Consider the following 57,671-nt stretch of genomic DNA (forward strand, 5'->3'; position numbering starts at 1 on the left):
CATGCTTTACTCCAGAATGCTGAGTAAGGCGAGGATCTGTAGCCACGCCCCCTCTACCCGATTATCAGGATTAAGGTGCGTTGGTTGACGTTAAACGCTTACGCATTATCAGAACGATAACGTTGAGCCGGGAGTTTGCCCGTTCTCGCCAAGGGTTGTCAACGCATAAAAAAGGAGCCCTGAGGCTCCCTTTTCATCGTAACGCTGAAAATTACAGCTTACGCATCACCAGCGTGGCGTTGGTACCGCCAAAGCCGAAGCTGTTGGACATGACGGTAGTCAGCTCGCGCTCGGTAGGCTCAGTAACGATGTTCAGGCCAGCCGCTTTCTCATCCATCTCATCGATGTTGATGCTTGGTGCGATAAAGCTGTGTTCCAGCATCAGCAATGAGTAGATAGCTTCCTGTACGCCTGCGGCGCCCAGAGAGTGACCGGTCATCGCTTTGGTGGCAGAGATGGCTGGGCTGTTGTCGCCGAAGACTTCTTGGATTGCGCCCAGTTCTTTCACGTCGCCTACCGGGGTAGAAGTCCCGTGGGAGTTCAGGTAGTCAATTGGCGTATCAACGCCGTGCATTGCCATCTTCATGCAACGTACTGCGCCTTCACCGGATGGAGCAACCATGTCTGCGCCATCGGAAGTTGCGCCGTAACCGACGATTTCTGCATAGATATGCGCGCCGCGTGCCAGAGCGTGTTCCAGCTCTTCAACCACGACCATACCGCCGCCGCCTGCAATGATGAAACCATCGCGGTGCGCGTCATAGGTACGGGAGGCTTTCTCTGGGGTTTCGTTGTACTTGGTGGACAGTGCGCCCATTGCGTCGAATTCACAGGCCATTTCCCAGCCCAGCTCTTCGCCGCCGCCAGCAAATACGATGTCCTGTTTGCCCAGTTGGATTTGCTCTACCGCGTTACCAATGCAGTGGGCAGAAGTCGCACAAGCGGAGCTGATGGAGTAGTTCACACCGTGGATTTTGAACGGCGTCGCGAGGCAGGCGGAAACCGCTGAGCCCATCGCTTTGGTCACGACATAAGGACCCACCGCTTTCAGGCCGCGCGGGCTGCGCATTGCATCCGCACCAAATACCTGAGCTTTAGAAGAACCACCGGAACCCGCAATCAGGCCGACACGTGGGTTGTTCTGATAAACCTCTTCCTTCAAGCCAGCATCTTCAATCGCCTGCTGCATTGAAAGGTAAGCGTAGATAGAGGCATCGTTCATGAAACGGACCACTTTGCGGTCGATAAGACCGGTGGTGTCCAGTTTGACGTTACCCCATACGTGGCTACGCATACCAGAATCTTTGAATTCTTGAGAGAAAGTGATCCCCGAGCGTCCTTCACGCAGGGATGCCAGGACTTCCTGCTGGTTGCTACCGATGCTGGAAACGATACCCAGGCCAGTAATCACTGCACGTTTCATTCAATACCTCTGTAAGTCATCACTATTTTTAAGTTTCGAGTGGCAAGATAGCGTACACTTGTACGCCGAACAAGTCCGATCAGCAATTTTATGCATAAATTTGCGCCTGTGGGCACGCATCGTTAAGATCGTCTGACTCCTTGCCGCGCGAGTAACTTACGTGAAACAAAACGCCATACAATCAGCCAACCTCGAATTCAACAGTGAGGGTACACCTGTTTCCCGAGATTTCGACGACGTCTATTTCTCCAACGACAATGGGCTGGAAGAGACCCGCTACGTTTTTCTTGGCGGTAACCAGATAGAGGTACGCTTCCCCCAACATCCGCACCCCCTTTTCGTGGTAGCGGAAAGCGGCTTTGGGACCGGCCTCAACTTCCTGACTCTTTGGCAGGCTTTTGATGCATTTCGCCACCAGCATCCTGACGCTACGCTACAAAGATTACATTTCGTCAGTTTTGAAAAATTCCCACTGAAAGCAGACGATTTACGACTGGCACATCAGCACTGGCCGGAACTTAGCGAGTGGGCAGAGCAACTTCAGGCGCAGTGGCCGCTGCCGCTTGCCGGGTGCCATCGTTTGTTATTGGACGGCGGACGGGTGACGTTGGATTTGTGGTTTGGTGACATCAATGAATTGACCGACCGGCTCGACGACTCCTTTAATCAGCAGGTTGATGCCTGGTTCCTTGATGGTTTCGCTCCGGCAAAGAACCCGGATATGTGGACACCGACGCTGTTCGCCGCCATGGCACGCACGTCGCGCCCAGGTGGCACATTAGCAACCTTCACCTCTGCCGGCTTTGTCCGCCGTGGGCTGCAGGAAGCGGGCTTCACCATGCGCAAACACAAAGGCTTTGGCCGCAAACGTGAAATGCTAGTCGGGGAAATGATCCTACCCCAGCCTGATGCCAGTAAAACGCCGTGGTTTTCCCGTACCGGTAGCGAGGCGCGTGAGACGACCATCATCGGCGGCGGCATCGCCAGCGCCCTGCTCTCACTGGCTTTATTACGCCGAGGATGGTCGGTTACGCTTTACTGCGCAGACGACGCACCAGCCCTTGGCGCATCCGGCAATCGCCAAGGTGCGCTTTATCCATTGCTCACGGCGCATGATCCGGCGCTGGCACAGTTCTTCCCTGCTGCGTTTCTCTTTGCCCGCCGCCTGTATGACGCCTTGCCTATTGAATTTGACCATCAATGGTGTGGAGTAACTCAGTTAGGTTGGGATGAGAAGAGCGCGCAGAAAATCAGCCAAATGCTGTCGCTGGATCTGCCGGAGGAGATTGCTCGTGCGGTTTGTGCCGCAGAGGTCAATGAAACGATTGGCCTTGAAACCGGCTGTGGCGGCATTGAGTATCCGCTCGGCGGCTGGCTATGCCCGGCACAACTGACCGCTGGCGCCATAGCACTGGCCTGCCAGCAAGGATTACAGGTGCACTGGCAAAAAAGCCTGATAGCGCTTGAGCCTGCTGAAAGCGGCTGGAAACTACATTTCGATGATGGCAAAACGGCTACCGCGCCAACGGTAGTGCTCGCGAACGGGCACAATCTTAACCAATTTACGCAGACGGAACCGCTGCCGATATACGCCGTTGGCGGTCAGGTCAGCCATATTCCGACCACGGAAAATTTGGCAAAACTGCGCCAAGTGCTGTGTTACGACGGTTATCTGACGCCACAAAACCCGCACAACCAGCAGCACTGCATTGGCGCAAGCTACCATCGTGGTCAGCGCGAAATGGTCTTCAATGAAGACGATCAGCAGCACAACCGTCAGCGTTTAATCGACTGTTTCCCGAATGAAGCGTGGGCGCAGGAAGTAGATATTAGCGCCAATCAAGCCCGCTGCGGTGTCCGCTGCGCCACCCGCGACCATCTGCCGATGGTCGGCAATATTCCTGACTACGAAGCAACGCTCGCGCAATACGCGACCCTGCATGAAAACGCAGAGACTGCCGCACCTGCACCGATTTACCCTAGTCTGTTTATGCTGGGCGCACTCGGTTCGCGCGGACTGTGCTCTGCGCCGTTGGCGGCGGAAGTCTTGGCCGCACAGATGAGTCAGGAACCGCTGCCGCTGGATGCGGTGACGCTAGCGGGATTAAATCCGAATCGGCTTTGGGTAAGAAAACTGCTGAAGGGAAAAGCGGTGAAATAAGCCACGTCAATTGCCCGGCAGCGATTCCGGGCAATCGGCAAACTTAGTGGGAAGCCTGCTGATACAGGTTATCCCACATATCTTTAACCAGCGCCTGATCGCGCGGAGCGAGTTCACCCGCACTAATAGCCGTTTCCAGGCTATGCGTTACATTACGGTAAAGCGCTTCGGCATTATGTACTTCACTTTCGGTCAGAGAAGCGACCGCCAGCGTCAGGTGGCCGCGCAGATAGCCGCTAGCAAACAGCTCATCATCACTGCCGTGTTCCACCATATCGTCAATTAACGCCAGAATGCGCTGTTCAAACTCCGCGATCATCTTCTTTCCTCTTTCGGTAACACGGCCTTATAGATCTTCCGGCCATGGAAATTGTTCCGCCGTCAGTGCCGGCGTATGGTAATAATTCTGTAGCGCCTTGATGAACTTAGCCGGGCGCGGTGGAATACCTTCTGCAAGATAGGTCATCACCTGCGCGTGTACGCGTCGCTGGAACACGATACGGTCTGGCTCAAAATCACCTTCAAGGTTGTCGCAACTGACGTTAAACGGGAATCCCGCCGCCACGCAGAACAACCAATCAAAAGCCTGTGGTTTCACCTCAACGTCTTCAAACTGCCCCTGCGTGTTGGCGTCACGCCCGTCCGGGCAGTACCAGTAGCCAAAATCCACCTGCTCGCGACGGGCTTTCCCGGCAATACACCAATGGGAAATTTCATGCAGCCCGCTGGCATAAAAACCGTGGGCAAAGACGATGCGGTTGTAAGGCACGTCGGCATCAGCCGGAAGATAAACGGGTTCGTCGTCGCCTTTAATCAGACGAGTATTAAACTCTTCGGCAAAACAGCCGTCGAAAATCGCAATCAGCTGTTGGTAATCGTGCGTTGTGGTCATCAGTTCATCCCTAACCATTGAAGAATTTCCGCTCCGTGGCTGTCATACAATAGCTTGGCACTCATGACCGCCGATACCACCACAATCATTGGGCGGATAAGCGACTGCCCTTTGCTTAACACCAAGCGCGAACCCATGCGCGCGCCAAAAAACTGCCCTACCATCATTACAAAGCCGGTCGCCCAAATCACCTTGCCGCCAATGATAAACAGCAGTAATCCCCCAACGTTAGAGGTCGCATTCAGCACTTTGGCATGCGCGGTTGATTTGGCGAGGTTAAAACCCATCAAACTAACAAACGCCAGCGCATAAAATGACCCCGCACCGGGGCCAAAAAAGCCGTCGTAGAAACCGACACAGCCACCGGCAACCAATGCAAACGGCAGGCCGTAGAGACGCTGTTGGCGATCGGACTCGCCAAGCTTTGGCATCAGGAGAAAGTAGAGGCCAATGCCGATAACCAGAATCGGCAGGATTTGGCGCAGAATATCTGACTTCACGTACTGCACCAGCAGCGCACCGCTCATCGAACCGATAAAGGTCATCAGAATATTGAGCTTCTGATCGGCAAGGTTTACCACTTTGCGGCGAATAAAATAGAGCGAAGCGGAAAGCGAGCCACCGCAGGCCTGTAACTTATTCGTGGCCAACGCCTGCGCGGGCGGCATCCCCGCGGCTAACAGCGCCGGAACGGTGAGCAAGCCGCCGCCACCGGCCAGCGAGTCAATAAATCCGGCAAGGATAGCGATAAAGAAGAGCGCCACCAGCATCAGTGGCTCAACCATAAATAACGTGGAGAAACTGTCCATTAGAGTACGTGCTCATCCAGTAACGCCTGGCAGGAAGGCGGCAACGGTGGTGGCGTCTTCTTCACAGGTGTGGTGGTGCCAGGTTTTGGCGGTGCAAACCAGCTTTGCAGCTCCGCGCCACAGCCGTCTCCGGCTGGAGGAGCGGCCTGCTCTTCACATTCAAGGCTGTTCGCCGGGCACTTCAGCCGCACGTGCATATGCGCACGGTGCTGGAACCACGGACGAACTTTATGCAGCCAGTTGCGGTCATTGCCCGCATCAAGGCACAGCTGTTGTTTGATGGCCGGATTGACGAAAATGCGCGTCACTTCCGGATCTTCGGCTGCCAGTTTAATAAGCTGGCCAATTTCCGGTTTCCACAACGTCGGCACCACGCGTTTACCATCAGCGCTAACTAAATCCAACGCCTGGGGTTTGAGTAACTGCGCAGAACTCCAGCGTGCTTTGGGTAACTGCAAGAAAATATCGACATCCAGCCCGCTTTGGTGGCTGGCGTGTCCGCCGTTAAAGCGCCCACCGGCAGGCATCCCCATATCACCAATCAGCATGGTGCCCATACCGTGTTGCTGCACCTCATTGCCCAGACGCTGGATAAACTGCACCAGCTCCGGGTGCCCAAAGTAGCGGCGTTGGTCGGTACGCATAACCTGATAGGTATCGGCCTGAAGCGGCAGAGGCTGGGCGCCAACGATACAACCGTTAGCATAGGCGCCGATAGACTGCGCGCTGCCGCTAATCGGCTGGGTGATTTTTTGCCAAGGCGTTGCCGCCAGCGCCGAACTGCTGGCCAACAGCGCCAGCAGTGCAATAACGGTTTTTTTCATGATTACCAGCGTGGAATTGAGGTCGTCACATCGGCGTTTTGCGCGCGTTGACGCATAAAGTGATCCATCAGCACAATTGCCATCATTGCTTCGGCAATCGGCACCGCACGAATACCTACGCACGGATCGTGGCGACCTTTGGTTATCATCTCAACTTCAGCACCGCTGCGGTCGATAGTCCGCCCGGGGACGGTAATGCTGGAGGTTGGTTTGAGTGCCATATTTGCCACAATCTGCTGTCCGCTGCTGATGCCGCCAAGAATGCCGCCCGCGTGGTTACTCTGGAAACCGTCTTTCGTGATTTCATCACGGTTTTGGCTGCCGCGCAGTTTCACCACGTCAAAGCCATCGCCAATCTCAACGCCTTTGACGGCATTGATGCTCATAAGAGCATGGGCGATGTCAGCATCCAGACGGTCAAACACCGGCTCGCCTAGGCCTGCCGGTACGCCGTCCGCGACGACGGTCACCTTCGCCCCAATCGAGTCACCCTCTTTTTTCAGGCCGCGCATCAGCTCATCCAGCGCTTCGATTTTGTCCGGGTCCGGGCAGAAGAACGGGTTTTGTTCAACCTGATCCCAGTCTTTTATCGCCAGCGGAATGTCGCCCATCTGAGTCAAACAGCCACGAATCACGATGCCAAATTTGGCGGCGAGGAATTTTTTGGCGATGGCGCCTGCGGCTACGCGCATGGCGGTTTCACGTGCGGATGAACGACCACCACCGCGATAATCGCGCAGACCGTATTTCTGCTCGTAGGTGTAATCCGCGTGTCCTGGACGGAAAACATCTTTAATCGCTCCGTAGTCCTGCGAGCGCTGATCGGTGTTTTCAATCAGCAGGCCAATGCTGGTACCGGTCGTGACGCCATCAAAAACGCCGGAGAGAATTTTCACCTGATCCGGTTCGCGGCGCTGAGTGGTATAGCGCGAGGTGCCCGGGCGGCGTCTGTCGAGGTCGTGTTGCAGGTCGGCCTCGGTTAACGGGATGCCGGGCGGCACACCGTCAACGATGCAGCCCAGCGCCAGCCCATGCGACTCACCAAAGGTGGTTACGCGAAACAGTTGTCCAATAGTATTTCCTGCCATCACGACTCCGTTATCGTTGTTGTTTGTTGTGTGCTGGAATAATCAGTCTTTGTACTGGCCGAAGTGGTTTTGCGCCGCCACCAGCTGCGCTTTGGTCAGCATAAAGACGCCGTCACCGCCGTTATCAAACTCAAGCCAAGTGAACGGTACGTCCGGGTATTGATCCATCAGGTGTACCATGCTGTTCCCGACTTCACAAATCAGAATCCCGTCATCGCTCAGGTAATCAGGCGCACAGCCAAGGATGCGGCGCGTCAGGTGCAGACCATCGGAACCCGAAGCCAGGCCCAGTTCCGGCTCGTGACGATATTCAGACGGCAGGTCGTCCATGTCTTCTTCATCCACGTACGGTGGATTGGTGACGATCAAATCGTATTGCAGCTTAGGCGCATCACGGAACAGATCGGAGCGGATCGGCGTGACGTTATGGATCATGCCGTGCTCTTCGATGTTGTACTCGGTCACCGCCAGCGCATCAGGGGAAACATCAATAGCGTCGACTTCCGCTTCAGGGAAGGCGTATGCGCAGGCAATCGCGATACAACCGCTGCCGGTGCACATATCTAGAATATGTTCTGGATGATGATTAATCAGACCCGCAAAGCGGTTGTTGATAAGCTCCCCAATCGGCGAGCGAGGCACCAGTACGCGATCGTCTACGTAGAATTCGTGGCCGCAGAACCAGGCTTTGTTGGTCAGATAGGCGACCGGAATACGTTCATTGACGCGGCGAATAACGCGCTCTACGATCAGCTGCTTTTCGCTGGTTGTCAGGCGAGCAATACGCATATCTTCAGGGATATCCAACGGCAGATACAGCGTTGGCAGAACCAGCTGTACGGCTTCATCCCACGGGTTATCGGTGCCGTGACCGTACCAGATGTTGGCAGCGCTAAAGCGGCTTACCGCCCAGCGTAACATGTCCTGAATGGTATGCAGCTCATTGACTGCTTCTTCAACAAATATCTTATCCACGTTGTCCTCCAGGGCATGCGTCGGGGTAAATTCGGCGGCTAGTTTGCCATGAAGACGGCGATAAATCAGCATTCTTGCGCAGGCCACGGGGAAAAAAGCGTTTTCGCTGCAGCCAGCGGCGTGAGAAGGTAAACTAGTGGAAAAAAATGACTGAGAAGAATCAATGAAAAAGACACCCTCACTGAGCGAGGAGGATCAGGCGCTGTTTCAACAGTTGATGACCGGGACGCGTAAAATAAAGCAGGACACGATTGTCCATCGTCCGCCGCGTAAGAAACTCAGCGAAGTGCCGCCAAAACGGTTACTGCAGGAGCAGGCAGACAACAGCCACTTTTTTTCCGATGAATTTCAGCCGCTGTTGAATACCAACGGGCCGGTGAAATACGTACGTGAAGACGTTAGCCATTTCGAGCTTAAAAAACTGCGCCGTGGTGATTACTCCCCGGAACTGTTCCTCGACCTGCATGGCTTAACGCAAATGCAAGCCAAACAAGAGCTTGGCGCGCTTATCGCCGCCTGCCGTCGCGAACACGTTTTTTGCGCCTGTGTAATGCACGGACACGGCAAACATATCCTGAAACAACAAACGCCGCTGTGGTTGGCCCAGCATCCGCACGTTATGGCTTTTCATCAGGCGTCGAAGGAGTACGGCGGAGATGCCGCGCTGCTGGTGCTGATTGAAGTCGAAGAGTGGCTGCCGCCGGAGCTGCCTTGATGGCGAGGGATGAGTAGTTGCCTGATGGCGCTGCGCTTATCAGGCCTACAGGAAGATGTGCACCGTTTTTGTAGGCCGGATAAGGCATTTATGCCGCCATCCGGCGATCGGTATCTATCTGACGGAAGGCGGCCGAGATAAAAGCGCTTAGATCGCTTTCGCCATTTTCAGGTTGCAAGGGCTCATTTGCCAATTCAGCACACCCTGCCCGTTTACGTCCAAGGTGACGCTGGCAATCGCGGAGGTCGTGAACATTGGAGGGACTTCGCCCGGGCAAAGCTCGGCAACGAGGTAACCGACCAGCGGCAAGTGAGAAATCACCAACACCGATGACGTTCCTTCCGTCGCTAACGCTTGCAGGTAGGCGCTCACCAGGCCGATATCGCCGCACGGCGTTAACTCCTGCAAGACATCCACCTCTTTCGGCAGGTTCATACATTCACCTACCACTTCCAGCGTCTGTTCCGCACGCAGATATGGACTGACCAAAATACGATCGATATCCACTTTTTGGCCTTTCAGCCAGGTGGCCATCTGACGAGATTCATCACAACCACAACCGGTGAGAGGACGAACCGAATCACTCGCTGCATCGAGAGCAGCGTCGCCGTGACGCATAATAAACACTTGCATATTGCACCGCTTTTGTTAACCAGAAGCACCAGCGCCACCATAACGGTGACGCGGTAGCCGGGCATTGTGCCTGATCCATTCACTGAATGAAACGTTGCTTTTTACCTTACTGGCGTAAGTATAGTCAACATCTGTTTACAAAATAGCCATAAACCCTGTACTTAATTGGGGCTTTTCTGTTTTGACCTCAATTCAGTGGATCCGTTTCATAACCTGGCCAAAAGGTGAGTCCACGTTCTGCCCGCTGTATAAGAACCTCACAGGGGGCGAAACGCGAACCATACTGGGTAGCCAATCGTTGCAACCGGGCAACCACTTCACCCGCCCCCAGCGTATCCATATAACGGAGCGGGCCACCGAGGAACGGTGGAAAACCAATACCAAATACTGCGCCGATATCACCATCTCGTGCACTGCGCACGACGCCTTCATCCACGCACCGCGCCGCTTCATTAAGCATCAGCATCACGCAGCGCTCGGCGATTTGCTGTGCAGCACACTGGCTGCGCCGAGCCGACATTCCCGCCAGAGAGTAGACCGTCTTATCGACTTGTTTCTTGCTTTTACGCCCTTTCACACCATAAAGATAGAAACCACGCCCATTTTTTCTACCTTTGCGATCGTCATTCAAGATTGCCTGAATCAGCGTTGCAGGCGCGCTGAAACGCTCACCATACGCTGCTTCCAGAATGGGCAGAATTTTGGTGCCGGTATCGATTCCAACTTCATCCAACAGCTGAATAGGTCCAACCGGAAAACCAAATTTAACCAATGCGTTATCAATATCCTCGACGCTTTCGCCTTCCACCAACATGCGCATTGCTTCAGCAATGTACGGTGCAAGAATACGGTTCACGTAGAACCCCGCTTTGTCGGCAACAACAATTGGCGTTTTACCCTGCTTTTTCGCCAGTTTTACGGTCGTGGCGATGGTCTGCTCAGAGGTTCCCGCATGAGGGATAACTTCTACTAGCGGCATTTTTTCAACGGGACTGAAAAAGTGCAGGCCGATAACCTGCTCAGGCCGCTCAGCAAGGGCTGCAATATCGCCAATAGGTAAAGATGAGGTATTTGAGGCAAAAATAGTGTGAGTGGCACAATTTTGCTCCACTTCGTTCACCATCTTCTGTTTGAGCGACAGATCTTCAAAAACCGCTTCGATAACCACATCACGATGGGCAAAACCACGGTAATCCGTGCCGCCGGAAATCAGCGCCAGCTGAGCATCGCGCTCGGCCGCTTTCATGTGACGACGCCGTACTTTTTGTTCCAGCTGATCCCAACTGTACTTAAGAGCATGGTTAATGCCGTTGGCGTTGATATCTTTAATACGCACCGGCAGTTTGCCTTTCACCGCCGTCACGTAGGCAATTCCGCCGCCCATCAGGCCGCCGCCAAGAATACCAACCGATCGCAGCGGGCCGGCATCAACGCTAGCACCGGGATCTTTTTTCAAATCAGTGCTCGCAAAGAAAATATTGCGCAACGCCTGCGATTGTGGCGTCATCGCCAGTTCACCGAAGGCGCGTGCTTCCGCTTCGTAGCCGCTGCTGGTTCCGTGCGCCAGACCCGTTTCAATCACCTGCAAAATTTTATCAGTAGCCGGGTAGTTGCCTTGGGTCTTTTGCGCCGTTTTTTTACCGGCCATGCTAAACAGCAGGTTTCGCCCCAATGGACCGGCAAGAATACGTTCACGAATCGGCAAGTTACGCTGTTCATGACGCGGTTTGCGTGCATATTCTGCAGCAGCCTCCAGCAAGATGGAGTGCGGAACCACTTCATCCACCAGCCCGGCTTTTAGCGCCTGACGGGCGCGCAGTTGTTTGCCTGTGAGGATCATATCCAGCGCAGTACTAACACCAACCAGCCGCGGTAATCGCTGGGTGCCACCGGAACCCGGCAGCAGGCCAAGCTGAACTTCTGGTAGCCCCAGAACAGTACGGCCATCATCGGTACAGATACGAGCATCACAGGCCAATGCCAGTTCTAATCCACCACCAAGACAAGCGCCATGGATAGCTGCAACAACCGGAATCGCCAAGCTTGAGAGTTCAGCCATCACCTGCTGTCCCTGACGCGCCAGCGCTTCAGCTTCTTGAGCACTTTTGCAACGGCCAATCATGTTGATATCAGCCCCGGCAATGAAATTGTCTGGTTTGGCCGAGATTATCACCACGCCCAGCAAATTTTTATTTTCCCGGATCTGTTTGAGAATGGCCCGCACCTGCGCACCAAACTCTGCCTTCAGTGTATTCATTTTCTCATCAGGCACATCAATCGCCACCACGGCAACGTTGTCCGCACGAACGGTAAGCGTAAACGCAGATTTCATATCCATTATTCGGCCTCCAGAACCATCGCCGCACCCAGTCCACCTGCTGCGCAGGCGGTAACTAGGCCAAACCCGCCGCCACGACGGCGCAACTCGTTGAGCGTCTGGGTGATCATGCGCGCGCCGGTTGCCGCAAACGGGTGACCATAGGCAATAGACCCACCCAGCACGTTAAATTTGCTCTCATCCACCTCGCCGGTGGCGTGACTACGTCCTAACTGCTCGCGAGCAAACTTCTCGCTCGCTAAGCACTGAATATTCGCGAGGGTTTGCGCGGCGAAGGCTTCATGCATATCGATAAGCGTCAGATCGGCGAGGCTTATCCCCGCGCGATCCAGCGCCAATGGCGTTGACCAGGCCGGCCCGAGCAGCATGTCCTGCCAGACATCAATCGCGGTAAACGCGTAGCTGCGAAGGTAGCCCAACGGAATCAGTCCTAGCTCCTTGGCGCGGGATTCGGTCATCAGGATCACCGCCGCGGCGCCGTCGGTCAAAGGGGTGCTGTTCGCTGCCGTTACCGTGCCGTGCTGGCGATCAAATGCTGGGCGCAGTTTCGCATAGTCGGCAAGCGTCGAATTGGCGCGAATATTATTGTCCTGCTCCAGTGGATTGCGATAAGGCGGAGAATACGCCGTCATCACTTCATCATTGAGCTTTCCTGCCGCCCAAGCCTGTGCTGCCAGCTGATGCGAGCGGTTGGCCAATGCGTCTTGTTGTTCACGGGTGATGGCGTAGGTTTTTGCCATCTGCTCTGCGGTATCGCCCATCCGTAGCCCGGTGGAATACTCCGCAACTGCCGGAGGCACCGGCATCAGATCGCGCAAGCGAAGACGGGAAAAGAGTTTGAGTTTCTGCCCCAGCGAGCGAGCTTTGTTGGCATCGACCAGCGTGCGCGCCAGTTTTTTGCTGACGCCGATCGGCAGAACGGAAGAAGAGTCAGCCCCGCCGGCAATACCCGCACGGATAGTCCCGGCCATTAAGCTTTCAGCTACGTTTGCAACCGCCTGGAAGCTCGTCGCACAGGCACGGCTAACGCTATAGGCGTCGGTATGAACGTTCATGCCGGTACCCAACACGATTTCACGAGCGATATTAGGTGCCGCGGGCATCTGAACCACCTGGCCAAACACCAGTTGCTCAATGACCTCTGGGGGAATTTCACTACGCGCCAGCATTTCTCCCACCACCATCTTCCCCAGATCCACAGCTGGAACGCCATGGAAAGCGGTCGCCTGACGGGCAAACGGGGTGCGTAACCCACTCACAATAGCAATGCGATCGCCCTGACGGGTGATAAGCGGTAGCGCCTGACTCATAACTCTCCCCTGTTATCGAAAATCGACCAAGTGGTCTGACCTGATAACATTCTTAACTAATTTTTTACACTTAGCCAATCGAAGAGAGGGAAAATTGAGAGCTAAAACACATTGAGCACAAAAGAAAACGCCCCTGCGGTGACAGCTGCAGGGGCGTTAATAAGAACGGTTGGACGAAATGCGATTAACGCAGGCCCAACTGGAAAATCAGCGTTTCGGCTTCACAGGCGAAGACGAAGTCGATATCCAGCTGTACGCCGCCTTCCACTTCTTTAAAGGTGGAGGTGATTTCGCACGGCTCGGACTCAACGCCGCGTGCTCTTTCAGTCAGCGCAGCCAAGGTTTCTTCTGCTTCAGCACGGTTCGCAAACACGCGGCTGTATGATGCGGTGCAGTCGGTGTTGTCCATGATGGTACCAACATCCATGCAGCAGCAAACTGGGGTTTCATCAGCACTACATTTACTCATTGCAGATTTCCTCTGTTTTTGTGCACCCAAGGTGCCAGATAAACTATGTGCCTATTTTACGCCCGCCCGTTGTGTGTCTCCAGTCGAGAATGTGATCTCTGATGATAAGTGACCGAAATCACAATTAAAAATGATCTAAAACAAATTTGGTGTTTCAACACCCATGACCAAAGCCGCAATTTTGCCAACCAGATCCCGTTTCAAACAACATCTTTGAAAATATTAATAAACAATATTGCAACATACCATCTGGTCAGACCTATACTCTCGTCACTGGTCTGATTTCTAAGTTGTAGTCCAGCCCCTACACTTCGCGCTTCTGTTACTACATGTAACATTGTTTGTATAAAAATAACTCAATGAGGTTATGGTCATGAGCCAAAAAACCCGTTTCACGAAGTCTGCTCTTGCTGTTGCAGTGGCACTTGTTTCTACCCAAGCCTGGTCAGCAGGTTTCCAGCTTAACGAGTTCTCATCCTCTGGTCTGGGCCGCGCCTATTCAGGCGAAGGCGCTATCGCAGATGATGCGGGTAATGCCAGCCGTAACCCGGCACTGATTATGATGTTTGACCGCCCAGAGTTTTCTATCGGTGCGGTATTTATTGACCCGGATGTGAATATTACGGGTAAGTCTCCGGCGACTGGCAAAAGTACAAATGCCGACAATATCGCGCCGACTGCATGGGTACCAAACATGCACTTCGTGATGCCAATCAACGAACAGTTTGGTTGGGGCGCATCGGTAACGTCTAACTATGGTCTAGCGACCGAGTTTAACAACAGCTATGCAGCTGGGATGTACGGCGGTAAAACCGATCTGCAAACCGCAAACCTGAACCTGAGTGGCGCCTATCGTCTGAGCAGCAACTGGAGCTTCGGCCTCGGCTTTGATGCTGTGTATGCTAAAGCAAAAATTGAGCGTTATGCAGGAGACTCAAGCCTCCTGCTTAGCCAGATACCTGGTTCTGGTGTGACTGGCCCTGATTCTCAAATTGCTCACCTGAAAGGTGACGAGTGGGGATATGGATGGAACGCTGGTATTTTGTATGAGCTGGACAAAAATAACCGTTGGGGCCTGACCTACCGTTCAGAAGTGAAAATTGACTTCGATGGCGATTATAAGAGCTCAATCACAAGTTTTGGAAACCAGGTAATTTCTGGTGCGGGGATTCCTGGCGTGCCTTACGGCACAAACGGAAACACCATTCCAGGCTCTCTGACCCTGAACCTGCCTGAAATGTGGGAAATCTCCGGTTATAACAAGGTCGATCCACAGTGGGCTATCCACTACAGCATCGCCTATACCAGTTGGAGCCAGTTCAAAGAGCTGAAAGCGAACGGTTCAAACGGCCAAGAGCTGTTCTATAAAGATGAAAGCTTTAAAGACGCTTACCGTATCGCACTGGGCACCACCTATTACTACGACAAAAACTGGACCTTCCGTACCGGTATTGCGTTTGATGATAGCCCGGTTCCAGCAAACCACCGCTCGATCTCCATCCCAGACCAAGACCGTTTCTGGTTGAGCGCCGGTACTACCTATGCATTTAACGAAGATGCCTCTATCGACCTTGGCGCTTCCTATATGCATGGCCAGAACGTAACCGTTCAAGAAGGTGATTACACCTTCAAATCTGCAGGTAAAGCCTGGCTGTTCGGCAGCAACTTCAACTATCGCTTCTGATAATCTGCCGACATAAAAAAAGGGTGAACATTATGTTCACCCTTTTTTATTGCCAGCGATTCGTTATTCCGAATCGATATCCTTCAGGTCACCTTCAATCGCCTGCGCGTTCGGGTTGGCTTCTGGTTTCAGCTTGCCGCCGTTGGCAATAAAGTCATGCTGTTGGAAGTAAGCTTCACGCACCAAAATGTAGGGATCGGACGATTGACGTAACAGCCCGTCGGAGTCGAGCAGCTGGGCGCGGGTTTCAACCCCCTCAACCATCCATTTACCAATCGACATCGGCCAAGTCAGCCAAGAGAGAACCGGGTACGTGGTGTCAGCCATATCGCCGACGTCTTCACGTAAGGTGAAGCTGCCATAGAACGGCAATTGCACGTACGGACCGTAACCCACACCATAATGCCCCAAGGTGCTGCCGAAACGATGCGGCTGAACGCGCTGCAGTTTCGGGTTAGCCATACCGGCAACATCAATAAAGCCGCCCATCCCGAGAACGGTATTCAGGAAGAAACGTGTAAAGTGAACCATCCCTTGGTACGGGTCGCCCTGCAAGAAGGAGTTCACCATAATAGCCGGCTCTTCCAGGTTGCTGGTAAAGTTGCCAAGGCCATTACGCGCGGGCTGCGGAACGTAATCACGCCATGCCACCGCGACGGGACGAACGACGTACGGATCCAACACGTTAAAGTTGAAGCTGTACATGGTCCGGTTAAATCCTTCAAAGGGGTCTGAACGCCCCTGTTGTTCTGTGCCAGAACTCGCACAGCCCACCAGCAGTGTGGTTCCTAACGCAAGCGCCGACAGGCGAAGCTTCATAAATGTCTCCCTGTTGATAATGGCTATTGCTGATTGCCATCCATGACGGAACGTTCGCGTATCCGCCTATTTAGATGTGAGCGATTGTAACAGCCCGTCGAACGATGTCTATATAACCGCTCTCGTTGATTTGATCATAGCCTGGTAATGCCCGCGCCGCGGCGCTTGTCGCGTCACTTAAATGATAAAGGTGACAAACCCTTTTTTGCGATTTCAGAATACATCCAACCGCGTCTCAAACATAAGCCGCTACGCTTAGGCTATACGTGCTTATTTCAGGAATGCTGCGATGAATGATATCGGAAAAGACAAGATAGACCGCCATAGCGACGAAATAGCAGTGGAGAGTGAAGAGAAGCAGACAGGTAAAGAGATAGAAGTTAATGAAGATAGGCTTCCCTCACGCGCTATGGCCATTCACGAGCACATCCGCCAGGAAGGCGAAAAGGAGATGGAGCGTGATGCCATGGCGCTTCTGTGGTCCGCTATCGCGGCGGGGCTATCCATGGGCGCATCGCTGTTGGCAAAAGGAATATTTCACGTCGAGCTGGAAGGCATTCCCGGCGGCTTTTTGTTCGAGAACCTCGGCTACACCTTCGGCTTTATTATTGTCATCATGGCCCGCCAACAGCTGTTTACCGAAAATACCGTCACCGCCGTACTTCCTGTCATGCAAAAACCGACTCTGGGTAATTTCGCCTTGCTGATGAGGCTTTGGGGCGTGGTGCTGCTGGGGAACATTATCGGTACCGGGATTGCTGCATGGGCTTTTGAGTATATGCCCATTTTTGATGAACAGACACGCGATGCTTTCGTCAAAATTGGCATGGATGTGATGAAAAATAGCCCAACAGAGATGTTTGCCAATGCCATTATATCCGGTTGGCTCATTGCCACCATGGTCTGGATGTTTCCCGCCGCCGGTGCCGCAAAGATTGTGGTCATTATTCTGATGACTTGGCTTATCGCGCTGGGCGATACCACGCACATAGTGGTGGGCTCGGTAGAGATTCTGTATCTGGTGTTTAACGGTACGCTGCACTGGAGTGATTTTATTTGGCCCTTTGCTCTGCCTACCCTCGCTGGAAATATCTGCGGCGGCACGTTCATTTTCGCACTAATGAGCCACGCACAGATCCGCAACGATATGAGCAACACGCGTAAAGAAAAACAGCGTTTACAGGCTAAACATAAGGATAGCGGGCGAGATAATCAGAAATAAGTGGCGACGGTTTGACCAGTCAGGCGGCCATGCACTTACTCCGGCGAACAAAAAACGCTATACTCGTGCCGCTTCGTCCCCTTAGTTAAATGGATATAACGAGCCCCTCCTAAGGGCTAGTTGCAGGTTCGATTCCTGCAGGGGACACCATTTTCCATGCAGCATCCCCCAACGCCCACTAAATCTTCCCTTTTGATGTAGATTCGCGCCAGACTCAATAAGGTTTGCTTTGAGCACTAAATCACCTGTATCAATACGCACAGGGCTAATACTCTCCCATAAATTAGTTTGATTATTAATAGTAACTCACTGGTGATAAATAAAAAATAATAATAAAAACGACTCCATTGATGTTATTACTTAAGAAATAATAATCATTATTTCCCTTTACCAATTAAGAAAATACTTATATGTTATGAGTAATAATTAAAATTTAAAAATGCGGTAATAGAAATCGATAACTGGGGATGGAATGGAAAATAACTTCGATAAGCTGAAATTAATTATTGATGCTTTGAATGACGCTATCCTCAGTCACCATGAATGGACCGGTAATCTCATTGCTGTTAGATTCTTAAATGAAAATTCCACCACCTCAATTATTGATGAGGACGCACATAAGAAGTGCAAAACCTCTGCTTTGCTGGATAAAATAGGAGAAGAAACATTCTTCTCCGAGACTGCGCTATTAAAAAACGTGAAACAAGCGCATAAAGACATGCATGATAAAGCCCGTATTCTTGTTCATTCCTATCATAGCCAAGAGATAAGTGATGATACTTTACACGTTTATATCCAGGCTCAACAAGAATTTGTCGCCCGCGTCGAATTATTGAAAAATAAACTATCTACTTTAATCAATACATCCGATCCGTTGACGGGTCTGCCAACAAGACCGTCATTACAACTGCAGATTAGTGACATAGTAAAATCAAAACCTGATGATTTGTATCTTGTCGTAATCGACATCGACCATTTTAAAATAGTGAATGATACTTACGGTCATAATGCCGGCGATGAGACATTAAGAAATCTATCTTTGACTTTACAATCAAAGATAAGATCAACAGAGAAATTATATCGTTACGGTGGAGAAGAGTTTGTCATGCTGATTTATGCTGATAATCTCTCATCAGCTGGATATGCTGGCTCAAGAATTTGTAGAAACATCAGTGAAACCAAACTGAAATATCACAATCAGTTTATTGAAGTGACGGCGACCATTGGCATCGCTAAATACAAATATGATTTGTCCTTTGAGGATAATTTTGAGATTGCTGATCAAGCGCTTTATTATGGTAAATCGACAGGACGCAACAGGTGCATCATTGATGACGGTCTCAGCCATTTCATTAATTACTCCAGTATAGAGTAGCCATTATCGACGGGTCATGCCATCACGCGAATACGATACGTATAGTCGCTTAAACCGGTATGATACATAAGTATTTCTAACGATTATTTGTAACCGCATAGAGGGATTTTATGCTCGAAAAAGATTGTTCAGGAAACGGACTCCTCCCAGAAGATATGGGAACGCTTATTCGAAAGGACAGGTCTCGTGACGATGTCCTAAAGATGTTCTTACAGCTAACGACGTCGTTGTTTAATATGCCGTCGGGATATATATCAATAGTCGATGATACCACGCACAACGTCATCGTTTCGCATCAGATCTCGATGACACCGAAACCGCGCCAGTTTTCTTTTTGCCAGTATGTGGTTGATTCAAGCCAGCCCGTTATTGTTCCTAACACCTGCCTGGATCAACGTTTTTGCGAACACCCCTTGGTGGTTGGCTCAGCGGGTATTCGGTTTTACGCCGGTATGCCATTAACCTTTAGAAATGGCGTAACCATTGGCTCCTACTGCGTTATTGATACTATTCCTCGAGATTTAACCGAAGATGATCTTACATCGCTAAACTTTATCAGTGATTTAGTAACTCGGTTTATCGAATCTTGGCTTGATGTGGCACAGACTGATTTAAACAGCGGCCTCCCCAACATGCATCAATTAATTGGCGACCTGCAAAGTGAAGTGAGTAATGATGACAATAATTATAGTTCATTGATATTAATTGAATGTATTGGCGTTAACCAATCAGAAGATATTGCCAGAACGATGGGGATAAAAAATCTTAATCGTTTAATTAAAGATATCAGTTTTACGCTTGAACAAACTCTGCAGCTAAAGCCAAGCGAAAAACTCTATATGATATGCGCAGGTCGATTTGCGCTATATTCAAAAAATCTGACATCAAATGAACGTAGTCTTCGTGAACGGCAGCTCAGAAACTTACAGGCTCATCTTGCTGATGGTGTAACCATTGGCCTCAATATCTGTGTCGGTGAAACGGCCATCACATTACCGATTTCGTCAGGACAGGAAATACTCCGACAAGCAGAAAGTGCACTCTATGCCGCACGGTGCAGTCATGCCCATCGATGGAGTGTATATAATCAAGACGATGACGATAAACGTAATAACGATTTTTATCTGCTTTATGATTTAACCGATGCTATTCGCAAAGGCGTTGACCTATTTTTGGTTTGGCAACCAAAAGTCACTTTACCAGACGGCAACGTCTCAGGTTTAGAAGCTTTAATTCGCTGGAATCACCCGGCAAGAGGGATATTATCGCCGGGGATTTTTTTACCACTCATCGCCGACACCAGCCTGATGGTTGAACTGACCGATTGGGTGATTGACCATGCTATAGAGCAGCAAATCCAATGGACAGCTCAAGGACTTAGGCTCCCCACATCGATAAACATTAGCATTCTTGATTTGACCCGAGGCAATTTCACCCAGAATCTGGTTGAGAAAATAGAAAAAGCGGGCCTTGATCGCGCGTTGTTAGGTATCGAATGCCTCGAAACTGAAAAGCTCCTCGCCAGCAGCAACGTCATTGAAGAGTTAAGATTACTTCGCCAGGAAGGTTTTTCTGTCTCTATTGATGATTTTGGCACCGGATACAGCAACCTGAATTACCTATCAAAAATCCCCGCAGACATTGTCAAACTGGATAAATCACTCATTGATAATGTGCAGTGGGAGCCTTCTCAGCAGATTATTGTGCGCCATGTGATTCGCATCCTTAAAGACCTCGGCTATACGGTCATAGCTGAGGGTATTGAAGACGAGAAGACGGCGGATATTCTTAGCGAATTTGGGTGCGATCAGGCTCAGGGATACTTTTTTGCAAGGCCTATGACCACTGACAAACTGGAATTATGGCTAAACAATATCCACTTTCTGGAGAATAAAGCCAAAGCGTCGTGAGCCATAAGCGTGTTGCGCAGCCTCATTACCTGACAGCTGTGTAACACCTCTCGTCGAGCCGGATCCTCAATCTGGTACAGCCTATACTGATAAGGTTATAATCGCGGATATTCTTTTTTTGGGCTTAGACACGAACATGACTAAATTAACATTACAAGAGCAGATGCTTAAGGCTGGGCTCGTCTCCAGTAAAAAAGTGGCGAAAGTGCAAAGAACCGCAAAAAAGTCACGCGTACAGGCCCGTGAAGCCAGAGAAGCGGTAGAAGAAAACAAGAAAGCGCAAATCGAGCGCGATAAGCTGTTAAGCGAACAACAAAAGCAGGCGACGCTGTCGAAAGAGTATAAAGCGCAGATAAAGCAGCTTATCGACATGAACAAAATCGTTATTTCAAAAGGCGAAATTGGGTTTAACTTCACCGATGATAACGTTATCAAGAAGATCTACGTCGATAAAACCGTACAGGCTCAACTGATAAGCGGCCTTCTGAATATTGCGCGCTTGAGCCCCGAGGCCAGCGCCGAAAGCGAATATGCCGTTATTCCTTCTGTCGTCGCCGATAAGATTGCTCAGCGTGACGCCAGCTACATAGTGCTTAGCAACGAAAAAAGCCAAGAAACGCAGGATGAAGAAGATCCCTACGCCGCTTTTGTCGTGCCTGATGATTTAATGTGGTAAACCCCGTGGCCCGAACGACTCGATGCGCAATCTGCATTAGCGCGTTTGCGTGAGTTTAACGGGCCTCGTATCGATATACTGGCACAAGCCTTGTCGTCTCGGTGAGGCTGTCAAAAACCATCGTTTCTGCCGTTGCTATCACCATGCCCGTTCTCCTCAGTCGCTGCACATCGGCGGCGATACGCTGGATCCCGAACCAGAACAATCCATCCAACGCTGTGACGTGCAGGCCACTTTCTAGCGCCTGCTTCAAGCGCTCACGTGGCACTTTTATCTCTTTAGCTATTTTCTGGAAAGGCGCTGCGCTGGTGCCCGCTGAATCAACGCGCTGAATTCGGGTGGCGAGGCTGTACTGAAAGGCATCGGGGATCGCGCTTAAATCAGACTTCAAACTATAAACACAGCCAAAGCGCTTGCCGTTAAAGATGACATTTTTTTGGCTTAGCTTTAGTTCATCGCGAATGCCCGCAATAAGCTGCGGCGCGCGGGTTAACATCAGCCGAAAAGGCAGCTCAAAACTCGTCACATAGTCCACATTCAACAGCGCTGTCCGCAGGCGTTCCTCCGCACCCGCATGGGATTGACGACATTCTTCAATAACCTCACGCCACTGGTTGGCCAAACGTTCCGGTTCTGCGGCTTCTGTAAAACTGTACTTCTCAATTTGATAGTCAATTTTTCCCGTCACGCTGCGCTTCCTTTTCGTTATTGTTGAGCGAACGTTGTTCACTTTACCAGCACGCTGGAATAACAGAAAGTAAGCCAATGACACAAATCACTATGGCTTCGGCGATTAATCCCACAAGCCCAGTCTGATAAACGTAAAAAAGCCCCGCTCTTTTTAAGCGGGGCAAATCGAACAGAGTGCATCATCATGGTGTGGGCGAACGGAAAAGCCCCAACACCTCTTTGTTCCTTTGTGCAATGTAATCTTCCATGGTTGCCAGACCGTTAATTCGCCCAAAAGCTGCCAAAAGGAATAACATCGCAGAGCGCTGCAGCACCGCTTTATCTGCCGGATCATTTAGACTTTTCGCGACATTCCAAGCACCGACAGCCTGATGACACAGGCTCTTCACGGAGTCTGGAAAATTGTCGGCATTCACCTGCGTTAATAATGTCCGGAATACGGCATCGCGCCGGTTTTCATCGCCGCCATCAAAAATCACGTTCATGATGGCATCCGTTATAGTTCGCAACTCATCCGAATAGTGTTTCATCGCGTTTTTGGCCGGTAGCACATCAAAAGACTCGCTGACGCCGACGGTCATCGTAACCAATGCCGTCGGCGAAGCACCTAGAAAGCGTATTTAACCCCTAACATCCCTTGGGTATCGCTGTAGCCTTTATCCCCCACCTGTTGAGCAACGTTGCCCCATAGATGTAGATTTTTGCCCAGTTGTCCCTCAACCCCCACTTTCAACTCGCCGATATTGCGTGTCCCCGCTTGGTAATTAGAGACTCCGTTCATCGCTACCCCGTACGACTGTGTGTTGTAAATCCAGTTGGCTTCAACAAAAGGCTGGAACTCACGTTCCTTTCCATCATCCATAGCGTGGTGGCCTTTGATAAAGGCTTTCAACCCTAAACGCGTTTGCAGATTGCCGTCATTGCTGCTTTTCACCCGCGTGCCGTTTGCTTCGGTATGCGTATCCGCCTGCACATCCATCCACGTTAGCTGGGCTTTTGGTTGCAGCCAGTAGGTTTGTCGTCCCTCGTTACGCTCCGCCATCAGGAAGCTATAACCTCCTTCGATGGAGGCGGTGATGCCGTCAGAGTCATATTTCTCGGTCGCCAGCTTATCGCCATAGACTTTGTTATCGAACCAGTTATACAGAACCCAGCTATCTAAGTAGGTGCCTGTTTTATCTGCATCATTTGCGTACCAGGTCGCGTATCCCCCCACGCTATAACCGGTAACCTGGCCACGGGAGTGATAGCGAGTCACATCAGAGCGGGTGTTGCTCTGATTGTTGCCATAACCGGCCATCAGCCCCAGATGCCAGCGATCTCGCCCATCGGTACTCCATTGAGCAATATCGCCCCCTAGCTGCAAGACATAGCGGTTACTTTGCGTGCTGAGCTGTCCGCTGGAGTCCTTAAAGCGATTGTGACCACCGACATTTCGCATCCACAGGCTGGTGACCTTCTGTTCGCCGGTCAGAAGATCGGTGTACTGCGTATCACCCAAGCGATCGTGAAGCCGGGTGTTGAACATCGTGTTGGCTGCCGCCAAGTTGGCAATGTAGGAACCACTTTCCGGACGGATGGTCGGCTTTTCAGGCACCGGCTCAACGGTCGTTTGTGCAGCATTCATGAGATACCAGTTGCTGGTTTGCGCCCCTTCTCCGCGACGCAAATCGTATTCGTAGCTCCCTGCGACAATGCGTCCAGATTTGACAAAATTACCGTCCGAGAGACCGTCAACCTGAATAACTTCAATGCCGTTAATTGTTTTATCACCGCTGCCACCAGCGTTATTCACCACCACGTGGGTTGTTCCACTCGTATCACCCTGTACAACGAGCTTATCGGTTAGCGAGCTATCATCCCCTAATACCGTATTGAGCTTCAGCGTCCCATTGTTGCCGTCATAATTCCCCGCAACGGTCAGAACGGTGCCGACCGATGCGCCGTTCCACTGCACGGTCCCATTGTTTAGGCTTAACGACGACAGCACGGAATCGCCAGTCATGTCCCATAGGCTATTGCTGCCGTCGATAGTTAAGTCGATTGTTCCCGCGTCTTTGGTCGATGTCGCCAGTTGGTTAGAGTTGGTGATCCCCGTGAACGTGCTGCCATCGGCCATATGCAGCAAAACCTGCCCCGCCGTATCGGCAACAATGTTGCCATTGATGATGTACCTGCCCGACGCGTCGGTCCCGGCGTTGAGATCGTAGGATTTCACCAGCGCTTCTGCGCCGGTGGCATAAATCGCTGAACCGGTGCCGACATTAATCGTCGCGTTTTTCGCCAGATAAATGGCAGCCTGCTTATCAGCCGTTGTTGAGGATGCAAATAGACCATTTGCCCCCGCCCCCAGCGCCGAGATATCGACGTTGCCTAGAGACACAGTCCCTGCCGCACGGGTATAAACGCCATGGGCATTGTTGCCGACCGTTTTAATCGTGCTATCGCCATTAAGATAAATTTCAGCTTTGCCCTGCACGGCGCTGCTGTTTTCCGTATCTTGGCCCGCGAATACGGCATAACCCGCCGAAGATGACCCCGCGCTGGTTGTCTCGACATAAGCCGCACCGTTAACCGTGACCGTCGATAGCGCATTAGCGTTAGCAATAGAGGCGTTAACACGTATCCCCATTCCACGCGCCACGATATTCGCACTGTTATTAATCGTCACGGTAGAATAACTTCCCGCCAACTCACGCCCTAGGTTAATCCCATCAGAGCTAATGCCAGAGGTGACAGATTTATAATTCTCGATTTCAATCTTACCGCCACCGGCCTTAGAGTGAATGCCATCGGAAAACAACCCCTTGGTATCAACGGTGAGGTCGCTAAACTTATAATTAGAGTTATTCATATAGACCGCCCAACCCTTCAGGCCGCTCGTGGTAGCCATGGCATTAGTGGTTATAATAACTTCGTCATAGTTAGTGAAATCGCTGCCGTTACCATTCGGGTTGTTGGAGCCAAAGTAGTAAATAGTATTATCCGCATTAAGCGTATCGGCATAAATAGGAGCGATGTGCGCGCTCGCTGCCATCAAAGCAACGGAGATAAGCAGCGCGATTTTTTTTGGTTTGTAATGTCTAGGCATCATTAAATCTCCTTGAATCCTTCCTTTCTTGACTGCCAACTTAAAGTTGCAATATCCACGCATCTTTATAATGAGCCGTATTCGATAGCAGAGGGGAAATTGCAGCCGCGGTGGTGCAATATGGCTACGTCACTGTATTAATCATTAACACATAGAATTTAATTTGTAGCTGCACCTCACCGTGAGATGATAAAGAACCAGGTTATATATCGGCGTAGATTAAATAGAGTGCGAAAAGCGATAAAGCGTATTGATATCAGCGCCCATCTTCTTTTCTGCTCGCCGCTTGGCGGCGTAAATCCTTCTGACATTCACCGTGAGCGAGTTTGCCAGATGGTTGCAGTCTTCACCGGCAATCAAGGCCTTTAAGACACTAAATTCCAGTCCCGACAAGGCCTCTCCCTTAATGAAGGCATCTCGTTGATAAATGGCGCGCTTGCTCAACTTATCCCGAGAAATATCAACTCGGTCATTAGGGTAAATAACTAGAAAAATGTCTTTATATTTTCTGAACCAGTAGTTCGCTAATGCCCTAAGATGTTTATCACAAATGATAACGATTTTTAATTTTGTTTCTGACAGATAGTTTATCCATCGGTCATCCGTAAAGAATCGCAAATAGCTAATTGAAAAATCGACAAAGACACAACCAAGATAAAGATTGTTATAGGTCTGTTTAAGAATGCCTTCCATGACACCTATAGAGAAATAAGCGCTAGCCTTCGGCCAGACGCAAAAACAGTAATCTTGGCAAAATGAAACTCGCAATGAAGCGTTGGGTTTTATTTCACAATTCGAAGGGCAACTCATACAGTTGATTCTTCCGCAATCAATATTTAGTGACATCATGTCCCCTCCTTTTACGTTTTAATAATTTCATTCAGGTAAAATATTGTCAATCTACTTTTATAAACGGAAGGCATCAACGATAAGAATAAAACAATAATCTCATCTATCGTCTCATGGCTGTTTTTTAATCGAGAGGAAATGTAGGGAAAAGGAAGGGGAAATAAAACTTCCACCTTAATTATCTAGGAATACTACAAATGTAAATCAGATAATTACAATAAAAACATCAATAAGTGGATTAATTTCAGAGGTTATAGTAAATGAATGGATGATCACTGTAGGCAATATCTTATCTGCTAATAAAATCAACACCGGGCATCCACTCAGTTAAAAAAAATAACTACGAGACCTGCATGAGTATTAATCGTCATTATCTCCCGTCCAGAGACCGTTGACACACTTAGCCAGAAAAATAGCCCATGACAGAAAAAGAGATAAAAACCACATAGTGGTATTAACAATGGGGAAAATAACTCTTAAATAAGATAAAAAGCAGCAATTAAATCTAGAGATGAGGGTTTAATGCGGAATGGGTTTCCCCATCCCGTTGACGACTACAGCCCGTCGGTGACAATTTTCGCCGCCGCAGCGAGCACATCACGGCGGCTTTCAGCCTTAGGTTGAGGCTGGGTAAAGTAGGTTACCAGAATCAGCGGTGCACGATCTTCGGGCCAGATAACCGCGATATCGTTGGTGGTGCCATAGTCACCGCTACCGGTTTTATCACCCACAACCCACGAGGCTGGTAAACCGGCCTTAATGCTAGCCGCTCCGGTCGTGTTGCCTTTCAGCCATGTCACCAGCTGCGCCCGTTGGCTTTCACCCAGCGCAGTTCCCAGCGTCAGGTTACGCAGCGTTTGCGCCATTGCCAAAGGAGACGAAGTATCGCGTGGATCGCCTGGGATTGCGGTGTTTAACGTCGGCTCAGTGCGGTCAAGACGAAACGTCTGGTCCCCGATCTGCCGGGCAAATGCCGTGACGCCTTCCGGACCGCCAACGTTGGCAATAAGCTTATTCATCGCCACGTTGTCACTGTACTGCAAGGCCGCCGCGCTGAGCTCGGCAAGCGTCATGGTGCCATTGACGTGTTTTTCCGCAATCGGATTATAGTTAACCAAGTCGGATTTTTTGATCTCAACTCGCTGATTTAAAAGATCCGGCTTGGTCTCACTCTTCTTCAGCACCGCGGCAGCTGCCATGACTTTGCTGGTGCTGCACATCGCAAAACGCTCATCCGCACGGTAGAGAATTTGCGAGTTATCCGCCGTGTTAATCAGCGCAACGCCCAACCTTCCCCCTGATTTCTGTTCTAGCTCGGCAAGTTTCTGCTGCACGCTGGCGGTTTGTGCATAAACCGACACGCTCCCTAACAACAGCGGGACAATTGTCGCCGCCATTAACGTGAACTGACGCAGTGATTTTTTAACCATGGAATCCCTTATTCTGGATGACGCTAAATAACAAAGGTATGAATAGTAAATCTTTTGCTTCAAGCTATCTATATGCCGGTAAATCCTCTGTTGGCAGCAGGTAAAATGGGCGTCGCCAGAATGAAATTTACTACCATATGAAATTAATGTGTCGTCGATTCACGACACTCGTAAGTAACTAAAAATTAATAAAAAAAACCCTCTTGTCTCGCTCCATATTTAGGCGTACATTAGCGCCATCTGGAGCAAGAAAGCACAGAATTCTAAGGGTGATGCCAACGGCGAAAACGCACGGATTTCGTTTTCCATCGGTTGATATCAGCTTGCAGTACTATCGTTCATGAGTGCGTAGAAAAAGATACGCGGAGAGATGAGTCGTGAAATACTTCTTTATGGGCTTTTCCTTTATGGTCATCGTTTTTGCCGGCACATTTGCCCTGATGATCTAGTCAATAAAATGCATAAAAAACAGGAGCCATTTGGCTCCTGTTTGCATTTCTAGGATAGGGAAATTACTCCGCCGATTTTTGCTCGGACGAGAGCAGCCCATCGGCACGGAACATCGATTTAATTCCGCGAATGGCTTGGCGGATACGATCACGGTTTTCTATCAACGCAAAACGCACGTGAGTATCGCCGTAATCACCAAAACCAACGCCTGGCGAAACGCAAACTTTCGCATCCTGTAGTAGCTTTTTCGCAAACTCCAGCGACCCCATAGCCGCATATTTGTCGGGAATTTTTGCCCATACGTACATCGACGCTTTCGGCATTTCGACCATCCAGCCCGCTTCGTGCAGCCCTTTTACCAGCACATCACGTCGACGTTTATACTGTTCGGCAATGTCCCGTACGCACTGCTGATCGCCTTCCAGTGCGGCGATAGCTGCCACCTGTAGCGGCGTAAATGTGCCGTAATCGTGATAGCTCTTAATCCGCGCCAGCGCATTCACCAACGTTTTATTGCCCACCATAAAGCCAATACGCCAACCGGCCATATTGTAGCTTTTCGACAGGGTGAAAAACTCCACAGCGACATCGCGCGCACCCGGTACCTGCATAATCGACGGCGCTTTCCAGCCGTCATAGACGATATCGGCATAGGCCAGATCGTGAACCACCAGCACATCATAGCGTTTGGCTAGTGCGACCACTTTTTCAAAAAATTCCAGCTCAACGCACTGGGCGGTTGGGTTGGATGGGAAACCCAAGATCATCATCTTCGGTTTTGGATAGCTTTCACGGATGGCGCGTTCAAGTTCGTTAAAGAAATCGACCCCTTGAACCAGCGGCACAGAACGCACCTGTGCACCAGCAATCACCGCGCCGTAGATATGGATCGGATAGCTTGGATTCGGCACCAATACGGTGTCACCGTGATCGAGCGTAGCCAACATTAAATGTGCCAGCCCCTCTTTGGACCCGATCGTTACAATGGCTTCGCTTTCTGGGTCAATATCAATTTCATAGCGATCTTTATACCAACGCGATATCGCACGGCGAAGTCGTGGGATGCCACGCGACGTGGAATAACCGTGGGTGTCCGGGCGTTGAGCCACGGTACACAGCTTCTCGACAATATGCGGCGGCGTTGGGCCGTCCGGGTTACCCATACTGAAATCAATAATGTCTTCGCCGCGCCGACGCGCAGCCATTTTTAATTCAGCGGTAATGTTAAAAACATACGGGGGTAAGCGATCGATACGCGTAAAACGGCGTTCAGGACTGGATTCAGCCATAGATTCCTCAGGATAACGTGAGCGCCCGAACCGTTCGAGCGACGCTGCCACCGATGTGGCATGAATAGAAAATAACCTGAAAAAAATGGCGGTGTCGAGGGCGAATGCTAAAAACGATAACATCGCTAAAAAGAGGAAACCCTACAAATGAAAATCATTTCTTAATGGCAATAAACAGGCAAAAATAAAACACTTAAGCAACATAGCTCTATCCTTCTATTGCCAATAAACCCGCCTCGTTTTGCGACAACGCTGCTATTCCATTCTACTGAGCGCCTTTTGCCATCAATCCCCTTTTAAAATTAAGGTTTATCCCTATTCAGCATGCCGCTGGTCATCTGACGCTGGGTTACTTATCATAAGATTTTCCCGAAGACATCCGGCGCCACCATGCACGAAATATTCAATATGCTGCTCGCAGTTTACGATCGAGCTGCATTAATGCTGATTTGCCTCTTTTTCCTGATCCGAATTCGTCTGTTTCGCGAACTGCTGCACAAATCGGCTCATACGCCGAAAGAACTGCTAGCAGTCAGCGTGATTTTCTCCCTGTTCGCTATTTTCAGTACTTGGTCAGGGGTTCCGGTGGAAGGGTCGCTGGTGAACGTGCGCATCATTGCGGTGATGTCAGGAGGAATTTTATTTGGTCCATGGGTGGGGGCCATCGTCGGGATTATCGCCGGGGTTCATCGCTATCTGATTGATGCTGGCAGCGTAACGGCCATTCCGTGTTTTATCACCAGTATTATTGCCGGGATTTTATCGGGCCTGATTAACCGTAAAGTGCCGAAAGAACTGCACTGGAAGATTGGTATTCTCGGCGGAATGTTGTGTGAAACGCTGACCATGATCTTAGTGATTGCGTGGGCGCCTAGCATCGATTTGGGTGTCGATATTGTGTCAAAAATCGGTATCCCGATGATTGCGGGTAGCGTCTGTATCGGCTTTATCGTCCTGCTAGTGCAGAGCGTGGAGGGGGAAAAAGAGGCCAGTGCCGCGCGCCAAGCCAAGCTGGCGCTAGATATTGCCAACAAAACGCTGCCGCTTTTCCGCCAAATTAACAGTGATACACTGCGCCAAATTTGCGACATCATCCGCCAAGATATTCATGCCGATGCGGTAGCGATTACCAATACCGACCGCGTGCTCGCCTACGTAGGTGTTGGCGAGGATAACTATCACAATAATGATGACGCCATTAGTCCGACGACCAAGCAGGCGATCATTAACGGCGAAATTATCATTAAAAACAATGATGAAGCCCACCGCACGCCGGAGATCCACTCGATGCTGGTGATCCCACTGTCAGAAACCGGTGTGGTAACCGGCACGCTGAAAATCTACTACTGCCACGCCCACCAAATCACCTCATCTCTTCAGGAAATGGCCATTGGTCTGTCACAGATTATCTCCACCCAGTTGGAGGTCTCTCGTGCGGAACAGCTGCGGGAGATGGCAAATAAGGCAGAGTTGCGCGCACTGCAAAGCAAGATTAATCCTCATTTCTTGTTTAACGCGCTCAATGCTATTTCATCGTCGATTCGCATGAATCCGGACACTGCCCGACAGCTTATTTTTAATCTCTCACGCTATTTGCGCTATAACATTGAATTAAAAGATGATGAGCAGATTGATATCCGTAAAGAGCTGTACCAGATTAAGGACTATATCGCCATTGAACAGGCGCGCTTTGGCGACAAGCTGACGGTTATCTACGATATTGACGAAGAGGTCAGTTGCTTTATCCCCAGCCTGCTCATTCAACCGCTGGTCGAGAATGCTATCGTCCACGGAATTCAGCGTAGTAAAGGTAAAGGCGTGGTCACAATAAGTATCACCGAGTCCGGTAACCGCGTGCGCATCGCCGTGCGCGACACCGGGCCGGGCATCGACCCGGAGGTGGTGGCGCGGGTGGAAGCCAATGAAATGCCGGGCAACAAAATCGGGCTGCTCAACGTCCATCACCGGGTCAAATTACTGTATGGCGAAGGGCTACATATCCACCGTCTGGAGCCAGGAACGGAGATTGCTTTCTACGTTCCCAACCAGCGAACGCCCGTCCCGGCTGCCGCCACTTTACTGCCTTAACTTGGAGTACGCATGAAAGTCATCATTGTCGAGGATGAATTCCTGGCGCAACAGGAGTTAACCTGGCTGATAAAGCAGCACAGCCAGATGGAGATTATTGGGACCTTTGACGACGGTCTGGATGTACTAAAGTTTTTGCAGCACAACAAAGTGGATGCCATCTTCCTTGACATTAACATCCCCTCTTTAGACGGCGTGTTGCTCGCACAGAACATCAGTCAGTTTGCCCACAAGCCGTTTATTGTGTTTATAACTGCGTGGAAAGAGCATGCGGTGGAAGCCTTTGAACTCGAAGCTTTTGACTACATTCTGAAGCCGTATCAAGAAACGCGTATCGTCAGCATGCTGCAAAAACTGGAGTCCAGTTGGCAACAGCAGCAGTCAAATAGCACCAATAACCCGGCCGGTATCACGCGTGAAAATGACACCATCAATTTGATCAAAGATGAGCGCATCATTGTCACGCCGATAAATGACATTTATTACGCAGAAGCGCATGAAAAGATGACATTTGTTTATACACGGCGAGAATCCTACGTCATGCCGATGAACATCACCGAATTTTGCAGCAAGCTCCCCGTGAGCCATTTTTTTCGCTGCCATCGCTCATATTGCGTGAACCTGAATAAAATCCGTGAGATTGAACCGTGGTTTAATAACACCTACATCCTGCGGCTACGCGATCTGGAGTTTCAGGTGCCGGTGAGTCGCAGTAAGGTGAAGGAATTCAGACAAATAATGCATTTATAGTGCAGGAAGGCGCATGAAAAACACCAGTTTACCCGCGGACCAACAATTTTTTGCCGATCTGTTCAGTGGACTGGTGCTAAACCCGCAGCGACTGGGCCGCGTCTGGTTTGCCACTCAGCCCTCCCGCCTGCCTGAAGGTAGCCTATGTACCGCCCTTCCACGCCTCGATGTCGTACTGCGCGGTGAGTACGGTAATCAACTGGAAAAAACGCAGCACCGTTTGGCGGAAGGTGAAATGCTGTTTATCCCTGCCCGTGCCGCCAATTTGCCAATAAGCGATAAACCGGTGATGCTATTAAGCATGGTTTTTGCCCCCGGCTGGCTGGGACTATCCTTCTATGATAATCGTACAGCCTCTTTATTACGCCCGGTACGGCACATTGAGCTATCGTATTTGCAGCGCGGCGAAGGCGAAGCCATGCTGACCGCACTCACTCATCTAAGTCGTTCTGCGCACCAGCAGGACGTTATTCAACCGTTGACGCTCAGTCTGTTGCACCTGTGCCGAAGCGTGGTGAATACCCGCCCGGATGCCCAGCGCCCGCGCTCAGAGTTCCTCTTTCAAAGCATGTGTAACTGGGTGCAGGATAATTACGCCCAGCCGCTGACGCGCGACAGCGTGGCCTGTTTTTTTAATATTACGCCGAATCATTTATCAAAATTGTTTACTCAACATGGCAGCATGAGTTTTGTCGAGTATGTTCGCTGGGTGCGGATGGCAAAAGCGCGGATGATTTTGCAAAAGTATCATTTGTCTATTGCTGAAGTAGCGGAACGCTGTGGGTACCAGGATAGCGACTATTTTTGCCGTCTATTCCGCCGTCAGTTTGGGCTAACGCCGGGTGAATATAGCGCACGTTTTCAAAGAGGATAGCTGGGAGCGACGACTGGCTCCCAACGCCAACCGTCATTAAAACACCAGTTCAGCCTCCAGCAGCGCCAGAATATCCACCGCATCCTCTGCGGCAAACAACGACTGGCGGAACGATTTATTCACCAGCTTACGCGCCAGCTGTGAAAAGACCTTCACATGGTTGATGCCCTCATCGACTCCCAGCGTCAGCATAATCACCAACTCGACATCCCCCATTTCCGACTGCCAATCTATAGGTGCACTAAGGCGGGCAATACTGATGCTGGAGTGACGTATCCACTGTGATTTCGTGTGCGGAATTGCCACACCAAAGCCGACACCGGTAGTCACGATCTCCTCGCGCTGCCAGACATCCTCTTCTAATTCAAACGGGTGCTCGGTTCGACCATTCACGCCCAGATTACCGCAAAGGAACTGAAGCACCTGTTCTTTGCTGGCAAACGCCTGTCCCACAAAAATATTCTCCAACGCCAGCAGCGGCCGAACATCCTTTTGCGGCGCAAAGGTGTTTAACAACGTTTCGATATCCTCAGCGCTTCGACACTCGCATGCCTGTAGCGCAAGCTCCCGGCAGGCCTGAGCGTCCAACTGGCGTAGCTGACTTTTGATCGCCGGAATACGCGGGCTGCTCATGCTCAACTCATCAAGTTCCAGCCCCAAAAGCAGAGGTAGATAGCGGCTTTCACCGCCCAACTCCCCGCAGATGCCGACCCATTTACCGCGCTCATGCGCCACGCGGATAATTTGCTGCAACATACGTAGGAACGACGGCGTAATCGGGTTATACAGCGACGAGACACGCGGGTTGTTGCGGTCGACCGCGTACAGATACTGTGTCATATCATTCGAGCCAATACTGAAGAAATCCACCTCATCGCAGAAATGGTCGATGATGTAACAAACTGATGGTACTTCGACCATGATGCCCAGAGGAAGGTTCGAGACGTGGCGTAAGCCTTCGTTTTTCAGCGTCTCGGTGGCTTTTTGTAGCTCGCTCTTCACCCATAGGATCTGATCGAGGCTGTGCACCATGGGGATCATCAACTGCGCATTACCAAAGGTGGCCGCACGCAGGATAGCGCGCAGCTGACTGCGAAACAGACCGGCAAACTCCGGATAAATGCGTACCGCGCGATAGCCGAGAAAAGGATTCTCTTCCTGAGGGATGTGGAGATAAGGAATATTTTTATCGCCGCCAATATCCATAGTGCGGAAGATGACCGGCTTATCCTCCGCCGCCAGCAACACCTGCTGATAGGCTTCAAACTGTTCCTGTTCATCAGGCGCACAGTCCCGGTCCATAAACAGCATTTCAGTGCGGAATAACCCCACGCCCTCAGCGCCATTTGCGAAAGCACCCGGGGCTTCCAGCGCGGTGCCGATGTTGGCGGCGATATCCAGGCGCTGGCCATCCTTCGTCTGCGCCAGCTGTGCGGCGTCACGAGCCTGCTGTTGCTGACGTTTATCGTCCAGCTTTTGCGCAATGGCGTAGTAACCGCTCACCGCCGTATTGGGATTAATGGCCAGCACGCCGCACTGAGCATCCAGCACAGCAGGTAGCCCGGCATAACGACTAATGGCCTCCAGTGGCAGGCCGCCAAGTACCGGAATGGCTGACGCACGGGCCAAAATCAATGTATGCGAGGTGCGCCCAGTCTTTTCCAGAATCATACCGGACAGATGCTGTAAATCGAGGCTCAGGAACTGACTTGGCGTCAAATCTTCCGCCACCAGAATCGTTGGTTGCTGCAACACCAGCGCGTTACGCGGACGTCGATCCGGCCAAGTAATATGCAATAGCTGCTCGCTTATATCCCGGATATCACTCACCCGCTCTCGCAGGTAATCACTCGTTGAAGCTAAGAGCTTGTCGCACACTTGCTCCATGTTGCTGATGATGGCGTCGCCAAGCCCTTTTTTCCGCCCGGACATCAGCCGACGGATATTTCCGGCAAACTCATTGTCCTGAATCAGCGCCAAATGCGCGCTCAAAATCGTTTTACTCTCACCATCACGCTCGTTGAGCTGTTGGTTGAGTTGCTCAGCCAACGTTGCAAGGCTGTGCTCCAGGCGAGTATCATCCTCAGCGCTAGCCGGGATGGCGCGGAAACTCTCAAGATTATCACTTTGCTTCAAAGCAATTCTCCCGCTCCCCACGCCGCCTGCCAGCACGTTGCCATACAGCAGATCAGGATTCAGGTGGGTAAGCGAGCGCGGTAGCGGATGCGCCGCCAGTTCAGCTGCTGTTGGCTGAACGCTATCGCTATCAATAAAGCGATACTGAAGATACTCCTCCAGCATTCGCCTAGCCTGCTCTTCATCGCAGCCGGTAATGGTCAGGCTGCAACTGTCGTTGAATAACGTACCGGTGCCAATCAGCGCCAGCGAGCTTTTAGCATCCACTCTCGCGTTCTGCCGATGGTTGATAAACGTGATTTCGCTTCGCCACTGGCTGCACTGCTCTTTCAGCTCCCAGGCGGGGCGGGCGTGCAAACCATTAGGTAGTGGGAAGAGAAATTGAATCGTAAGCATAGCAACTCCTGTTAGCGCGATATCAACACCTGAAATCCGTCAGGTGAGCCACGGTCTCGCGCGTAAGACGTGAAATAATCGCCGATAACAACATCTGAGTCTGTGTAATATCACGACAATCAGCAATAGAGGCGGCGCAATGTCCATGACGGGTCGCTGGGCCGATAACGACCGTGGGTATTCCCGTCCCGCTCAGATGCACAGCCCCGCCGTCGGTACCGCCGTTGCTAAACATATCTAGCTGCAGCGAAATGCCGGCCTCCAGGGCGATGCTTTCTACCCAGGCCGTTAACCTTGGTGGAGCAATAAGCGATTTATCACTCAGCACCAGCATAGGTCCTTTACCAATTCGCCGATGATTGGCCGCACCATAATCAAAGTTTTTAGCCCAACAGGCGGTATCCAGCACAATAGCCACATCCGGGGCAACTGCACACGCCGCCGTTTGCCCGCCGCGCAGACCGACCTCCTCGCTGGAGCTTGCCACCAACCAGACTTCTGCGGGCAATGCCACGTCGTGCCATTCGCGCAGCAGCGCTATCAGCAAATAACAGCCAAGCCGGTCGTCAAAAGCCTTTCCCATTACCCGTTGGTGCGGCAATGCTTGGAAAGTCGTATCAAAGGTGACGCGATCGCCGGGACGAATGCCCACATTAATCACCTCGTCATAGGATTGCGCGCCAATATCTACCCGCAAAGCACCCACGTCGTTGCCGCAGCGTTCGCCATCGAGCAGGCCGGGAATTTTGCGCGCTTCTCGCGTGGAGATCCGAACCGGCTGGAGCTGACGAGCGGCCATCCTCACATTGCCCACCGGCAGAACGTCAATTGCGCCTTCGCGGGAAATGCTGCGTACGATGAAACCCACTTCGTCCATATGCGCGCAAATCATCACTTTTGGGCCATCCGACTCATTCAGGCGAATCAGCACCGAGCCTAGGCCATCAAAGCGCACTTCTTTATGTAGTCTGTCCGCCTCATTGAGCATGATCTGACGGACTTCCTGTTCTGAGGAAGCGATCGCGTCCGCTTCGCTCAGGGCTTTCAGCAACGATAAATCCATTACACCTCTCCCGTATGTCGCCAAGTTTTCGGCATGCTATAAAGCACCTCGCCGCCGAGTGGCGTGACCAGCACCACATCTTCAATACGGACGCCACCCTGCCCGGGTAGATAAATGCCAGGTTCGACGGTCAGCAGCATGCCCGGAGCTAGCACCGTCTCGTCCGTCGGCGAAAAACGTGGTTCTTCATGCACATCAATGCCAATCGCATGACCAGTATTGTGGCCAAAATAGTCACCGTAACCTGCATCGCTGATAATTCGACGAGCGACAGCATCAACCTCCTGACAGCGCACGCCCGGTCGAATGGCGGCAACGGCAGCAAGCTGCGCCTGCAGGACAATCTGGTAAACATCAAACAACGCGTTTTTCGGCGACATCTCAGTACCAGAGACGAGAAAAGTCCGCGTCATATCTGAGCAGTACCCTTGATACTGAGCGCCAAAATCCAAGGTGATGAGTTCGCCTGCCACCACCACTTTGTCGCTGGCTTTCCCGTGCGGCAATGCGCCTCGCCAGCCGCTGGCAACAATCGTATCGAAGGCGGTTTTTTGTGCCCCAAGCTTGCGCATATACCACTCAAGCTCTGCGGCGATTTCATCCTCGCGCATCCCAGGTTGGATAAAGCGACGAATATATTCCGCCCCCTCATCTGCGATCCGGCAGGCTTGTCGAATGCAAGCAATCTCCTGCGCCGTTTTGATTTGCCGTAGCGGCTCCAACGAAGCACTTACCAGCGAAGCCTGCAGTTCTGACTGCCAGCGACAGGCAGCATCCCAACTGACTTGGCCGCCCTCAATGCCCAGAGTTTGCAGATTTTCATCGACAATGACTTGGTTTGCGATGAAAGCCAGCGTTTGCGTATCGCTGAGCAAATGCAGCTGATATCCCTTAATGCGCGACTCAATGTCGGCGTAATAGCGGGAGTCCACCATAATATGTGCGCTATCACGGCTAATCAGCACATAGCCTGAGCCGGTAGAAATCCCCAAATGCGGCTGCTTATTCTGCCTTGAGGAAATCAGTACCGCGTCCAGCCGCTGTTCATCCAACCATTGGCGAAGCGATGCCAGTAGCGTCATGATGTTCTTCCTCATTGTCAGAGACTTTCGATAATCAGTTTGCCTCTGCGGTACATCAGGTGGCGTAGGAACACTACCATTAGCGCCGTAATGACTGCGCCTAGCAGGATACCCGCCATATAGACGCCCAGGTTGCTGACCAGCGGCCAGGCCCAGATTGCTGATTCAGGGAACCACTGCACAGCACCGAGCCACACAGCAGCAGTTGAGCCTACGATCGCCCCGACCATATACGATGGAATGGCGGTGATAGGGCTTTCCAGTGCAAACGGGATAGCGCCTTCGCTGATGCCCATAAATGCAAGGAACATGGCCGTTTTCCCCTGCGGGTAAAGCTGCGCGCTAAACAAACGCTTGCCGGTTAGACGACGGTCAAGAAGCGTTGCCAGCCCGAGGCCAATCGGTGGAATGACAATAGCAATGGAGCGCGCGGTCACCGGCAGCACGTGGTCAGTGGTAAAGCTAAAGGCAACGAAGCCCGCCGCTTTATTGATTGGACCACCGAGGTCGATAGCTGTCGCCGCAGCAATACCCATCGCGTACATCAGCGTGCCTTTCTCACCTGCCGCCATCAGCAATGTACGGATACCGCCGTTTACCCAGCCACCAAAGGGCGTAATGACGTAGTACATCGCCAACATGACGAAAATCGCGGAGAGGATCGGTAGCAAAAACGTGGTTTTAAAGGCTAACAGAAAGTCTGGAAGCTGGATTCTTTGGTTCATCCACTTCACCAGATAACCTGCGACGATTGAGATAATGAGCGCGCCGATAAAGGTTGAAGGCACGGGTGCGGCAGTAACCCACTGCAGACTCGTCGGATCGAAATTCAGCACCTGCGTCGGCTGCGTAGACATCAACCCGCCGATAAAACCGGCGGGAAAAGCCAGCTTGCCACCGATAGAATTCGCCACAAACGCGGCAAACATCGGAATAGCAAACCCAAACAGCACGCCACCGAAAGATTGCGACAGCCAAGCAAATTTCAGCAAAGAGAGGTTAAATCCGTCGAATTTCCCGCTATTTAGCGCATCCATAATGCTGGTATCAGCAGGAATTTCGAGCCAGCTATAGGCTATTAGTTGAGAAAAGGCGAGGATCACCCCACCCATAATTAACGTCGGCACCATCCGCGAAATACCCGACATCACATGTTGTGGTAATTCGCCCCAGAAGCTGCTTCGGGAGGCCTGAGGATTTTTGATTGCCGCGGCCCCGGATGCCCCAGGCACAACGGTCGCACTGCGTTTTTTAATGGCCATATCTGTATCCCTGTCGACAATTATTGCTGTTCGGCGGCAATCATCTCTTCGATATCTTTAATGATGCCCGCGGCATTTTTGATGGCGTCCTGCAGCGTAATTTCATAAACATCACGCGTTTCAAAGCGCTCATGGTCTTCGGGCGTTACCGCAACTGAATGAATAATTAATGTGGCCTCGGCGATATCCTGTGCCGTAAGGCGGTTTTGAATACCATCCGCTCCCTGAGTTTCGATTTTCACTTCATATCCCGCCTCTATAGCCGCCTCTTCCAGCGCCTGAGCGGCCATAAAGGTATGGGCTAGGCCCATCGGGCATGCACAAACTGCAATGAGTTTTTTAGTCATAGCGAATTCCTCAAAATGGTTAACGAGGGAATTATGGCTACGACACCACGGTCATTGTTATCAGATAAATAATGCTTTTACTGGACAAACAATCCAGCCTTGCGGAAATGTGACGGGGGTCGGAATGGCAAATCACAGACGAAAAAAAACCGCGTATTCAACGCGGTTCAGATGACTAACTACGGCGCGTAGCGCTTACAGAACCTGCCCCAGCGTCTGACGCAGGTGCGCGCCAGAGCCCAGTAGACCCGGGTTGTCGTGGACAATCAGATAGACCGGAATTGGGTGTACATAGTCTTTGAAGCGGCCTTTATCTTCAAAGCCGCCACGGAAGCCGGAGGCTTTAAAGAACTCGAGGAAGCGCGGCACGATGCCACCGGCAATGTAGACCCCGCCAAACGTTCCCAGCGTTAACGCTAGATCGCCGCCAAAACGCCCAAGAATCACGCAAAACAGTGACAGCGCACGACGGCAGTCGGTACAGGTGTCGGCGATGGCGCGTTCGGTAATGTCTTTCGGTTTATAGTTTTCCGGCAGACGGTTATCAGCTTTAACGATAGCCCGGTATAAATTCACCAGCCCCGGTCCAGAGAGCACACGCTCCGCCGAAACGTGGCCGATTTCTTCGCGGAGAACTTCGAGGATAATGCCCTCTTCTTCACTGTTTGGTGCAAAGTCAACATGACCGCCTTCACCCGGCAAGCTCACCCAGCGTTTGTCGACATGAACGAGGTGCGCAACGCCAAGGCCCGTACCCGCCCCGTAGACGGCAATCGGCTTGCCTTCAACCGGATCAGTGCCGCCAAACTGGATCAGGTGCTCTTTTTTCAGCATCGGAATGGCCATGGATACCGCGGTGAAATCGTTGATGATTTCCAGATGAGCGAAACCGAGGTTCTTTTTCATTTCTGCAATCGAGAACGCCCACGTATGGTTGGTCATCGCCACCCAATCGCCGGTAATCGGACAGGCGATGGCAATACAACCATCTGCCACCGAGACGTTATGCTCGTCGAGATAGAAACGAACAACCGCTTCTAGGCTTGGATAATCGAGACCAGAATAGGTTTTCGCTTGGGAGATCTCTCCGCTGGCAACATCACACAATGCCAGACGCGCATTGGTGCCCCCCACATCCCCTACTAAAGCAAACTTTGTCATTCCGTTACGGCTCCGCTAAAGTCAGAATAAATCTTTGTCACACTGTAAATTCAAGGCGCTTTAACAACAACGACGTTTGCGTGAGCACCCTAGGATTATCGATCTTCGTCACATTTTTGCGCCTTTATTGGCTCCCAAGAAGAGAGATAAACAGTAGGGTCGTATCGTTTCAGCACTATTTGCGCTGAACCTAATTCATGGAAAATACACAGTAGCCTTGGCATTCAGCAAAAAGGATATAACCATGCTCCATCCGCGAGCCAGAACAATGTTGTTGCTCTCCGTCCCTGCCGTGCTTATCGGTATTGCATCCAGCCTGCTGCTGATAGTGGTAATGAAAATCGCCGCTATCTTGCAGAGTTTGCTTTGGAACCGCTTCCCGGCAGCTTTCGGCGTGGACCACACTTCACCGTTTTGGATAATCCTGATGTTGACGCTGACCGGTATCGCCGTCGGTCTGGTGATTCGCTATAGCCCCGGTCATGCGGGACCAGACCCGGCAAGCGAGCCGCTGATCGGCGTCGCGGTGCCGCCTTCTCATTTGCCCGGGTTGATACTTGCGTTAGTTATCGGCCTAGCAGGCGGCGTGAGCCTTGGCCCCGAACATCCGATCATGTCGGTCAATATTGCGCTCGCCGTGGCGTTGGGAGCTCGTTTTTTCCCGCGTGTCAGTTCGCTCGACTGGACGATACTGGCGGCCGCGGGCACCATTGGCGCGCTGTTTGGTACACCAGTTGCTGCCGCGCTCATTTTCTCGCAAACGCTTACCGGTAATAACGAGGCTCCATTATGGGATCGCCTCTTCGCCCCACTATTGGCCGCCGCCGCTGGCGCGTTAACCACCGGCATATTTTTCCATCCCCATTTCTCGCTGCCAATTGAGTATTATCAGTCAATGCGCATCGTGGATATCTTCAGCGGTGCCATCGTGACTATCTTCGCCATTGCCGTCGGCATGGTGGCTGTGTGGTGCCTGCCGCATCTGCACGCGTTGATGCATCGCATCAAAAGTCCGGTGCTTGTTCTGGGTATCGGCGGTTTTGTGCTGGGCGTTATCGGTGCCTTCGGCGGGCCCATTACGTTGTTTAAAGGGCTTGATGAGATGCGGCAACTCACCGGCGGGCAAGGTTTTGATGCAGGTGAGTATCTGCTGTTCGCACTGTGCAAACTGGCCGCTCTGGTCGTGGCCGCCGCCTGTGGTTTTCGTGGCGGCCGTATTTTCCCTGCCGTATTCGTGGCCGTGGCGTTAGGGCTCATGCTACATGCCCATGTCGAGGCGGTTCCAGCGGCTATCACCGTCTCCTGCGCCATTCTGGGGCTGGTGTTGGTGGTTACTCGCGATGCTTGGCTAAGCCTGTTTATGGCAGCAGCGGTGGTGCCGGATACCACGCTGCTGCCGTTACTGTGCATCGTGATGCTCCCCGCCTGGCTGCTGCTGGCGGGGAAACCCACAATGATGGTGACACGCAAACGTCAGGATTAATGCTCGCTATTACGTGCCTCTAAGGCCTGAGTCACGGCTTTGAGCAGCGGCGGAATATCCATTTTTGGCAACATAACTTCCAGTAACGTCAATTTGTCCCCGCGCTCGGCACGAGCCAACGCATCGTTAAGCTGCGATGCGTTGCTCACTTTCCAACACTCGGCCTGACAGTCGAGGTTCAGCGCTTGCGGCACCTGTGTCCAGTTCCACAAGCTAATGTCGTTATAGCGTTGTTCCGGGCCATGGATCGCACGTTCAACCGTATACCCTTCATTATTTAGCAGCAAAATCAGCGGCCTCTGCCCGTCTCGCAGCATAGAGCTCAGCTCTTGAATCGTGAGCTGCGCCGCACCATCACCAATCACCAACACCACACGCCTGCCCGACTGCGCGGTCTGCGCGCCGAAAGCCGCAGGCAAGGTAAAACCAATCGATCCCCATAGTGGCTGGACAATCAGGTTTGTCCCTGCGGGCAAAGAAAGTGCTGCAACACCAAACGCGGCGGTGCCTTGGTCTGCCAGCACAATATCGTTTGGCCGGAGATGTTTTTCCAGCGCATGCCAGAAGTGGCGCTGAGTCAGGTGTCCGCTATCTACCGCTGATGGCGCACTTTTTCTCGCGCGCCAAGTCTGCCACTGGGCAGAAAAATCACGGCTGAGCGTGATAAGCGATGTTACTGCCTCCTGCATATCAATATCGCTAAACCAGCGCTCCCCAACGCGCGCGGCAAACGGCTGAATTTCAATTGAATTGTTAGTCGCAATTCGATGGGTAAATCCGGCGGTGATGGTATCGGTAAAGCAGGTGCCGATGCAGATAATCACCTCAGCATCCTCAATCGCCTCCCGCGTTTGCGGCAAACTGGCTCCACCGCTATAAGTCCCCGCGAACCCTGGTTGTTGCTCATTAAAGAGCCCCTTCCCCATCAGCAGCGTGGCGTGAGGAATAGGCACCTCATCCATCCACTGATTCAACACCGACTGCTGCCCAAAGCGCAGCGCCAGTACGTCCGCTAGCAAAGAAACGCGCTGACAGGGTTGTAACAGCTTACGCGCCGCAAGGATAAAATCGTCCAGCTGCGCGTTATCTTTTTGCGTGGCTTTCGTAGTGAGAGCGTTTCCAGGACGCGCGGCGGGCAACGAGGCAACATCCGCCGGTAACAGCAGATAGCCGGGACGCTTGCGGCGAACGATTTCACTGATAACCCGGTCAATTTCGGCACAGGCATTTTGCGCATTCAGCACCCCCTGAGCCACCGAAATAGGCGCACTCATCTGGCGGAAGTGGTCAAAATTACCGTCTCCCAACGTATGGTGCAAGCACTCCCGTCGACGCTGGGCGCCGGTGCAGGGTGCGCCGACAATATGCAATACCGGCACATGTTCAGCAAAGCTACCGGCAACCCCATTCAACGCACTCAATTCACCGACGCCATAGGTGGTGAGCAGCGCGCCAATACCTTGCGTTCGGGCATATCCGTCTGCGGCATAGGCGGCATTCAGTTCGTTGGCGCATCCCACCCAGCGCACGGTTCTGTGCGCAATCACATGGTCAAGAAACTGGAGGTTATAATCGCCCGGGACGCCGAACAGGTGATCGGCACCACAATCGGCAAGGCGGTCAAGGAGATAATCAGCAACGGTATAAGATGCGTTCATCAGGCACTTCCCCCAGCGGTTTGTTTCTTTGAGTATTGAAGAAGTGTTAAGGCTGTCCAGAATTGGCAAAAAAGTCTGCTGGAAAGCAAATTTTACAGATTTCAGGAGTGTACGAGTTGATGGACATTCGTTAGTGTAAACGTATACACAACCGAATGTTCTGGAGGACACAATGGTTTACCAAGCAAGCCCAACGCGTTATGAAAACATGACATATCAGCGCTGCGGCAACAGCGGACTAAAGCTTCCGGCCGTTTCACTAGGGCTGTGGCACAACTTTGGCGACGAGACACACGTTGAGACTAGCCGCCAGTTGCTGCGTCATGCATTCGATCTTGGCATCACGCATTTTGATCTGGCAAATAACTACGGCCCGCCTCCGGGATCGGCCGAAAGCAACTTCGGACGTATTCTGCGCGAAGATTTTCTCCCCTATCGCGACGAGCTGATTATCTCTAGCAAAGCAGGCTACACCATGTGGGATGGGCCTTACGGAGATTGGGGATCGCGTAAATACCTCATTTCCAGCCTCGATCAAAGCCTGAAACGGATGGGAATCGAGTACGTTGATATCTTCTACCATCATCGCCCAGACCCGGAAACGCCGCTGCTGGAAACGATGCGCGCCCTCGATAGTATCGTGCGCCAGGGCAAAGCGCTGTACGTTGGACTTTCCAACTATCCGGCAGAGCTTGCTCAGCAGGCCATTAGTATCCTTAACGACCTTGGCACCCCCTGCCTCATCCACCAGCCGAAGTACTCCATGCTGGAACGCGGTGCAGAAAGCGGTCTACTGGATGTTTTGCAACAAGAAGGTGTCGGCTGCATTGCCTTCTCACCACTGGCCGGCGGTCAGTTAACCGACCGTTATCTGCACGGTATCCCAACGGATTCCCGCGCGGCCAGCAACAGCATCTTCTTGAAGCCCGAGCAGCTGACCGACGGTAAAATTAATGCCATCCGTCAGCTCAATACGCTGGCTGAAAACCGTGGACAGAAACTGTCACAGATGTCACTGGCTTGGGTACTCAGACAGCAGGCCGTCACATCAGTGCTGATTGGTGCGAGTAAAGTGGCGCAGCTTGATGATGCGGTGGGTATGCTGGCGAACCGACATTTCAGCCCGCAGGAATGCGCAGAAATTGACGGCATCTTGAGCAGTATAAAATAACGGCGACTTTAGCAAAAAATGCTCTCTCCTGGCGGTTTAAGAGTTAGCCCAATAATCCGGTGGTTTACCGAATTGTAATATTGCGTTAACAGGTCTTACTGACCACGATCGCATAAGGAGAGAAGTATGTTCAGGTCACTGATTCTGGCAGCGGTATTGATGGCATCGGCCCCGATGATCGCTAATGCTGGTGAAATCACCCTGCTGCCATCCGTAAAATTACAAATTGGCGATCGCGATAATTACGGCAACTACTGGGATGGCGGTCGCTGGCGCGATCGCGATTACTGGCACCGACACTGGTCACGCCATGATAATGGCTGGCACCGCGGCTGGGATAAACGTAATGCCTACGAACGTGGCTATCGCGATGGCTGGGGCGATCGTGACGATCATCGCGGGCGTGGACACGGCCATGGACGCGGACATCATTAATTAAGAGCCTACGGGCTCTTTTTTAATGGTCAAATCCTGCGCTTCTTATTTATCACCATTTGCCCTTGAGCAAAAAAATCCTGTCGGTATCTTAACGTTCAGATATTCCACGTCAGGATTACATCATGAATACCAATTTCAAAAATGAAATTCAGATATTCGGTCGCTCACTTTTATTGCCTATTGCGGTATTGGCCCCTGTAGGTATGGTGATGGGTATTAGCTCGGCGTTAGGCCAGAGCTATATGATCGAAAAACTGCCGTTTTTAGGCAATGATATTTTCAGAGCTGTTTTATCTTCTTTGGGATTAATCAGTAGCGTTGTTTTTAACAACATCCCTTTATTATTTGCAATGGGCGTAGCCTACGGGATGTCAAAGAAAGAAAAAGGCATCGCGGTATTTGCTTCAGTTGTCGCTTACCTCACCTTATTAATCGCGATGCATGTCCACCTAAAACTGACCGGCACGCTGGCTAAAGACAATCTCTCTTTAGTCGGTCAGGGCATGGTGCTGGGCGTGCAAACGCTAAAAATTGAGGCGTTGGGTGGAATTATTGCAGGCCTTATGGCCGCCAAAATCACCGATCGTTTCTATCGATTACAGCTGCCATTGGCTTTTGCCTTCTTCAGCGGCAAAAAATCGGTAGCGATCCTTGCTATCGCTTTCTCCATTCCCGTTGGTCTTATCATTCCCTTTATTTGGGATCTCTTTACCGCCGGCATGCGCGCGGTTTCAACGATTATGATGGCACCCAATATTGGCGCGGGGATCTACATGACGCTTAATCGTCTGCTGATCCCGTTCGGCCTGCATCATGTGCTGAGTTCGACGGTGCGCTTTACCGCCGCAGGAGGAACTTATTTGATTGATGGGCAGACCTATGTGGGGATTTTGCCTGCGATGAATAAAATCCTCTTTGAGCTTGGCCCCTCTCACCCGGCATGGAAAGAGTTTATGCCAACGTTGACCAGCTATCTTGCCTCATCGCAAATGCTGACCACTTTATTCCGTGTGCCAGCTATTGGCCTTGCGATGTATCACATGGCTTATTTCAAGAATAAGAAATTTGCTAAAGGGATGATCCTGACCGTGGTATTAACAGCGATGTTAGGGAACATCACTGAACCGCTGGAATTCTCTTTCCTGTTTATCGCACCGAAGCTCTTTATTATCTATGCGGTGCTGTGTGGTTTGCTGACTATTCCACTGCAAATTCTCGAAGTGTCTATTGGCTACATTCGCGGCACTATTTTTGACTTCGGTATTTTTGGCCTCATGTACGAAAATACCCACTGGGTTAACTTGATTCTTCTTGGCATTGTGAATTTCGTCGTCTTTTATTTCGTATTCCGTTTCGCCATCAACAAGTTTGATATCAAAACGCCGGGGCGCGAGAGCGAGATGGCAGACAGCACCTTACTCAATAACAAAGAGTACGACAAAGTGGCCGAGATGGTTATCCAAGGGCTGGGCGGCAAAGAGAATATTAAACGCGTCGAGAACTGCGTTTCGCGACTGCGTATCGACCTGCAGGATCAGAAAAAAATCAGCATGGATGTCCTCAAGGAGTCCGGATCGCTTGGGACCTTTATTCCCTCAAACAACCATGTCCACGTGGTCTTTGGCCCACACGTAGAATTTGTCCGCAATGCGGTTGATGACCACCTTGCCGGTGCCAAATAAGCGAAAGGAGTGAGTAATGCGCGCATTGTATGATTCAAAAAGTAAAACGATTAATGACCGTGGAATGAAAGCGCTGCTGGGCCAGCAGGCGCGAGTGCAGTCATGGCTGGACGTTGAGGCGGCATTAGCGTTGGCTCAGGCTGAGCACGGAATGATCCCCGCTAGCGCGGCGAAAAATATTGCCGCCAACTGCCGGGTTGAAAAAATCGATCTGCAGGAAATGGAGCGTCTGCTGCGAGAAATCGGTCACGGATTTGTTCCGGTCATCAAAGTGCTGGTCAAAGCCTGCGACGATGAAAGCGGAAAATATGTGCACTACGGCGTGACCACCCAGAATATCCAGCAAACCGCCCAGCTGTACCTAGCAAAACAGTTTAATGCGCTGATGCAGGACTTTGTCAGTGACACGCTGCGTAACCTAGCGGCGATGGCGGACCAGCATAAGTCAACCCTGATGGCTGGTCGTACCCACGGCAAACATGCGCTGCCGATTACCTGGGGCTATAAAGCAGCCGTATGGATTGACGAGCTGTTAAGTGCTAGAGAACGAATGCAGGAGGCGGAAAAACGCGTTTTTACCGTGATGATGGGCGGGGCCGTCGGGGCCTTCCACGCAACGGGAGAAACCGGCCGTCGGGTGCAGGAAAACGTCGCACAGCGCCTTGGTATGCATTCCATGGCCATTCCATCTCGTAACTCACGCGTCTACCGGATGGAGTACATCAGCAACTTATGTCTGCTGGCCACTACTCTGCATAAAATTGCCGAAGAGGTTTACCAAACCTCGGGGGAAGAATTTGGCGAAGTCTCCGAAGCCTTCACCAAAGGCACCGTTGGCAGCAGCACCATGCCGCAGAAAGTTAACCCTAAACTGGCGAAAGGCATTATTGCCAATGCGCAGAAGCTTTATTCCGTACTGACTTCTTGCATGTACGTCAGCCCGCGTCCGTTTGAGGCAGACAGTTCGGCTTATTTTATCTTCGACGCCAATATTCAAGAGAGTATGGAGTGTATCGCCGAGATCGTTATGCGGGCTGAAGAACTGACGCGTACGCTGGTTATTAACGGCGAGCGCATGCAGCACAACGTCCATCTCACGCATGGTCTTATCAACAGCGAAAAAATAATGATGCATCTCATTGAAAAAATGGGCAAAGATGCGGCACATGAACGCGTTTACCATCTGGCGATGCGAAGCACCCATGAAGGCATTCCTTACGCAGACGTCCTGCGCCATGACCCGATTATTCGCCAGAATTTTAGCGATAGCGAAATAGATGAACTGCTCGATCCCGCTCATTACACCGGTTTATGTGCCGTTATTGCGCAGGAGACGTCCGAGCGGGTAAAGGAGAAGTGTCGTGACTAATCCCCTACTCTCTTTGGCCTGCGAGCGGATCATTACGCCTAATGGCATACGCTCCGGTTATCTGCACATCAGTGGCGAAAAGATTGTCGCTTTAGACGATAGTCCACGCGGACAGGTTATCGATTACCGTGGTGCCATGCTGATGCCCGGCTTTGTAGACATTCATGTTCACGGCTGGGGGCGCGGTTCTTTTGCCTGGAAAGGGGAACGGCATTCGCTGCGAGCGATGAGTCAGGACCTGGTCAATGCCGGCGTTACCTCATGGCTGGCGACTTCTGCCACCCAACCGGAAGATTTTTTGCTGGAAAGCCTAGCAACCGCCGCGCAATGGATTGCTGACACTAGGCCTGAAGATGGCGCTCAGGCGGTAGGCATCCATATGGAAGGCCCTTACATTAACCCGAAATTCATCGGGATGCAGCGCCTAGACTGCGTTCAGCAGCCCAGCATCGCTGGGTTCGAACGCTATCAGCATGCTGCATGTGGTCATATTCGCTTAATGACGCTGGCCCCTGAACTACCCGGCGCACTGGCGTTAATTCGCCATCTTCATCAATCCGGCGTGACGATTTCAGCAGGTCATACCGACGCGACCTTCGATGAGATAGGACTGGCAATTGATGCAGGATTGAACCACTTCACCCATGCGTTCAGCGCAATGCGCGGGCTGCACCATCGTGAACCCGGTGTGGTCGGCGCGCTAATGTATTATGAGGAGACTTTCGCCGAAGTCGCGAAACAAAGTGGCATCACCCTGCGCCCAGAAGTCTTTGATATTCTTTATCGCTTAAAGCAGGACCGCCGAATGGTCATGATGAGTGACTGCCTTGGCTACGTGGATTTTCCGGAAGGCTTCGAATTTAAACACTACCTGCGCCAGGAAACTTTCCGCATTCGTCAACATGCCCTTGAAATCACCGACCGTCACGGCTGCACTCGAACAATCTCGCCTGAGGACTGGCCCGAAGTTTGCCGCCTAGAGATGAGTTTTCTTGATTCAGTGAAAAATGTCGTGCCGAGGCTTAAAAACGGTTGGGTTTCTGCCGCACAAATTGCCTGTCTCAATCCCGCCATTCTTGCGGGAGCAGCACAGCGTAAAGGTAGTCTGGAATCAGGAAAAGATGCCGATATTCTGGTACTGGACGACAAGGAGAATCTACAAGCCGTATGGTGTCGCGGCGTTCTACAGCCGCTCATTAGATAAAAATATCGTCGTAGTTTTGCTCCAGAAAGTCTTTTAGCGCCTCCGCACTCATCCCCTGTACCTGTTGAGCGAACCTCTCAACGGGTATTTTTTTGCGCGCCGGACTGAGTCCGCGCTCGCGCAGCAGTTGGAAATCATCTTGGGTGAGGTAGAAATTGACCTTAACGTACTCCAGTTCCGCATGGCGAAGATGGCTGGAAATTTTATTGGTAAAGGTGATCAGCAGATCAAAATCCTGCGGCAATAGTCTGTCGATTTCGTTGATGTTAACGCAGGCCAGCACCTCAATGTGAAAACGAGAAAGCAGCACCTCTTTGAAATAGCCGACTTTGCTTTCTGATGAGTTGGTGACGACGATAACGCGTTTCTTCGCATCCCTGACAACGCGATTTTTTAACTCATGTTTCTTCAAAATAAGCACCAGCGTTGCCAGATGAATCGCCGAGAAAGACATCTGCCAATGATGTTCAATCTCGGTGAGCGCCTGCTGGACCTGGCACCAAAGCGCGGGATAGCGACGCTCAACATCGTGTAGCTTTTTATCGTCAAACCAGAGGTGGAATTTATTTTGAATAATGGCCGCGTAAATAAAGTTATAAATCTCAGCATACCAGCTGTGATGACGATGAATGGTGGCATTCAGACAGCGAGAAAGTGATTCACTGACTCGTAATACGTGCGCCGCCAGCAGAGGATCATAAAGCGTAAAGGGACGATGGATAAAGGTAAGTGACGCAATCAGCATGTCGAGGCAGGCGTTTTCGTCGGGATGAGCCAGCACCTCATAAGAATAAGTCGTTAGGAAATGACACATCGTACTGTCGGTAATCGTGTGCCCGCGCTTGATACGCTGCAACGCTAGGCTCAGGTAGACCAGTAGGTATTTGCGGCCGTTATAGCCAAGCTGGGTGGCTTGACTAATCACATCAACATAATAAGCCGCTGCTTGCGTTTTTTCCTGCGTGCATCCACTCAGGAACTGTTCGGCAATCGACCGGTTAATGGGTTCGTTGGCCTGGTGGGAAATAAGCCGATTATCCGCGCCGATCTCCACGGTTTTCAGAATAGACATACACGCAGCGAGACGGAGGCGGAACTCATCCCCCACCAGCGTGGAGCCTTTACGCGGAATGCTTAACAACGTAAGTCCGCTTTCCTTGACCCGGCTTAGCATAACCGGATTGTCGTTTTTAACCGTACCGGCACTGACATAAAACTTTTTGTAGTATTCATTTTTATTCACCACATCAGCCAAGCACAGCGCAATAAAAAGGTCCTGCACCCGCTCCTCGGCGGTGGTGAGGTAACGATTGAATTGCACCCGCTGCAGGAACTGAATGTAGTCACTGTAGCCAATACGCGTGGTAATAGATTGATTGTCTTGATGTAGCTGAACGTTAGCGGGCAACAGCTCATTCAACTCTTTCATCGTACGCTTCAGCGTGGAAAGCGTTTTGCCAAACCGCTGGACCGCATGTTCAATCCCCAGGGGGTTGTTATCCTGAAGGTATTTTAAGAAGGAGAGATCAAAGTGATTCATAGCCGTTCGCTGATAGGTAAAACGCCACTCAGCTTAACGGAAAATCGGAAGGAAAACCGTGACCGCCCACGGGTCACGGTAAACAGTCATAAACCAAGCAACGTCCCCACCAGCAGCCAACCGTTCAACGCCACCACGATAGCCACGATGGCCCAGCCAATGCGCTTAACCCAACGGGTATTTACCAGCTCGCCCATCAGTTTGCTGTCACTGGTGAAAATCAGCAGCGGCACCAGGGCTAGGGCAATACCAAAGCTCAACAGCACTTGGCTCATGACCAGAATTCGCGTCGGATCGAGCCCCATCAAGATAACCACAAACGAAGGCAGCATCGTCACCGTGCGACGAAACCACAGCGGAATATGGAAGCGGATAAAGCCCTGCATCACGACCTGGCCTGCAAGCGTGCCAACAACCGTTGAAGACAGACCCGCGGCAATCAGGCTAAGACCGAAGATGGTCGCCGCCGCATGACTAAGCAGTGGTTCCAGCGTCAAATAAGCTTGGTCTAAATCGGCGATCCCGGTGTGCCCATGGGCGTGGAATGCCGCTGCCGCAGTGGCCATCATCGCGAGATTAACGAAACCGGCGATGGTCATGGCGATGCCCACATCCCAGCGCGTGGCGTTGTAGCGTTCTTTGGCGCTGCCCCCGTGTAGATGTTGAGTCAGCGACGAGTGCAGGTAGATAACGTGCGGCATAATTGTCGCCCCTAACACCCCCGCGGCAAGGAACACCGCTTCAGAGTTAGGCAGGGAAGGTAAAATCATCCCTTTTGCTAATGGGGCAAGCGCAGGCTGAGAGAAAATCAGCTCCACAATATAGGCCGCGGCAACGAACAGCAGCAGGCCACCTATCACTTTCTCCAACGGCTTTTGCCCACGGCGTTGCAGCATCAGGATTAAAAAGGTGGCAATCCCCGTCAGCACCGCCCCTTGAAGCAGCGAAATACCGAGGATGAGCTTGAAACCGATGGCGGCACCGATAAACTCGGCCAGATCGGTTGCCATGGCGATAATTTCCGCCTGTACCCAGTAAAACCACACCAAAGGGCGCGGATAATGATCGCGGATCTGCTCTGCAAGGTTTTTTCCGGTCGCGATACCCAGCTTTGCCGACAGGACCTGAATCAGCATCGCCATCAGGTTCGCCCAGACCACCACCCATAGGAGTTGATAGCCAAAGCTCGCGCCGGCCTGAATATTGGTCGCAAAGTTGCCGGGGTCTATATAGCCGATTGCAGCAATAAATGCTGGCCCCATCAGCGCAAGCCGCATACGGCGCGCTGTTCGGTTGGTGCTATTTTCCACTCGACTGTTGATCATTCTCTGCCTCAAAAACATAGCCTTTGCTATGTTTCATGCTAACAAAATGCGAATGATTATCAAGTTCATTTACGAGGGATGATAATGATTGCTCTGATAGCCGGAACCGATAGCCAGACTGGAGGTTAGGATGGTTTGGTATACGCTTAATGAGAGAGTAGTACAACGTGGAAACTTTTCATACATTTACTTAACATCACAAAAATGTATCGAGGATCACTAATTTAGAGTTTGCTCACAGGTTCTGAATATAGTGAGAGACAGATCTCGTTTTATTTAATCATGTTACATAGAATGTGCACGAAAACTTAACCAGCCTCATGTTTGGAGCAAATATGGACCGCGTCTTGCATTTTATTCTCGCGCTCGTAGTGGTTGCGATCCTGGCCTTATTGGTCAGTTCCAACCGCAAACAGATCCGCATTCGTTATGTTATTCAGCTGCTTGTCATCGAAGTATTGCTGGCATGGTTCTTCCTGAACTCTGATGTCGGTCTGGGTTTCGTGCGAGGCTTCTCCGAGATGTTCGAAAAACTGCTCGGCTTTGCCAACGATGGGACCAACTTCGTCTTCGGTAACATGAATGATAAAGGCTTGGCCTTCTTCTTCCTGAAAGTGCTATGCCCAATCGTCTTCATCTCTGCGCTGATCGGTATTCTGCAGCACATCCGTATTCTGCCGATTATCATTCGTGCAATTGGTACCGTGCTGTCTAAAGTCAACGGTATGGGTAAACTGGAGTCTTTCAACGCCGTCAGCTCGCTGATCCTTGGCCAGTCTGAAAACTTCATCGCCTATAAAGATATTCTCGGGAAGATGTCCCGTAACCGCATGTACACCATGGCGGCGACAGCAATGTCTACCGTCTCCATGTCCATTGTGGGTGCGTATATGACCATGCTGGAACCAAAATACGTCGTTGCGGCGCTGGTTCTGAACATGTTTAGTACCTTTATCGTGCTGTCGCTGATCAACCCTTACCGCGTTGACGAAAGCGAAGAAAACATCCAGATGTCTAACCTGCACGAAGGACAGAGCTTCTTCGAAATGCTGGGTGAATACATTCTGGCTGGTTTCAAGGTGGCGATTATTGTTGCCGCAATGCTGATCGGCTTTATCGCTCTGATTGCCGCACTGAACGCCCTGTTTGCAACCGTAACCGGCTGGTTTGGTTACAGCATCTCCTTCCAGGGGATTCTGGGCTACATCTTCTATCCAATTGCTTGGATCATGGGTGTGCCGGCAAGCGAAGCACTGCAGGTAGGTAGCATCATGGCCACCAAACTGGTTTCTAACGAATTCGTTGCAATGATGGACCTGCAGAAAGTGGCCGCTGAGCTCTCTCCGCGCGCCGTGGGCATCATCTCCGTATTCTTGGTTTCCTTCGCTAACTTCTCTTCTATCGGTATTATCGCGGGTGCAATTAAAGGCCTGAACGAAGAGCAAGGTAACGTGGTATCCCGCTTCGGTCTGAAACTGGTTTACGGTTCTACGCTGGTAAGCGTGCTGTCTGCTTCCATCGCCGCGCTGGTTCTGTAATTTACCTTCGGTATGCTAAAGACCTGTAACGTTGTTACAGGTCTTTTTTCTTGTTCTCAAGCTGCCACAGCGGACGAGGCTTATCGATAAGATAGCCCTGCATGTAATGCACTCCCAGGCTTTCCAATAGCTCTAGCTGCTCCTGTGTTTCCACAAACTCCGCAACCACCACCAGATTACGCACCTTCGCCAGCTCGCAGATAGAGCGAATGATCATCGCATCCATTGGGTCAGTCAGGACATCGCGGACAAAGCAGCCGTCGATTTTGATAATATCCGCTTCTAGGCGCTTGAGGCGTTCATAGTTGGCATAGCCAGTACCAAAGTCATCAATCGCAATCCGAAAGCCAAATTGACGTAGCTGTTGAATGTTGGTGACGCTGACATCGGAATTTGAAAACGCCTGCTCTTCGGTAATCTCAATAATGATGCGTTCAACGTCTACGTGGTAACGACGTAATAGCGCAATAATTTCGGCGGCACTGCCTTTTTGCATCAACGTATACGGCATGAGATTCACCGAGAAACTTTTCCCGGAAAGCTCATCCAGTGAACTAAATAGATACTCCAACACCTGCATATCAAAGCGTTTACTGAGGTTAAATTGCGCCAGCACGGGGATGAATTTATCCGGCATCACGATGCCATGTGAATCGACCAGACGGCTTAGGATCTCGTAGTAACCTTCACCGGACGGTTTTCTAATCGGCTGGGCATACAGCACAAAACCGCCCCAATCCAACGCATTTTTGACCCGGTTGAGCATAACAACCCGCTCACTGCTCTGGTCGAACGCTTCAACATGCCCGTTATTGAGCTTAAGGATGGGGTTCCCCTCACCGGCCTGCTCTGCAAGCCAGCTAAGTTGGCCCAGCATATGATGGAGATTGCTATCCCGGGCGCGTAACCGTCCCCAGGAAATACCATATTCGAGGTTGAGTACCGTATTATTCCAGCGGATCTCTTTGCTGCTTAGATAATCGAGTAGGTGATTCAACCGCGCTTCGGTGTCCGGGCCGTTAAGGACCAGCAGCAGCTCGCTACCCGGCAGTTGGAACAGTTTCTCTTCGTTGCACAGTATTGGCCTTAGCACCTGCGTAATGCTGCGCTTGCACTGCACGCGCATCATCATGCCGTAGTGGCGGCTTAAGAAGTCCAGATTCCGGATATACAGGCAGCAGACGCTTATCAACTCCGCACGCGGCTGCGACATATACTCTTCCAGCGCACGAAGGTTTGGCAGGCCGGTTATCGGGTCTTGCATAGCCTGCGCCTGCCACATCGCCTTCAGTCGTTGGCTGCGGTGGTAAACCTGCAACAGATAGAGCAAGCACACGGTGAAGGAGATAAGCGATGAGAGGATAAAGGCCAGCGAATACTGAGTCTGAATACCGTGGAGGAAGTTCTTGTTGTACATCACCAACAGGAAGGCCGATACCGTCCACGCCAAAATGACCATTGGGTAGGCCAACTGGCTGATGCCAAAAGAGAAAAAGATAAATATTGCCGGAACCAGATAACCCGCAAAATAATAGTCGCCGAACGGTGCGCACAAAAATACCAGCATGCTTACCAGACTGATAATCCAGCAGGTAATAAAAACACGGTTTCTGAAATCAGTGTAACAAGCGATATTCCGTCGCCAGAATGTTTTGGCATACCTTGGGTTTAGGCACATTCTGAATGGATAATAGAAAAGTTTCGTAAAAATCAGTGAAGCACAAACGAGGCCTTGAATATCAACAATACTATAAATAGCCGACGTTATATTAAAATAGCTGTACATTAACTCCGGAATATCAATAATTTCACCGGTAACATACATCAGAATTTTACCCAAAACCGGCGTGACAAAACCCAACAAAAAAACATTTAACCATATGTTTTTTATAGGAATTCCGTGTCGCCATCGACGTCCAAGCACCAAGCGTAAAATAAAGCAAGAGATGCAGACAGCTGCGAGCTGACAGAATAGTAATGTTAATGAATAAAAGGGTGATAAATGTAATTGCCAATAGTTAGTAACGGTAAAACCAATGGCTAAAGGCGCGATAGCATGGCGACCAAAAAGCATAATCAGCGCAATCATTACAGCGAGTGGGAGCCAGGCCAGATATACCGAATGTCCATCATAAAAAGCTGTTGGTGAGATATATCTTGAAATAGGAATGGCTATCAGGCTCATTATCAGAGCCAAGCAGAATTTCCTTATTGAGGTACTGCGAATCACCGTCATGCGTATCTGCCGATATCCTTTATCGTACGTAATTTGACTCTATGAATATTATGGTCGTGCATATATTGAAGCAAGTGTAAGAGATAAAATTCTGATCTACACAGGCCTTTTAAACACTAACTGTTGTTTTTTTAGTCATGTCAGGCATAAAAAAAACCCCCGCCTAACGGCGAGGGTTTCATAATTTGGTGGAGCTAAGCGGGATCGAACCGCTGACCTCTTGCATGCCATGCAAGCGCTCTCCCAGCTGAGCTATAGCCCCGAGTGCATTTACGTTCCAAACCTGATGGGAGCAGGATTTGGTGGAGCTAAGCGGGATCGAACCGCTGACCTCTTGCATGCCATGCAAGCGCTCTCCCAGCTGAGCTATAGCCCCAACGTAAAGCTGTCGTGTTGACGGGCGGCATAATATGAATTCCCTTGCGCAGTGTCAACGGCAAAATACGTTAATGGACGCTAATCGATGAAAAAGCAGGCAAACACGAGAGATTACGGCCCCGCTCGCAAACAGGAGTTATGTGTGTCACGTTTTCCTATAAAACGATGATATAACATGAACCTGTAATTCCCACACTGCGAGTCAGGAAATTGTATGCTCAAGGAACGAATGACACCGGAGGAGCTTGCGCAGCTCACGGGGTATAGCCGACAAACTATCAATAAATGGGTGCGTAAAGAAGGTTGGACAACCTCCCCTCGTCCCGGCGTTCAGGGAGGTAAGGCCCGTCTGGTGCATGTAAACGATCAGGTCATGGCCTTTATCCATAGCGCCCAGCGCGTCTGTGAAACCAATGCCTCCTATGCCACAAACTCTCACGACAACACCTTCCACACGCTGCTGCTCACACTGGTCGACGAGATGACGGAAAGCGAGCAGAAGCAATTAACCTCCTTGCTATTGCGAGAAGGTATCAGCGGGTTGTTACAGCGTTTAGAGATCCGAGGCTGAGCCTTCGTGATGAAGAAACTTCCTGCAAAAATGACAACTGAAGAGTTGGCTTGCCGTTTAAGCATAACTCGGCAGACCGTCAATCGCTGGATCCGCGAGCAAGGTTGGCAAACAGAGCCTATCCCGGGAGTTAAAGGCGGTCGGGCTCGGATCATGTATATCACTCAGGAAGTGCGAGATTATCTTGCCAACATCGCCGCTCTGCGCGATACCGCCATCGAAAATCAACTGGATGAACCGGCCTGTAGCTATAGCGCGCAGGAATCTGAAGTGGTTTGGCGACAGATTACCTCCGTTCTACAAAATATGACCCCGGAAGAGCAGAAACGGTTACAGGTTTTGCTGTCACGCGAAGGAATATGCGGGTTCTTAACGCGACTTGGGCTCAACGATAAAGAAACTTTAAACCGGAACTTGTTGTTTGTTCATGTCTGAAAATCGCCCTACGGCTATCACGCTTTTTCATAAAACGATGATATAAAATGAACCAGTAATTCAAGCACCGCCACTTAGGAAAGCGCAGGTCATGGAACAGACGTCAGAAATCACAAGAAGCGACAGCGCAAAGGTGCGTTCAGGTAGGCATTGCTCATGATTAAATTCCCCGCAAAATTATCGACAGAAGAACTCGCTGAGCGCCTTCGCGTTACGCCGCAAACGGTGAATCGCTGGATCAAAAAATTGGGTTGGCGTACTGAACCGATACCCGGTGTGAAAGGGGGTCGCGCACGCGTCATTTTTATGACGCCGGACGTTGTGGAATATATTGCTAACACGCCAGCCGTGCTTGATGTCAC

50 protein-coding genes and 3 tRNA genes (2 of these 53 running past the window's edge) are annotated in these 57,671 nt (G+C 51.2%); 22 read left to right on the forward strand and 31 right to left on the reverse strand.

What is annotated here, in order from left to right:
• Both AB4K05_RS10955 and fabB read right to left on the reverse strand, forming a co-directional pair.
• Positions 1-3, reverse strand: the 5' end (the start) of a protein-coding gene (locus tag AB4K05_RS10955; protein WP_368480006.1) for an MFS transporter. 1,173 nt of this gene lie to the left of the window's left edge; the window shows 3 of its 1,176 coding nt (coding positions 1-3); the start codon lies at positions 1-3; the stop codon falls past the left edge of the window.
• Between the two features lie 208 nt (positions 4-211).
• Positions 212-1,423: a beta-ketoacyl-ACP synthase I gene (gene fabB, locus AB4K05_RS10960; protein WP_368480007.1), complete on the reverse strand. Its 1,212-nt coding sequence runs from the start codon at positions 1,421-1,423 to the stop codon at positions 212-214.
• 160 nt (positions 1,424-1,583) lie between these two features.
• Between fabB and mnmC the strand changes: the two genes are divergently transcribed.
• Positions 1,584-3,584, forward strand: coding sequence for a bifunctional tRNA (5-methylaminomethyl-2-thiouridine)(34)-methyltransferase MnmD/FAD-dependent 5-carboxymethylaminomethyl-2-thiouridine(34) oxidoreductase MnmC (gene mnmC / locus AB4K05_RS10965; protein ID WP_368480008.1), 2,001 nt, complete (start codon positions 1,584-1,586; stop codon positions 3,582-3,584).
• Between the two features lie 43 nt (positions 3,585-3,627).
• Here the strand turns inward: mnmC and AB4K05_RS10970 are convergent, their stop codons facing one another.
• The 6 genes from AB4K05_RS10970 to prmB are packed head-to-tail and all read right to left on the reverse strand — an operon-like array spanning position 3,628 to position 8,172.
• Positions 3,628-3,903 (reverse strand): YfcL family protein, encoded by a 276-nt coding sequence (locus tag AB4K05_RS10970; RefSeq protein ID WP_368480009.1) that lies wholly within the window; start codon positions 3,901-3,903, stop codon positions 3,628-3,630.
• A 27-nt stretch (positions 3,904-3,930) separates the two neighbouring features.
• Positions 3,931-4,476, reverse strand: a complete 546-nt coding sequence (locus AB4K05_RS10975) for an elongation factor P hydroxylase (protein ID WP_368480010.1) — start codon at positions 4,474-4,476, stop codon at positions 3,931-3,933.
• Positions 4,476-5,285 (reverse strand): sulfite exporter TauE/SafE family protein, encoded by an 810-nt coding sequence (locus AB4K05_RS10980; protein WP_368480011.1) that lies wholly within the window; start codon positions 5,283-5,285, stop codon positions 4,476-4,478. The genes AB4K05_RS10975 and AB4K05_RS10980 overlap by 1 nt, the downstream gene beginning before the upstream one ends.
• The gene (gene mepA / locus AB4K05_RS10985) at positions 5,285-6,109 is read right to left on the reverse strand and encodes a penicillin-insensitive murein endopeptidase (protein ID WP_368480012.1); all 825 of its coding nucleotides are present in this window, start codon (positions 6,107-6,109) and stop codon (positions 5,285-5,287) included. The genes AB4K05_RS10980 and mepA overlap by 1 nt, the downstream gene beginning before the upstream one ends.
• Positions 6,110-6,111: 2 nt before the next feature.
• Entirely contained in the window at positions 6,112-7,197 is a 1,086-nt protein-coding gene (aroC, locus tag AB4K05_RS10990; RefSeq protein WP_368480013.1) for a chorismate synthase, read from the reverse strand.
• Between the two features lie 42 nt (positions 7,198-7,239).
• Complete coding sequence (gene prmB, locus AB4K05_RS10995; RefSeq protein ID WP_368480014.1) at positions 7,240-8,172, reverse strand: 50S ribosomal protein L3 N(5)-glutamine methyltransferase; 933 nt, start codon at positions 8,170-8,172, stop codon at positions 7,240-7,242.
• A 163-nt stretch (positions 8,173-8,335) separates the two neighbouring features.
• On the opposite strand from prmB, the gene smrB reads away from it, so the two are divergent.
• Complete coding sequence (gene smrB, locus AB4K05_RS11000) at positions 8,336-8,887, forward strand: endonuclease SmrB (RefSeq protein ID WP_368480015.1); 552 nt, start codon at positions 8,336-8,338, stop codon at positions 8,885-8,887.
• A gap of 147 nt (positions 8,888-9,034) precedes the next feature.
• Here the strand turns inward: smrB and sixA are convergent, their stop codons facing one another.
• From sixA to AB4K05_RS11020, 4 genes are all read right to left on the reverse strand, one after another.
• Complete coding sequence (sixA, locus tag AB4K05_RS11005) at positions 9,035-9,520, reverse strand: phosphohistidine phosphatase SixA (protein WP_368480016.1); 486 nt, start codon at positions 9,518-9,520, stop codon at positions 9,035-9,037.
• Between the two features lie 187 nt (positions 9,521-9,707).
• Positions 9,708-11,858: a fatty acid oxidation complex subunit alpha FadJ gene (fadJ, locus tag AB4K05_RS11010; protein WP_368480017.1), complete on the reverse strand. Its 2,151-nt coding sequence runs from the start codon at positions 11,856-11,858 to the stop codon at positions 9,708-9,710.
• A complete protein-coding gene (fadI, locus tag AB4K05_RS11015; protein ID WP_368480018.1) occupies positions 11,858-13,168 on the reverse strand; it encodes an acetyl-CoA C-acyltransferase FadI in 1,311 nt (436 codons plus the stop codon). The genes fadJ and fadI overlap by 1 nt, the downstream gene beginning before the upstream one ends.
• A 184-nt stretch (positions 13,169-13,352) precedes the next feature.
• The gene (locus AB4K05_RS11020; RefSeq protein ID WP_368480019.1) at positions 13,353-13,637 is read right to left on the reverse strand and encodes a YfcZ/YiiS family protein; all 285 of its coding nucleotides are present in this window, start codon (positions 13,635-13,637) and stop codon (positions 13,353-13,355) included.
• 373 nt (positions 13,638-14,010) lie between these two features.
• On the opposite strand from AB4K05_RS11020, the gene fadL reads away from it, so the two are divergent.
• Positions 14,011-15,321 (forward strand): long-chain fatty acid transporter FadL, encoded by a 1,311-nt coding sequence (gene fadL, locus AB4K05_RS11025; protein ID WP_368480020.1) that lies wholly within the window; start codon positions 14,011-14,013, stop codon positions 15,319-15,321.
• Between the two features lie 63 nt (positions 15,322-15,384).
• On the opposite strand, the gene mlaA is transcribed toward fadL, so the two are convergent.
• Positions 15,385-16,140, reverse strand: a complete 756-nt coding sequence (gene mlaA, locus AB4K05_RS11030; protein WP_368480021.1) for a phospholipid-binding lipoprotein MlaA — start codon at positions 16,138-16,140, stop codon at positions 15,385-15,387.
• A 298-nt stretch (positions 16,141-16,438) separates the two neighbouring features.
• Here mlaA and AB4K05_RS11035 point away from each other — a divergent pair, with 298 nt between their 5' ends.
• The 5 genes from AB4K05_RS11035 (at position 16,439) to AB4K05_RS11055 (ending at position 21,323) form a co-directional block, all read left to right on the forward strand.
• Positions 16,439-17,362: a formate/nitrite transporter family protein gene (locus AB4K05_RS11035; RefSeq protein WP_368480158.1), complete on the forward strand. Its 924-nt coding sequence runs from the start codon at positions 16,439-16,441 to the stop codon at positions 17,360-17,362.
• Positions 17,363-17,437: 75 nt separating this feature from the next.
• Positions 17,438-17,512, forward strand: a tRNA-Arg gene (locus AB4K05_RS11040).
• A gap of 322 nt (positions 17,513-17,834) precedes the next feature.
• Entirely contained in the window at positions 17,835-18,737 is a 903-nt protein-coding gene (locus AB4K05_RS11045; RefSeq protein ID WP_368480022.1) for a diguanylate cyclase, read from the forward strand.
• Positions 18,738-18,847: 110 nt separating this feature from the next.
• The gene (locus AB4K05_RS11050; RefSeq protein WP_368480023.1) at positions 18,848-20,647 is read left to right on the forward strand and encodes an EAL domain-containing protein; all 1,800 of its coding nucleotides are present in this window, start codon (positions 18,848-18,850) and stop codon (positions 20,645-20,647) included.
• Between the two features lie 136 nt (positions 20,648-20,783).
• On the forward strand, positions 20,784-21,323 hold the full coding sequence (locus tag AB4K05_RS11055; protein ID WP_368480024.1) for a DUF2058 domain-containing protein: 540 nt from the start codon (positions 20,784-20,786) through the stop codon (positions 21,321-21,323).
• Positions 21,324-21,378: 55 nt separating this feature from the next.
• Here the strand turns inward: AB4K05_RS11055 and AB4K05_RS11060 are convergent, their stop codons facing one another.
• From AB4K05_RS11060 to blaCTX-M, 5 genes are all read right to left on the reverse strand, one after another.
• Positions 21,379-22,011 (reverse strand): DNA-binding protein, encoded by a 633-nt coding sequence (locus AB4K05_RS11060; RefSeq protein ID WP_368480025.1) that lies wholly within the window; start codon positions 22,009-22,011, stop codon positions 21,379-21,381.
• Between the two features lie 184 nt (positions 22,012-22,195).
• Complete coding sequence (locus tag AB4K05_RS11065) at positions 22,196-22,594, reverse strand: hypothetical protein (protein ID WP_368480026.1); 399 nt, start codon at positions 22,592-22,594, stop codon at positions 22,196-22,198.
• Positions 22,595-22,620: 26 nt separating this feature from the next.
• Positions 22,621-25,107: an autotransporter outer membrane beta-barrel domain-containing protein gene (locus AB4K05_RS11070; RefSeq protein WP_368480027.1), complete on the reverse strand. Its 2,487-nt coding sequence runs from the start codon at positions 25,105-25,107 to the stop codon at positions 22,621-22,623.
• Between the two features lie 216 nt (positions 25,108-25,323).
• Positions 25,324-25,953: a helix-turn-helix transcriptional regulator gene (locus AB4K05_RS11075; RefSeq protein ID WP_368480028.1), complete on the reverse strand. Its 630-nt coding sequence runs from the start codon at positions 25,951-25,953 to the stop codon at positions 25,324-25,326.
• Positions 25,954-26,507: 554 nt separating this feature from the next.
• A complete protein-coding gene (gene blaCTX-M / locus AB4K05_RS11080; protein WP_368480029.1) occupies positions 26,508-27,383 on the reverse strand; it encodes a CTX-M family extended-spectrum class A beta-lactamase in 876 nt (291 codons plus the stop codon).
• Between the two features lie 377 nt (positions 27,384-27,760).
• Between blaCTX-M and ypdK the strand changes: the two genes are divergently transcribed.
• A complete protein-coding gene (gene ypdK, locus AB4K05_RS11085; RefSeq protein WP_112204148.1) occupies positions 27,761-27,832 on the forward strand; it encodes a membrane protein YpdK in 72 nt (23 codons plus the stop codon).
• Positions 27,833-27,895: 63 nt separating this feature from the next.
• Here ypdK and alaC read toward each other — a convergent pair whose 3' ends face one another.
• Complete coding sequence (alaC, locus tag AB4K05_RS11090; protein WP_368480030.1) at positions 27,896-29,122, reverse strand: alanine transaminase; 1,227 nt, start codon at positions 29,120-29,122, stop codon at positions 27,896-27,898.
• A 390-nt stretch (positions 29,123-29,512) separates the two neighbouring features.
• Here alaC and AB4K05_RS11095 point away from each other — a divergent pair, with 390 nt between their 5' ends.
• The 3 genes from AB4K05_RS11095 to AB4K05_RS11105 are packed head-to-tail and all read left to right on the forward strand — an operon-like array spanning position 29,513 to position 32,834.
• Positions 29,513-31,210, forward strand: a complete 1,698-nt coding sequence (locus AB4K05_RS11095; protein ID WP_368480031.1) for a LytS/YhcK type 5TM receptor domain-containing protein — start codon at positions 29,513-29,515, stop codon at positions 31,208-31,210.
• A 12-nt stretch (positions 31,211-31,222) separates the two neighbouring features.
• Entirely contained in the window at positions 31,223-31,960 is a 738-nt protein-coding gene (locus tag AB4K05_RS11100; protein WP_368480032.1) for a LytR/AlgR family response regulator transcription factor, read from the forward strand.
• A 13-nt stretch (positions 31,961-31,973) separates the two neighbouring features.
• A complete protein-coding gene (locus AB4K05_RS11105; RefSeq protein WP_368480033.1) occupies positions 31,974-32,834 on the forward strand; it encodes a helix-turn-helix transcriptional regulator in 861 nt (286 codons plus the stop codon).
• Between the two features lie 36 nt (positions 32,835-32,870).
• On the opposite strand, the gene ptsP is transcribed toward AB4K05_RS11105, so the two are convergent.
• From ptsP to glk, 6 genes are all read right to left on the reverse strand, one after another.
• Positions 32,871-35,366, reverse strand: a complete 2,496-nt coding sequence (gene ptsP / locus AB4K05_RS11110) for a phosphoenolpyruvate--protein phosphotransferase (protein WP_368480034.1) — start codon at positions 35,364-35,366, stop codon at positions 32,871-32,873.
• Positions 35,367-35,388: 22 nt separating this feature from the next.
• Positions 35,389-36,429 carry an aminopeptidase gene (gene ypdE, locus AB4K05_RS11115; RefSeq protein ID WP_368480035.1) on the reverse strand — a complete coding sequence of 347 codons (1,041 nt, stop codon included), beginning with the start codon at positions 36,427-36,429 and terminating at the stop codon, positions 35,389-35,391.
• The gene (gene ypdF / locus AB4K05_RS11120) at positions 36,429-37,511 is read right to left on the reverse strand and encodes an aminopeptidase (protein ID WP_368480036.1); all 1,083 of its coding nucleotides are present in this window, start codon (positions 37,509-37,511) and stop codon (positions 36,429-36,431) included. Before ypdF ends, ypdE begins: the two co-directional genes overlap by 1 nt.
• Before the next feature lie 17 nt (positions 37,512-37,528).
• On the reverse strand, positions 37,529-38,773 hold the full coding sequence (locus tag AB4K05_RS11125; RefSeq protein ID WP_368480037.1) for a PTS fructose transporter subunit IIC: 1,245 nt from the start codon (positions 38,771-38,773) through the stop codon (positions 37,529-37,531).
• 20 nt (positions 38,774-38,793) lie between these two features.
• Entirely contained in the window at positions 38,794-39,120 is a 327-nt protein-coding gene (locus tag AB4K05_RS11130; RefSeq protein ID WP_368480038.1) for a PTS fructose transporter subunit IIB, read from the reverse strand.
• A gap of 195 nt (positions 39,121-39,315) precedes the next feature.
• Positions 39,316-40,281, reverse strand: coding sequence for a glucokinase (gene glk, locus AB4K05_RS11135; RefSeq protein ID WP_368480039.1), 966 nt, complete (start codon positions 40,279-40,281; stop codon positions 39,316-39,318).
• Between the two features lie 244 nt (positions 40,282-40,525).
• On the opposite strand from glk, the gene AB4K05_RS11140 reads away from it, so the two are divergent.
• A complete protein-coding gene (locus tag AB4K05_RS11140) occupies positions 40,526-41,764 on the forward strand; it encodes an ion channel protein (protein WP_368480040.1) in 1,239 nt (412 codons plus the stop codon).
• On the opposite strand, the gene AB4K05_RS11145 is transcribed toward AB4K05_RS11140, so the two are convergent.
• The gene (locus AB4K05_RS11145) at positions 41,761-43,422 is read right to left on the reverse strand and encodes an alpha-keto acid decarboxylase family protein (protein ID WP_368480041.1); all 1,662 of its coding nucleotides are present in this window, start codon (positions 43,420-43,422) and stop codon (positions 41,761-41,763) included. The two genes, AB4K05_RS11140 and AB4K05_RS11145, sit on opposite strands and share 4 nt — an antisense overlap.
• A gap of 172 nt (positions 43,423-43,594) precedes the next feature.
• Here AB4K05_RS11145 and mgrA point away from each other — a divergent pair, with 172 nt between their 5' ends.
• The 5 genes from mgrA to AB4K05_RS11170 all read left to right on the forward strand — a co-directional run bounded on the left by mgrA (position 43,595) and on the right by AB4K05_RS11170 (position 49,286).
• Positions 43,595-44,593: an L-glyceraldehyde 3-phosphate reductase gene (gene mgrA, locus AB4K05_RS11150; RefSeq protein WP_368480042.1), complete on the forward strand. Its 999-nt coding sequence runs from the start codon at positions 43,595-43,597 to the stop codon at positions 44,591-44,593.
• 126 nt (positions 44,594-44,719) lie between these two features.
• Complete coding sequence (locus tag AB4K05_RS11155; protein WP_368480043.1) at positions 44,720-45,028, forward strand: DUF2502 domain-containing protein; 309 nt, start codon at positions 44,720-44,722, stop codon at positions 45,026-45,028.
• Between the two features lie 125 nt (positions 45,029-45,153).
• Complete coding sequence (locus AB4K05_RS11160; RefSeq protein ID WP_368480044.1) at positions 45,154-46,713, forward strand: PTS transporter subunit EIIC; 1,560 nt, start codon at positions 45,154-45,156, stop codon at positions 46,711-46,713.
• Between the two features lie 16 nt (positions 46,714-46,729).
• Entirely contained in the window at positions 46,730-48,082 is a 1,353-nt protein-coding gene (locus AB4K05_RS11165) for an adenylosuccinate lyase family protein (RefSeq protein ID WP_368480045.1), read from the forward strand.
• A complete protein-coding gene (locus tag AB4K05_RS11170; RefSeq protein ID WP_368480046.1) occupies positions 48,075-49,286 on the forward strand; it encodes an N-acetylglucosamine-6-phosphate deacetylase in 1,212 nt (403 codons plus the stop codon). The genes AB4K05_RS11165 and AB4K05_RS11170 overlap by 8 nt, the downstream gene beginning before the upstream one ends.
• Here AB4K05_RS11170 and AB4K05_RS11175 read toward each other — a convergent pair.
• Complete coding sequence (locus AB4K05_RS11175; RefSeq protein ID WP_368480047.1) at positions 49,279-50,826, reverse strand: hypothetical protein; 1,548 nt, start codon at positions 50,824-50,826, stop codon at positions 49,279-49,281. The two genes, AB4K05_RS11170 and AB4K05_RS11175, sit on opposite strands and share 8 nt — an antisense overlap.
• A gap of 86 nt (positions 50,827-50,912) precedes the next feature.
• Positions 50,913-52,151, reverse strand: a complete 1,239-nt coding sequence (locus AB4K05_RS11180) for an Nramp family divalent metal transporter (protein ID WP_368480048.1) — start codon at positions 52,149-52,151, stop codon at positions 50,913-50,915.
• A 335-nt stretch (positions 52,152-52,486) separates the two neighbouring features.
• On the opposite strand from AB4K05_RS11180, the gene nupC reads away from it, so the two are divergent.
• Positions 52,487-53,689: a nucleoside permease NupC gene (gene nupC, locus AB4K05_RS11185; protein ID WP_368480049.1), complete on the forward strand. Its 1,203-nt coding sequence runs from the start codon at positions 52,487-52,489 to the stop codon at positions 53,687-53,689.
• Positions 53,690-53,723: 34 nt separating this feature from the next.
• Here the strand turns inward: nupC and AB4K05_RS11190 are convergent, their stop codons facing one another.
• The 3 genes from AB4K05_RS11190 to AB4K05_RS11200 all read right to left on the reverse strand — a co-directional run bounded on the left by AB4K05_RS11190 (position 53,724) and on the right by AB4K05_RS11200 (position 56,301).
• Entirely contained in the window at positions 53,724-55,925 is a 2,202-nt protein-coding gene (locus tag AB4K05_RS11190) for an EAL domain-containing protein (RefSeq protein ID WP_368480050.1), read from the reverse strand.
• Positions 55,926-56,111: 186 nt separating this feature from the next.
• A tRNA-Ala gene (locus tag AB4K05_RS11195) sits at positions 56,112-56,187 on the reverse strand.
• Positions 56,188-56,225: 38 nt separating this feature from the next.
• Positions 56,226-56,301, reverse strand: a tRNA-Ala gene (locus tag AB4K05_RS11200).
• A 216-nt stretch (positions 56,302-56,517) separates the two neighbouring features.
• Between AB4K05_RS11200 and AB4K05_RS11205 the strand changes: the two genes are divergently transcribed.
• The 3 genes from AB4K05_RS11205 to AB4K05_RS11215 all read left to right on the forward strand — a co-directional run.
• A complete protein-coding gene (locus AB4K05_RS11205) occupies positions 56,518-56,874 on the forward strand; it encodes a YfeC-like transcriptional regulator (RefSeq protein ID WP_368480051.1) in 357 nt (118 codons plus the stop codon).
• Between the two features lie 9 nt (positions 56,875-56,883).
• The gene (locus AB4K05_RS11210; RefSeq protein WP_368480159.1) at positions 56,884-57,309 is read left to right on the forward strand and encodes a YfeC-like transcriptional regulator; all 426 of its coding nucleotides are present in this window, start codon (positions 56,884-56,886) and stop codon (positions 57,307-57,309) included.
• 156 nt (positions 57,310-57,465) lie between these two features.
• Positions 57,466-57,671 carry the 5' portion of a YfeC-like transcriptional regulator gene (locus AB4K05_RS11215; protein WP_368480052.1) on the forward strand. Its footprint extends 190 nt past the window's final position, so 206 of the gene's 396 nt are visible here — the first part of the coding sequence; the start codon lies at positions 57,466-57,468; the stop codon falls past the right edge of the window.

It is taken from the genome of Kluyvera sp. STS39-E (genome assembly GCF_040932435.1).
Taxonomy (GTDB): Bacteria; Pseudomonadota; Gammaproteobacteria; order Enterobacterales; family Enterobacteriaceae; genus Kluyvera.

Bases quoted from the DNA above. Each gene is read 5' to 3' on its own strand.
- fabB (WP_368480007.1), bottom strand. From the start codon at position 1,423: ATGAAACGTGCAGTGATTACTGGCCTGGGTATCGTTTCCAGCATCGGT.
- AB4K05_RS10970 (WP_368480009.1), bottom strand. From the start codon at position 3,903: ATGATCGCGGAGTTTGAACAGCGCATTCTGGCGTTAATTGACGATATG.
- AB4K05_RS10975 (WP_368480010.1), bottom strand. From the start codon at position 4,476: ATGACCACAACGCACGATTACCAACAGCTGATTGCGATTTTCGACGGC.
- AB4K05_RS10980 (WP_368480011.1), bottom strand. From the start codon at position 5,285: ATGGACAGTTTCTCCACGTTATTTATGGTTGAGCCACTGATGCTGGTG.
- mepA (WP_368480012.1), bottom strand. From the start codon at position 6,109: ATGAAAAAAACCGTTATTGCACTGCTGGCGCTGTTGGCCAGCAGTTCG.
- aroC (WP_368480013.1), bottom strand. From the start codon at position 7,197: ATGGCAGGAAATACTATTGGACAACTGTTTCGCGTAACCACCTTTGGT.
- smrB (WP_368480015.1), top strand. From the start codon at position 8,336: ATGAAAAAGACACCCTCACTGAGCGAGGAGGATCAGGCGCTGTTTCAA.
- sixA (WP_368480016.1), bottom strand. From the start codon at position 9,520: ATGCAAGTGTTTATTATGCGTCACGGCGACGCTGCTCTCGATGCAGCG.
- fadJ (WP_368480017.1), bottom strand. From the start codon at position 11,858: ATGGATATGAAATCTGCGTTTACGCTTACCGTTCGTGCGGACAACGTT.
- fadI (WP_368480018.1), bottom strand. From the start codon at position 13,168: ATGAGTCAGGCGCTACCGCTTATCACCCGTCAGGGCGATCGCATTGCT.
- AB4K05_RS11020 (WP_368480019.1), bottom strand. From the start codon at position 13,637: ATGAGTAAATGTAGTGCTGATGAAACCCCAGTTTGCTGCTGCATGGAT.
- fadL (WP_368480020.1), top strand. From the start codon at position 14,011: ATGAGCCAAAAAACCCGTTTCACGAAGTCTGCTCTTGCTGTTGCAGTG.
- mlaA (WP_368480021.1), bottom strand. From the start codon at position 16,140: ATGAAGCTTCGCCTGTCGGCGCTTGCGTTAGGAACCACACTGCTGGTG.
- AB4K05_RS11045 (WP_368480022.1), top strand. From the start codon at position 17,835: ATGGAAAATAACTTCGATAAGCTGAAATTAATTATTGATGCTTTGAAT.
- AB4K05_RS11050 (WP_368480023.1), top strand. From the start codon at position 18,848: ATGCTCGAAAAAGATTGTTCAGGAAACGGACTCCTCCCAGAAGATATG.
- AB4K05_RS11055 (WP_368480024.1), top strand. From the start codon at position 20,784: ATGACTAAATTAACATTACAAGAGCAGATGCTTAAGGCTGGGCTCGTC.
- AB4K05_RS11065 (WP_368480026.1), bottom strand. From the start codon at position 22,594: ATGACCGTCGGCGTCAGCGAGTCTTTTGATGTGCTACCGGCCAAAAAC.
- AB4K05_RS11070 (WP_368480027.1), bottom strand. From the start codon at position 25,107: ATGATGCCTAGACATTACAAACCAAAAAAAATCGCGCTGCTTATCTCC.
- AB4K05_RS11075 (WP_368480028.1), bottom strand. From the start codon at position 25,953: ATGATGTCACTAAATATTGATTGCGGAAGAATCAACTGTATGAGTTGC.
- blaCTX-M (WP_368480029.1), bottom strand. From the start codon at position 27,383: ATGGTTAAAAAATCACTGCGTCAGTTCACGTTAATGGCGGCGACAATT.
- alaC (WP_368480030.1), bottom strand. From the start codon at position 29,122: ATGGCTGAATCCAGTCCTGAACGCCGTTTTACGCGTATCGATCGCTTA.
- AB4K05_RS11095 (WP_368480031.1), top strand. From the start codon at position 29,513: ATGCACGAAATATTCAATATGCTGCTCGCAGTTTACGATCGAGCTGCA.
- AB4K05_RS11100 (WP_368480032.1), top strand. From the start codon at position 31,223: ATGAAAGTCATCATTGTCGAGGATGAATTCCTGGCGCAACAGGAGTTA.
- AB4K05_RS11105 (WP_368480033.1), top strand. From the start codon at position 31,974: ATGAAAAACACCAGTTTACCCGCGGACCAACAATTTTTTGCCGATCTG.
- ptsP (WP_368480034.1), bottom strand. From the start codon at position 35,366: ATGCTTACGATTCAATTTCTCTTCCCACTACCTAATGGTTTGCACGCC.
- ypdE (WP_368480035.1), bottom strand. From the start codon at position 36,429: ATGGATTTATCGTTGCTGAAAGCCCTGAGCGAAGCGGACGCGATCGCT.
- ypdF (WP_368480036.1), bottom strand. From the start codon at position 37,511: ATGACGCTACTGGCATCGCTTCGCCAATGGTTGGATGAACAGCGGCTG.
- AB4K05_RS11125 (WP_368480037.1), bottom strand. From the start codon at position 38,773: ATGGCCATTAAAAAACGCAGTGCGACCGTTGTGCCTGGGGCATCCGGG.
- AB4K05_RS11130 (WP_368480038.1), bottom strand. From the start codon at position 39,120: ATGACTAAAAAACTCATTGCAGTTTGTGCATGCCCGATGGGCCTAGCC.
- glk (WP_368480039.1), bottom strand. From the start codon at position 40,281: ATGACAAAGTTTGCTTTAGTAGGGGATGTGGGGGGCACCAATGCGCGT.
- AB4K05_RS11140 (WP_368480040.1), top strand. From the start codon at position 40,526: ATGCTCCATCCGCGAGCCAGAACAATGTTGTTGCTCTCCGTCCCTGCC.
- AB4K05_RS11145 (WP_368480041.1), bottom strand. From the start codon at position 43,422: ATGAACGCATCTTATACCGTTGCTGATTATCTCCTTGACCGCCTTGCC.
- mgrA (WP_368480042.1), top strand. From the start codon at position 43,595: ATGGTTTACCAAGCAAGCCCAACGCGTTATGAAAACATGACATATCAG.
- AB4K05_RS11155 (WP_368480043.1), top strand. From the start codon at position 44,720: ATGTTCAGGTCACTGATTCTGGCAGCGGTATTGATGGCATCGGCCCCG.
- AB4K05_RS11160 (WP_368480044.1), top strand. From the start codon at position 45,154: ATGAATACCAATTTCAAAAATGAAATTCAGATATTCGGTCGCTCACTT.
- AB4K05_RS11165 (WP_368480045.1), top strand. From the start codon at position 46,730: ATGCGCGCATTGTATGATTCAAAAAGTAAAACGATTAATGACCGTGGA.
- AB4K05_RS11175 (WP_368480047.1), bottom strand. From the start codon at position 50,826: ATGAATCACTTTGATCTCTCCTTCTTAAAATACCTTCAGGATAACAAC.
- AB4K05_RS11180 (WP_368480048.1), bottom strand. From the start codon at position 52,151: ATGATCAACAGTCGAGTGGAAAATAGCACCAACCGAACAGCGCGCCGT.
- nupC (WP_368480049.1), top strand. From the start codon at position 52,487: ATGGACCGCGTCTTGCATTTTATTCTCGCGCTCGTAGTGGTTGCGATC.
- AB4K05_RS11190 (WP_368480050.1), bottom strand. From the start codon at position 55,925: ATGACGGTGATTCGCAGTACCTCAATAAGGAAATTCTGCTTGGCTCTG.
- AB4K05_RS11205 (WP_368480051.1), top strand. From the start codon at position 56,518: ATGCTCAAGGAACGAATGACACCGGAGGAGCTTGCGCAGCTCACGGGG.
- AB4K05_RS11210 (WP_368480159.1), top strand. From the start codon at position 56,884: ATGAAGAAACTTCCTGCAAAAATGACAACTGAAGAGTTGGCTTGCCGT.